Raw genomic sequence first — 57,671 nt, 5'->3', positions numbered from 1 at the left:
CTGGTGGCTTTCCTTATCGGCAAAGCGGACAATCTTATCTTCTATACTGGGACAATAACGTGGCCCTTTGGCTTCTACCCAGCCACCATACACAGGCGACAAATGTAAATTTTCTCGAATTAAACGATGGGTTTCGGCGGTGGTGCGCGTCATGTAACAAGGCATTTGTTCCCGTTCTACCCACGCCTGGGGGTCAAAACTAAACCACCGGACTTCTGCATCTCCAGGCTGAAGTTCCATTTTGCTATAGTCTACAGACCGCTTGTCTACCCTTGCCGGTGTGCCAGTCTTCAGTCTCCCGGTTTCAAATCCTAAACGATTCAGGGTTTGGGTTAATCCCTCCGCCGCAAATTCCCCAGCCCGTCCGGCTGCCATCGATTTGTTTCCTACCCAAATCTTACCACCGAGAAAAGTACCTGTGGTCAAAATTACGGCTTTACATTGGAAGGCTACGCCAAAATAGGTTTCTACTCCTATGACTTGATCATTAGCACCCAGCACCAAGTCTGTAACCATGCCTTCGCGGATGCTCAAGTTTTCTTGGTTTTCGACTATATTTTTCATCACAGCCGCATATTCCCGCTTGTCAGTTTGGGCGCGTAATGCCCACACCGCCGGGCCTCGTGAAGAGTTGAGGATGCGTTTTTGCAAGTAGGTGCGGTCTGCCATTTTGCCAATTTCCCCACCTAAAGCATCTACTTCATGGGTCAACTGAGATTTGGCAGGGCCGCCAACTGCTGGGTTGCAGGGTTGCCACGCGATTTTATCTAAGTTGAGGGTCAATAGCAGGGTACGACAGCCGAGGCGGGCAGTGGCAAGTGCTGCTTCGCAACCGGAGTGACCTGCACCGACGACAATCACATCAAAAGCGTCTTGAAATTCAATAGGAGTGTGCATGGTCATACTTACAGGATTCGCAAGCTGAGATTTATTTTCAATTTTAACTGATACGGTGGCTTTATGGTTGTTATTGTTTCATTGAGTGGGGGTTCAAGTAGTTGATGTTTTGGTGACTGGATTTTTTAAATAAAGAGTTTTTGTGTCTTGATTTGGAAGGAAAATAATTTTATAATCGGGGGGATTTGATTTTTTTAACGCAGAGGTACGCGGAGGTAAACGCGGAGGTACGCGGAGTTTTTAGGAGAGTTTTTTGGTGAGGAAGTTGAAATTCTCTCTGAATATAAGAGTTAATGTGATGCGGCGAAGTGTCAAGAAAATTAAATTGATTTTTGTGATGATTTTGATGGTTTTTACGTTAGTTGCTAGTAATACCATCAATCATTACCAGTTGGGTGCAAATTCTCCAGTTTCTCAGGAATGTTTAATTGTGGGTACGGGAGATTGTCGGGGAGTTTCAACTACACCCAGTTTACCTACTCCTATGCCGGAGATTATTGTTACTGAACAAGACAGGTTTTTGGCGGCGATCGCTCCACATTTATCGACTATTCCCCAGGTGGGTAGTTATGAATATATTTTGTTACGTGCCTATGGTGCAGCTTTTATTAATCAAAATCCCGCCGTGCAGTTACCAGCGACGGTTTTGTTACAGGATGAGCCGGAAACTCTAGCTTTTCAAGAAACTTTAACTATGATGAAGGTGGATGGTACTAATGATTGTTATTTACAAGCATCAGCAGCCACAGCTTTAAATCAGGCGCGATCGCAACAAAATATTCCGCTAAAATCAGGTTATGGTTCTGGTGATTGTACTCGTTCTTTTGCTACTAATTTACGATTTTGGTATAAATACGCTAATCGTAATACTTTAGAGCAAGTTCGAGCCGGAAAAGAAACCGCTATTTTAGGAGTTGTTGCACCACCGGGAACATCTCAACATCTGTGGGGTTTAGCTATTGATTTACGGGTGTCTAATGCTCAACAAAGACAGGCTCTTTATGAGCATGGTTGGTTTCAAACAGTCGCCAAAGATGTACCACACTGGACTTATTTAGGTGTAAAGTTAGAAGATTTACCTCAGTTGGGGTTAAAACAGCAAGTTATCAACGGAATTAGTTATTGGCTGACTCCACTTTAATATTTTGTAATTTTCAATTTAGGAGTACAGTTAAGAAGTAATATTTTTGATGAAATTTGATAATTGGGGAGAATTTAACTAATATTTTAGAATTCCTAGCCCCGAAGGATGATAAATTACTATTTCCTGTCAGAGCAGACGCAGAATTACTACATTAAAATAGTGATACACCTAACTCTGGAGTTCTAACAGTGGGCTTATTTGATGATTTTAGTCGGTTTCTCGAAAACCGTTTAGAGGAATTCTTGCGTAATAATCCGCATTTGGAATTAGAGGCGTTGTTAGAACAGCTGCGAAAGCAAGAGGAAGATACATTAAAATTGATTGCAGATTTACAATTACAAGAGAAGCGATCGCAAGACGAAATTCTCTCTACCGCCCAAGAAATTCAACGTTGGCACATCCGCGTACAAAAAGCCCAAAACGCTGGTAGACAAGATTTAGCGGGGGCGGCGCAAGACAGAGAAGCAGCCCTATTACGTGAAGGTAATCAGCTATGGGGACAAATGCAAGGTTTAAAAGAACGCATCAAACAATCTCAAGAACTCCTGCATAAAATCCAAGTACGGCGGCAAGAAGTCCAAACCAAAGCAACCGAAGCACAAACAGCACGCGCCAAAGCCCAAACTCAGCAACGTATAGACTCTAATGGCTGGTGGACTCCCACTAGCAGTTATACAAACAGCTATGATGACTTAGAAGCCACCTTTCGCCGTTGGGAAACCGAAGCCGAATTAGAACAAATGAAACGCAACATGGGAAAATAACACCCTTGTAGAGACGCGATAAATCGCGTCTACCAATATTTCAACCCCATCTCTTTAATATTACCGAGGGCGCGGAAATTCAGCAGGCCGCTTAAAGTTTTGACTTGGCACACCTTTGAGAGCCTTTCGCATAAAATCACGCCAGATAGGTGCAACCATACCCCCACCTGTAGCACCGTAAGCTAGTCGTCTGTTATCATCTCTTCCTACCCAAATAGCAGTAGTTAACTGTGGTACAGTGCCAACAAACCAAATATCCCTTTCTGATGAAGTCGTTCCCGTCTTACCCGCCGCCGGACGACCTATATCAGCAGCTTTACCTGTACCATTACTAATTACCGATCGCATCACATCAATTACAGATGCCGATGCCCAAGGATCTAAAACTAAACGAGGTCTAGGGGTATTATCTATTAAAACATTGCCATTGCTATCAGTGACACGCATAATTAATGTCGGTGGTGACTGCCAACCATAATTAGCAAAAGTAGCATAAGCATTAGCCATTTCTAAAGGCGTGACACCAATTGCACCTAATGGTAAAGAAGTTACAGGTTCCATCGGACTCATAATACCCAAAGTCCGACAAGTTTCGATAACTTTATTTATCCCTACAGCTTTACCAAGTTTGATCGCGGGAATATTTCGAGATAAAGATAAAGCGGTGCGAATTGGTATAGCTCCCATAAAGCTACTATCGTAGTTACGCGGAGTGTACCAACGGTTGCCATCACGATAACTAACGCGCGTATCTAACACTGTTGAATTGGGTGTGTACTTACCACTAGCAAAAGCAGTATAGTAAACAAATGGTTTAAAAGAAGATCCTGGTTGACGCAGAGCTTGAGTGGCGCGGTTGAATTCGCTGGTTTTTTCATTTACCCCACCGACTAAAGCTTTAATAAAATGTGTGCGCGGATCAATAGCTACTAAAGCAATTTGATTATTTCTTAACCCGCGCGCCGCTAATCTTCTGTGCCAACGCTTAACAGTTGTTTTCGCCATCATTTGAAAATTGGCATCAACGGTTGTCTGTACCCGCATCCCGCCTTTTATGAGGGCATCACGCCCAAACTTTCGAGCTAACTCCTGGGCGACGGTATTAGTTATATAAGGTAAACCAAGTCCACCAGAGAATCTATTTTTATTCAATTGAATTTTTTGTTGGAGAGCCTGATTGTAATCTTTCTGGCTAATCCATTCTAACTCTAGCATCCTTTGTAGGACTTCTTGTTGCTTTTGTTTTGCCAAGTCTATATTAATAAACGGGCTGAAACTTTCCGGTGCTGGCAGCAAACTCGCCATCATTGCAGACTCAGCCAAGTTTAAATTTGCGGCTGGCTTGTTAAAGTAATATTTGGCCGCCGTTTCCACACCATAATTATTATGACCCCAATAAACTTGATTGAGGTACATATCCAGTATTTGGTTTTTACTCAGAACTTGTTCTAGACGGATGGCTAATACCGCTTCGGCTACTTTTCGTGTGATAGTACGCTCTTTAGACAGGAACAGGTTTTTTACCAATTGCATGGTAATAGTAGAGCCACCCTCCTGCACTTCTCCCGCTTCCCAGTTAACTAATAAAGCACGCCCCACGCCAGTGGGATTGATACCTTGGTGATTATAGAAGTAACTGTCTTCAGTGGCTAATACTGCTCGTTTTAGGTGCGGAGAAATTTGATTTAAGGCTACTACTTCGCGGTTGGCTTCACCGTGAATATCTGCTATGAGTTTACCATTGATATCATAGATGTAAGTTGTTTCCGCAGGGGAAAAGTTGCGTAATTGTCTCACATCTGGCAAGTTACGGAAACTAGCAGCTAAACCTACCAATCCCCCAGCCAGCACAGAACTTGCTAGAGTGGTGATTGATATCAAGGTAGCAGCAGTGATTTGACCTACTCCTTTGAAAAATTCAAAACTAGGTGAAGTCCGAAAATGTGACTGTTGCTCTTCAAATGTTCGGAATGAAGACACGACAATTATACTTCCTTTTTATAGATGTAACGGCAATTTATTCCACAGCACCAAGTTGATTATCTTGGGCAATTCGTCAGAGTTTGATAGTTATAAAATTCGATACATTAGTAGCGCAATTAACTAAAGCGACTTTGTGATTATATGAAATTAGTCATAATTAAACTTCTACTGTGAGGTATAATTTTGTCGTCTTTTAATTTGAGTAGAAATACCTCTTTTTACTTGTTTGTTATAAAACTTTCATAGCAAAATTCAGACTAAAGGAATAAAATTTGCTCAAGATGCTGCTTATTCCTGGATGTAGAGACGTTATACAGCAGGGAACAGGTTTGAAAGTCTCTTAGCTTAAAAATGAAAAGATTACCCCCGATGGAAGTAATCTTTTTATGTAGATGATTTTACCTTGTTGGCAGTGCATCGCCAGACGGTTATTGAAGTTAGTGCCAGATATCAGATTATTTATCTGATATCCTATTCTTCTTCTTCAAAATCTTCATCCTCTTCATCTTCATTATTCTTAGATACAGAGTTAGCAGAAACAACCGCCCCCTTATCTAATTTTTCCCGTACCAATTGCTTAATTTGTTCAGTAAATTCTGGCTTGTCTTCTAGGTACTTAATGGCGTTATCTCGACCTTGGGAAATGTTATCACCGTTGTAACTGTACCAAGCTCCTTTACGGACGAGAATACCAGTTTCTTCTGCCAAGTCTACCAGACAACCTAAAGTAGACACACCTTTACCAAAAATAATGTCGAATTCTGCGATTCTAAAAGGTGGTGCAACTTTGTTTTTTGCCACTTTGACTTTAACACGGTTGCCGAATTCATCAGAACCTTTTTTCAAGGTTTGAATGCGACGAATATCTAAACGCACTGAAGCATAGAATTTCAAAGCATTACCACCAGTGGTGGTTTCTGGGCTACCATAGGTGACTCCAATTTTTTGCCGTAGCTGGTTAATAAAGATAACCGTGCAACCAGATTTACCGATATTACCAGTAATTTTACGTAGAGCTTGGCTCATCAGTCTGGCTTGTAAACCAACGTGAGCATCACCCATATCTCCCTCGATTTCTGCACGGGGAACTAACGCCGCTACGGAGTCAATAACTACGATATCAACGGCGGCGGAACGCACGAGTTGATCAACAATTTCTAAGGCTGCTTCGCCGGTGTCGGGTTGAGAAACTAGGAGATTTTCAATATCGACACCTAAAGCGGCGGCGTAGGTGGGATCAAGGGCGTGTTCTGCATCCACAAAGGCAGCAATACCACCTTCTTTCTGCACTTCTGCGATCGCGTGCAGTGCTACAGTAGTCTTACCGGAACTTTCCGGGCCATAAATCTCAATCACGCGTCCCTTGGGTAAACCACCACCCAACGCCAAATCTAAAGTTAACGCCCCAGTGGAAATGGTTTCTACCCGCATCCGGGTAGCATCTCCTAGGCGCATGATTGCACCCTTACCGAAACTGCGCTCAATCTGGTTGAGTACCATATTCAACGCTTTTTGCTTGCCGGAAGTATCGGTATTGATAGCCATTCGTGCCTCTATTTAGTATACAGGTTTAAAATGTGTGGGGTTGGGTTTTTTTGTAGAACAGATATACTATTTTAGCTGGTAAATTCTAGAATAGGACTGGTGAAATGAAAAAGTAGCTGTGACAAGATCCTAACCTGAAGACTACGTTATTGGGGTAGTTCTATTGTAAAAATTTTGGGAGAGGTAATTTTTTTAACTCAAATTTACACGCTCGTGATCATCAAAGTTTCTTGTAGGGTGCGTCAGTAGAGATAATTTGCTAAAAATTAACGGATTTTTCACACCTGACGCACCCTAGTAAATGTCAGTGACGTAAGTTCTGAAAAAGTTCTGTAGAGACGTTGCATGCAACGTCTCTACAACCCCCATTCCCTTGTAATAAGAATTACCCGAACTTGATATTACTACTCAACTACAGGTAATCCCGCTAGTGCCATTGCTACCTCATCAGGATTATATTCGGTATCAATAAGCCGTCCCGCTTGATAATCCATGTAAGCTTGCATATCAAAGTGTCCATGTCCACAAAGATTAAATAGGATAGTTTTACTCACTCCTTCTTCTTGACAACGTAAAGCCTCATCAATCGCTGCTTTAACTGCATGGTTCGCTTCTGGTGCTGGTAAAATTCCTTCGGCGCGTGCAAATGTTAATCCGGCGGCAAAGCAACTGTTTTGATATTCAGCACGGGATTCCACTAATCCTAAATTCACAATATGACTAACTAGGGGAGCCATACCGTGATAGCGCAAACCGCCAGCGTGAATTCCGGCTGGCACAAATGAGCTACCTAAAGTGTGCATTTTAGTCAGTGGAGTTAGGTGAGCAGTATCACCAAAGTCATAAGCATATTTACCACGAGTTAATGACGGACAAGCGGCTGGTTCTACGGCTATGACTTGTATATCTCTTTCTCCTCGCAGTTTAGCACCGATAAATGGAAAGGCAATCCCAGCAAAGTTACTACCGCCACCTGTACAGCCAATGACAATATCTGGATAATCTCCCGCCATCTCTAATTGAGTCAATGCTTCTTGTCCAATCACAGTTTGATGTAGTAGGACGTGATTGAGTACACTACCTAAAGCATACTTAGTCTGTTCATCAGCAGCAGCTACTTCCACCGCTTCACTGATGGCAATGCCTAAACTACCTGTACTATTAGGAGATGCTGCCAAAATTTTACGTCCGGCTTGGGTTTCATTGCTGGGGCTGGCTACTACCCTAGCCCCATAACTTTCCATTAAGGCTCGGCGGTAAGGCTTCTGCTGATAGCTGACATTAACCATGTAAACTAAAACTTCTAGACCAAATAGCGCACCAGCAAAGGCTAAAGATGAACCCCACTGTCCCGCACCTGTTTCAGTGGTTAATTTTTTAACACCAGCTTGTTTGTTGTAATATGCTTGAGCCACAGCAGTATTCGGTTTGTGACTTCCAGAAGGGCTAACACCTTCATATTTGTAGTAAATTTTGGCTGGTGTGTTCAAAGCTTGCTCTAAACGACGGGCGCGATAAAGCGGGGTTGGTCGCCATTGGCAATAAATAGAGCGCACTTCTTCCGGGATTTCAATCCATCTTTGTTGACTAACTTCTTGCTCTATCAGTGCTAAGGGAAACAAAGGTAATAAGTCATCTGGTGTAATTGCTTTCCCTGTGCCTGGATGTAAAACTGGTGGTAATCCTTGCGGTAAGTCAGCTTGTATGTTGTACCAAGCTGTGGGCATTTGCTTTTCAGTCAGAGTGTATTTAATTGTGTCCATATCACGAGTAAATGCAGGTATTTTAGCGTACCTCTCATTTTCCAAGAAAAAGGCAGGACTTAGGCAATTGGCTTATTAGTAGTGGACTAACTTGACTAATAGGTTGGGGTGCGACTGCCGTGCATGGTTTCGCGGCTTGGGGCGAATGACATCCTAGTTGGGTTGCGCTGCGCTTAACCCAACCTACATCTTGGGTTGGGATGAAAAATGTTAAAATCTCTCCAGCACAAATGCTTTCAGGCATCTTTTGATGATTTCTGATTTTGCCGATTCTGTAAGACTAGATACAGCCCTTTCCGTATCTGGGTTAACTGACTATATTCGCTTGCTGTTGGAGCAAGATGAGTCACTGCGACAAGTTTGGGTAACTGGTGAAGTTTCCAGTGCTAATAATCATCGGAGTGGGTTGTTCTTTACGCTACAAGATACTGATGGCACAGCCGCTATTAAGTGTGTGGCTTGGAGTAGTCAAGTGGCAAAACTCGCCCAATTACCTGTGTCTGGGGAACAAATCATTGTTTTGGGTAGTATTCGTCTATACCCACAACGGGGAGAGTATCAATTAACAGTCTGGCAAGTTTTACCTGCTGGTGTGGGTTTGCAAGCTCTACGCTTTCAACAATTACGCAATCGGCTATTAGCTGAGGGTTTATTTGATACTGCAAGAAAGCGATCGCTTCCCTTGCATCCCCAGACTATCGCCGTTGTCACTTCTCCCACTGCTGCGGCTTGGGGTGATATTCAACAAACCCTCAAGCAACGATATCCAGGGTTACAGGTTTTATTTTCTCCGGCTATTGTTCAGGGTGAGCAAGCACCAGACTCTATTGTAAAGGCGATCGCACGAGTAGAAAAAGATGGACGCGCCCAAGTGTTAATCTTATCTCGCGGTGGCGGTGCGGTTGAGGAATTGGCTTGTTTTAATGATGAGCGGGTTGTCAGAGCCGTTGCTAATTGTTCTATACCAGTAATTACGGGCATTGGTCATCAAAGAGATGAATCTTTAACTGATTTAGTCGCAGATGTTTGCGTTCATACACCCACGGCAGCAGCAAAAACTGTTGTACCTTCACTGACAGAGTTATATACTCAACATCGGCAACGACTAGCAGCTTTAAATGAGGCGGTGCTGACTTCTCAGACAAAAGCTGTGAACCGACTGCAAACATTACGTAACCGTTTGCGAAATCTGCGGTTAGATAGACAAGTTAGAGAAGAACTGCAAAAATTAACTTGGCAACGTCAACAATTGTTACAACTGACAATGAGGCGATCGCAGCAAGCCGAGCAACATTTAGAAATGTTACGCCAAAAATTAGCCACCCTCGATCCCAAAGCGGTGTTACAGCGTGGTTATGCGGTAGTCAGACAAGAAAATGGTGCGATCGCTCGTACTGCTCATGACTTAATTGTAGGGCAAGAGTTGTCAATTCAATTAGCACAAGGTGAGGTAACAGTAAAAGTTATAGAAGTCAAAAATCAAGAACCACCAAAGCGCAAAGGACGGAAAAAAAATCATCATGAAACGTAACAATTCTACTAATTCTGATGCTGTATTTAATGGTAATTATGAGGAAAAAGTTGCAGAAATAGAAAAAATTATTTCTCGCATAGAATCAGGTAATTTAGAACTAGAAGCTGTGTTTGACCAGTTTGCAATTGCTGTTGAACATTTACGTCAATGTGAAACATTTTTACAGCAGCGACAGCAACAAGTTGATTTATTGATTGAAACTTTGAGCGATGATTGAAGTTTCAGGATGTAGATAAATTTGTTTGAACTTATATTAATGAATGTGAAAATATTATAATTTTGTTCGTAGTAAGGGCTTTAGCCCTTTTCTTAGGACTAAAGTCCTGACTACGAACTTTTAACCAACCTACTTACACAGAGCTTTATTAATTATTAAGATACAGGGGATAAAGACGTAATCATGAGTTAGAGTAGTGCGAACATCTCCAGCCCTTAAATACCAGGTTATGCGTCTTTTTTTATGTTCTTTACTACTGCTGCTCACCTTTGCATTTTCGTTCGCACCAGCAGTTAAGTCAACACCACCGACTTCACAAATTGAGCAATATCTAATTAATGCACAATTTCCAGAGGGAAAAGCGGCTCTTGAGGCGAAACTCCAGCAAAATCCTAATGATGATCAAAGTCGATTTGGTTTGGGTGTTGTGCAACTGATGGGGGCAACTGAAAAGTTAATGCAGTCGCTTTATACTTATGGTTTACAGCAAAATGGTATTACTCAATTTTTCCCGATTTTACGGCTTCCTGTTCCGGTAAATCCCCAACCGCAGCCAGTCACCTATCAAGATACTCGTCAAATTCTGCAAGACTTACTCAATAATTTAACTGCTATCGAAACTACTCTCGAACCTATCAAAGATAATACAGTTAAACTGCCTTTGCGAATTGGTTTAACGCGGATGGATTTTAATGCTAATGGCAAGCTAGAAGAAGATGAATCTTTCTGGAAAACTTTCAGCTTATTGACAGGGATACAAGCAACAGAAGAAGCTGCCCAAAATTTTGCGATCGCTTATGATATGGGTGATGTCGTATGGCTCAAAGGATACTGCAATTTACTCTCGGCAATTATTCAGGTTGTTTTAGCTCATGATGAAAGTAAACTGTTTGATTCTACTGCTCATTTAGTGTTTGCCAATCCACAAACTCCTTATTCATTTCTCGCTAATGGTACAGGAATATTTAGTTTTGGTAATGTCGATATTAGCGACATTGTGGCATTAATTCATTTGATTAATTTTCCAGTTGTAGAACCACAACGTTTAACTGCGGCTTTGCAAAATTTTCAAACAGTCACAGCCTTAAGTCGTGAATCTTGGAATTTAATTTTAGCGGAAACTGATAATGATCGAGAATGGCTACCCAACCCCCGACAAAAAGCGGTAATTCCGAATGCAGTAGTTACTCAAGCTATGATTGATAGTTGGTTGAATTTTTTAAATGAAGCAGATACCTTGTTCACAGGTAAAAAGTTAATTCCCTTCTGGCGAAAACGGGAAGTAAGAGGGATTAATTTAAATCAAGTCTTTACCCAACCCCGTGGGTTTGATTTAGTGCTGTGGGTGCAAGGAACTGCTGCTGCACCCTATCTAGAGTTTGGTAAGCAAACAGATACAGCTACTTGGCAACAATTATTGCAGGTTTTCCGAGGACAATTCTTTGAGTTCGCTGCTTGGTTCAATTAAAATTAGGAACATTAGGAAAATGTTAAGCTATAGGTGAATTATTCAGATATCGTTGGTTAGTAATTACCCCAGAAAAACTATGACTAGCTTAATCACAACTAGCCCATCTTCAAGTATTCAACTGCAAGAACAGATTGAATATCCCAATGCGGGAGTTCTCAGTAAGGTTATCTTTCAAGACCAAGCTTGTCAATATACTTTATTTTGCTTGGCTGCTAATACAGAAATTTCTGAGCATACATCAACTCGTAATGCCACTATCAACGTGATAGCAGGTAAAGGTTTACTCACTTTATCAGGAAATAATATCACGTTAGAACCGGGAATTTTTGTCTTTATGCCAGCTAATGCACCCCATGCTTTAAAAGCTGAGGAAAATTTAGCATTTCTGCTGACACTTTCTGAGAAAGCAGCAGGTAGTAACTGATAATTTGAGGATTTTTGGCTAATGCAATTATTACAAACAACTTTTGCTCAACATTTAGATTTATCCCCTACTCAGATAGACGCAATTCTGACTAAGCCACTCAATCAGGTTCTAGAATCTCCTGAATTACAGCACGAACTCAACAGTTTAGATACTGATTTACTCAGACAAACCTTACCAACAGCAGGTACAGTTTTAGCGCAGGAATTACCACCTTTTTATAACTGGCTAAAACATGAGTTGCATGTGCAGCGTGTTCCTGATACTCCAGAACACACGACAAAATGGGTAATTGGTTTTCTCAACAATCAAGAAAGTTTAACTAACTTAGTGAATTTACACCGCCCAGTACCCCGTTTAGCTTTGGAAGCTGCTGTTCCTCGCTTAGTTGAGTTATTCGCCGGAGTGGAAGATGATAGAGTTAAGCAGGAATGGCAAAAGGCGATCGCAGCTTTATGCTTAATTTTAGTTGTGGATGCTCGTGAACAACATCCTTAGTCCGTCATTGCTTAACTTTGCCAGTAATAATTAACTTAAGTTTATCACAGTTTGTAATAGTTGATTTACTTAGACTGAAGTTTATTGTAAAATCATACCATTGACAAAATAAATCATACTTAAGACTTAGGTCATTCTCAATGGTTATTGATTGCAATAAATCTTATCCCAAGAGATTAATTTTGTGTTTAGGTGTTTTGTGTGGTGCTGCGGCTGCTGTGATTTCCCAGCCAGTTTATTCACAGCAAAGTAATAATGTACCTGCCCTGAGAATTTTAAGAGTCACTTCTACGGGCGGTACTACTTTTAAGCTCAAAGACAATTGGTTTCTTCAATCTAGCGAAATTAAAGAAAATAATAAAAAGTGTGCTGTTAGAGCAGGTGACAAATTTTTTGTTGCGTCTATTAATGATAATCGCAACAGTAATACACAGTACCGTGAAGGTAATAGCTTAAAAAGTCTCACAGATTACTATACTGTCACTTTTGACAAAACACTGGCTTGTAATCAGCAAAATCAAACATGGTATATATTTAAAAAACATGTTCAACAATTACAAGCCGTGCCGATGCGCTAGCCTAAGATTTATTGCTTACAAGTATAGCTATTAATCTTGCTAACAATTTCTCTGCTAAATCTGAGCTTTCATCGTCGCCTAAAAGACTTTTCACAGCAGTTAACCTGTTGTTTGGGGAAGTAATTCTCCAAATTTCTTCTAGGTTTACTGCTATATCAAAAAGTGAGCGATCGCCTAAATCTTGGCGCAATCTGACAGCCACAGCATCATCACTGACCAAATATTCTTTAATTCTATCAAATACCGCATTGCAAAATAGTTCCTCATGTTCCCAGTTTTCTAACCAATCTCCCTCGACATCTTCAATGTAAAGATGGATAAAATTTACTCCATAACTCAGCCAGTCTTGTTGCATTTGTCTGGCTGTAGCTAAAGCTTCGGTAAATGTGTCCATCTGATTTGTGTAGCTATTGGTTGGGTTATTGTGAGCCATATCAAGCTGTGATGGGCAAAGAAATTATGTATTTTCAGTCAAGACAACAATTCAGAATCTTACATGATTAGGACATTTTTAAATATTTACCCCTAGCCAGATAATCACTGTTATAAAGTGCTATATTTACTAGCTTATGAATAAAATTAGCATCCTGGGGATTATAGCTAAAAAACAATCCTCTTTCTATTTCCCAAGCACGTAGAGTATTTTCCCATGCTAGGTACTTTTGGTGATTTAGTTCGTCACTCACACTGGTAACTTGAATGCAGAGTGGTTGCTCGTGATGATTACTAACAATTAAATCTGTTGCCATAGATAGGTCTGCAATATAACGCTGCCAAAAATTTCCGTTTCGATTGGCAATATTCTGCGCTATAGCTCTAATTATATCATCATCTTCTTGGTTGAATTCACCTGACATTAATTTTTGTTTCCAAATATAAAACTTGGAGTCACTCGCATTAATCCACCTAGGAAACAGATAACCATACCAGTATCTTTCATTCGGTGTCATTTGCTCAAATTTGGCTGTTTGTTCTTCTCTAGATGGCAGTGATTGAATCATCAACCAAATCGTAGAATCTGTAATCACCTGCAACAAAAACGCCAGCACAAAGGGTTTAGCAGTCAGAGAACCAGGCTTAATATCTTTTACCCAACGATTAATCTCATCTAATTTTCTGGCTAAATTAGGATCTATCGAGGAGGCTTGCTCGATCAGTGATTTGATTTTTTCTTTAATCTCTTTTGCTTGCAAGCGATCGCCTACTTCCTATTACTAAAGCTTCTTACCAAAAATATCAATATCTCAGTGAGTAATATTTATTTTCTCCCAAAAATTTAATTAAAATTTTATATTTTTGTATACATGAGCATTAAGTGGTCATCAGGTCAAAAGTCAGGAATTTTACCTTGGGTAGATTTAGTCATTATAACTTCTGATCATACTAGGTGACTAATATTCAGCGTGATTAAAACTGCCATTGAGCAGTATGGCATCAAGTCTCACCCCTAGCCGTGAATAAATTTCCCTGCTTAACGAAACTAAAAGCACTTGTGTATAACTTTGGGTACAAAATAGTTTTCAGTTACAACACCGTTACAAACGATAGTTATGTCTCAGCCAACTATAGAATCAATCCTACAAGAGAAGCGTTTATTTCATCCTCCGGCGGAATTTGCACAGCAAGCCCATATTAAAAGCTTAGAAGATTACCAACATCTCTACGACAAAGCCAAAGCTGATCCGCAAAAATTCTGGGCGGAATTAGCCGAAACTGAGTTACATTGGTTTGAAAAATGGGATACCGTGCTGGATTGGCAACCACCTTTTGCCAAGTGGTTTGTTGGCGGTAAAATTAATATCTCTTACAACTGTCTTGACAGACACCTGACTACATGGCGTAAAAATAAAGCTGCATTGATTTGGGAAGGAGAACCGGGAGATTCGCGGACTCTCACCTATGCCCAACTGCATCGGGAAGTTTGCCAATTTGCTAATGTCTTGAAGCAACTGGGAGTCCAAAAAGGCGATCGCGTCGGAATTTATATGCCGATGATACCAGAAGCAGCGATCGCTATGTTAGCCTGTGCCAGAATTGGCGCACCCCACAGCGTTGTCTTTGGTGGTTTCAGTGCCGAGGCGTTACGCGATCGCTTAATTGATGCTCAAGCTAAATTAGTAATTACAGCAGACGGCGGTTGGCGCAAAGATGCAATTGTACCACTAAAAGAACAAGTAGACAAAGCGATCGCTGATGGTGCAGTCAAGAGCGTTAAAGATGTCCTCGTCGTCCAACGTACCGGACAGAAAACCCAGATGGAACCCGGACGCGACCATTGGTGGCATGATTTACAAAAGGGCGTATCGGCTGACTCTCCCGCCGAACCGATGGACAGTGAAGATATGCTATTTATTCTCTACACCTCTGGCAGCACAGGCAAACCCAAAGGCGTTGTCCATACCACAGGCGGTTATAACTTATATAGTCACATCACCACCAAATGGATTTTTGACCTGCAAGACACAGATGTTTATTGGTGTACTGCCGATGTAGGTTGGATTACCGGACACAGTTACATAGTTTACGGCCCCCTGTCCAACGGTGCAACCACATTAATGTATGAAGGTGCGCCTCGTGCTTCTAACCCCGGTTGTTTTTGGGATGTGATCGAAAAATACGGCGTAAGCATTTTCTACACAGCACCAACCGCAATCCGGGCATTTATTAAAATGGGTGAACACCATCCCAAAGCCCGCAATTTGTCATCCTTGCGCTTGTTGGGAACAGTCGGCGAACCCATCAACCCAGAAGCCTGGATGTGGTACTATAAAATTATTGGTGGTGAACGCTGTCCCATCGTTGATACTTGGTGGCAAACAGAAACCGGCGGGATTATGATTACACCGCTACCAGGAGCAATTCCCACCAAACCCGGTTCAGCAACTCTGCCCTTCCCTGGGATTCTTGCTGATATTGTAGATTTAGATGGTCACTCCGTCGGTGAGAACCAAGGCGGTTACTTAGCCGTGCGTCATCCCTGGCCGGGAATGATGCGGACAGTCTACGGCGACCCGGAACGCTTCCGCCGCACCTATTGGGAACACATACCCCCCAAAGATGGCAACTATACTTATTTTGCTGGGGATGGTGCGAGAAAAGATGAAGACGGCTATTTCTGGGTGATGGGGCGTGTGGATGATGTATTGAATGTTTCAGGACACCGCCTGGGTACAATGGAAATTGAATCAGCCTTAGTGTCTCATCCGGCGGTAGCTGAGGCGGCTGTGGTTGGTAAGCCAGATGAACTCAAAGGTGAGGAAGTGGTCGCCTTTGTGACATTAGAAGGGACTTATCAAGCCAGTGAAGAATTGAGTAAAGAACTGAAAAAGCACGTAGTTGCAGAAATTGGTGCGATCGCCCGTCCTGGTGAAATTCGCTTTACAGACGCATTACCGAAAACGCGATCGGGTAAAATCATGCGGCGATTACTGCGAAATCTCGCGGCTGGACAAGAAGTTGCTGGCGATACTTCCACATTAGAAGATAGAAGCGTCTTAGATAAGTTACGCGAAGGTGCGTAAATCATTCCAGATTCTTCATTATTTGGGGTAGGCGAAACAGCCTACCCTTGATTGTGCTGGTGATCAGGACTAAAGTCCCGACTACAAACTATATACACCTACTACTAAGTAGTTCACCTCGCTGTATCATGGGGATCAAAGCATGATGGAGGGATGGGACGATGCAGCACAGCAGCCAAGTAATATCAGTAATTGTTCGACCTCTTAGCTATGTGTGTTTGAGTGTCATTACTGTAATTAGTGTATTGTCCTATAGTTCCATCACTGTCAAAGCACAGGAACAATTGCCGCATAAGTTAGCTTGTGAAGAAGTTTTAAATAACCAACGGCAAAAATGGCAAGCTAAACCAGTACAAAAACTAGCACAATTTACTGATTCAGTACAAGAGCGATCGCAACTAATTCAACAAGCAAATGATTTATATAGTCGGCGCGACTTCCCCGGCGCGCAAGTAAGTTTATGTGAGTTAATTAAGAAATTTCCTAAAGACGCTTTTGCACACTTTCAGTTAGGTAATGTATTGTTTCGCCGCAACCAACCAGAAACAGCAATTAGTGCCTACAGAGAAGCCATTCGCTTTAATTCCAAATATGCTTTAGCTTATAATGCCATTGGTATAGTTTATGCGAGTCAAAATCGTTGGACAGATGCTATTGCTGAATATGAAAAAGCTTTAAATATTAACCCCAAATATGGCGATGCGATGATGAATTTTGGTCAGGCATTGTGGCAAGTAAATAAGAAAGATGAAGCAAAATCTGCGTTAGAAAAAGCTTTAAATATATTCAAGTCACAAAGTAGGAACGAGAAAGTTTACCAAGTTGAGCAAATTTTACAGCAGATAAAAACACTAGATAACCCCAGTGTTTCTTAGAGGTTATTTGACAAGCATTGTTATTCACATCAAAATCGATTAAACCTAACCCCCCTTACCCCCTTCCATACAAGGAAATGGGCGAAAATGTAGAGACGTTGCATGCAACGTCTCTACATTTTATGTTCAGAGGTTTGGAGAGGGTTTTCTAGTATAATATGAAGCTTTATAAACATCACCTGAGCCACAGTTTTGCGCTGCGAGTAAGCATCAGCCAAGTGTCATATCTTGCAGCATTCTCAATAAGCTACTGGCGATGCACAGCCAACAACGTAAAACTAAGGCTTTAAGCAACTTGCAAGCAATGCCCACCCTACAAAAATTATCATCAAGGAACAGGTGCAAGATGTGTGAAGTTCAATAATATCACAAAACCTTAAGTAAATATACTGTTAATTATCCTATTATTTCAGGATATTTTTATGATAAGTATGGCACTGGTTAATAAGAGAAACTTGTTTAATCATGCCTAAACACGAAAGTTTGAGAATATAAACCGAGTCCTTATATAGACTTTAATCTATTCTAAATTTTTATGCCGTACCTCAAAGCCAAACATTTAACAGCATCCTCTAAACGCTTTAATGATGAACTAGAGAAAGTCAATCCCCACTTAATATACGTAGGGGGAAAAATCAACTTTCAGTCAGAATCGCATTTGGAAGATTATATTGAAGCTAATTTTGAAAAAATCTTTCCTGAATTAGTTTTAGTCAAGCGTCAGCATAATATTAAAATGCAGCGATGTGATTTACTAGGTTTTACTAAATCAGGCAAACAGCCAGTAATAACCCAAGTTGCTAGTTAGTCTCAAAGAGAGATGACATAAAGGTAGAGAAACAAGAAAATCCCTCCAGACAAGACAAAGAGGAGGGACAGATGTTAAATGAAATAGTTACGATCTATTCTGTCATAGATGACTTATTAAAGGCGATCGGCCATAAAGAGGATATTCGTTGTGAAATGAGTGATGCAGAAATTATCACAACGGCAATAATCGCGGCTATGTACTTTGGTGGTAATCATAGTCAGGCTTGCAGCTACATGAAAGACCATAAATTGATGCCAAGAATGTTAGAAAAATCACGATTTAATCGGCGATTACATCATGTAGCAATGTTAATGAACGATTTATTTCATCAAGTGGGAATGGCACTGAAAGAAATTAGTGAAAATACGGAATATCTTTTAGACTCGTTTCCTGTACCGATCTGTGATAACATTCGCATCTTTAATGCCCATCTCATCCAATCACCAGAATATCGGGGTTATATCGCATCTAAGAAACGTTATTTTTATGGAGTAAGAGTACAGTTATTAACTACCAAAACAGGTACTCCCGTTGAATTTGTGTTCCTGCCAGCAAGTGCGACCGATATCCGGGGATTGAGTGCTTTACCATTGAATTTACCCCCAGGAAGTCAAGTTTATGCTGATTGTGCCTATCTTGATTACACTGTGGAGGATGTTTTGCTCGAAACTGAGCAAATCTCAATGCAAGTCATCCGAAAAAGTAACTCTAAACGCCAAGACCCTCCTTGGATTCAATACATTAAACAGTCTATTCGTCATTACATTGAAACCGTGTTTAGTGGCATTACAAGTTATTTCCAAAAATCAATTCATGCGGTAACTTATGAAGGGTTTTTACTGAAGGTACAAGCTTTTATTTTTGCCTATACTCTGAAACAAGCTTTTATTGACTAAGTTGTAAATGCTTCTTTCTTTTCAACTATACTGAACATTCCAGCGTTGCATTTTCATGGTGGTTGGAGTTCGCACAACCCCTCATTTACCATGCCTACACGAACCCTATCCTCTTTTATCTTCTATTACCCGCAACTTGGGTTAATAATTGAGTTAAAGAATGAGGAGGATAGAGGTTTAGTTTCTCAGTTAACTCGTTATCGAAAGGCGATTTTGCAAGAACAACCATTTTCAGATATTATAGATTACTCTTTGCCAGTCAAGTTAATAGCGGTTTCACCTGCTTTTCATGAAGATAACTATACAGACAAAGAGGCTTCAAAATTTGAGGATGATATTTGCTTTTATGAGTTTAGTATTGAAAGAAGTAATAACTCAGCTAAATTCAAACTCTGTAGTCAAACTTATGATATTTCTTACCCTATCTTTGGTTTACCTGATAGTCCAACAAGTCCTGAGTTATCCCAAAGAAGTTTATCAGCTTTTATTATAAATTTTAGAAATAATTTGCCTCAAGAATATTGGGATGATTTTACAGCTTTGCGAACACTGCTAATGGCTCAACCAAAAGTAAAAGAAATGGTTAGCTCTAGCTATAGAAAGGTACTATATGCAACTGGTGAAGGAGAGAATCATAAGAAGTTAGCAGAAATAACAAATACTAGCAAAGAAGTTAGATTATTTTTGTGGTTGCCCACAATGGTAAAAACAAATATAAAAATCCCTGTTGCACGATTTGGACTGCTTTTAGCTAAAGATAACAATCCTTTCTCTGAAAATTCTCTTGTTGAATGGTTGGTGTATACTAAAAATACTATTGATATGAAAAATAAACCTATTAAGAATATCTGCCCATCATTTAATAGGGATGGTATGCCAATATGGACTAAACCTAACTTATACCTATATTACGCTTCATTAGGATCACCAAATACATTTCAGTTGTTGATATATCTTTTGAAAGGTATTACACCACCAATTGATGAGGCTACTTTGGCATGGTGGACTTCTTTTGAAAAACAAAGTCCTGAAAATTTAGGTTGGTATATTGATTTAGCGATAAAGACTTGGAACTACAGGTTGAAATAGGGTACTGACATTTTACACCAGTTGCTTTATTGCCATCACAGTGCGGCGATGCACAGCTTACACTTCGCTTAAAACCTGATTTTTACATTGCGTGCATTGCCCACCCTACGATTGATGAAGATGCACTTGATTCTGCAATGTAGAGACTAGCCATGCTTAGTCTCTACATTTTAGGGGAATTATACCTGTTTTCAAATCAGGGTGAATCAAGCAAACGAAGAAAACCCGAAATTGGGGGGAATATCTTGAATGCGTCCAGAGCCGATCGCCTGTAAAGCTTCTCTTAAGTTAATATCGCCAGTATATAACGCCCGTCCCACTATTACACCTGTAACACCTTGGGGTTCTAACGCTAACAGACTCAACAAATCAGTGACAGAACTTACCCCACCTGAAGCAATCACTGGTATAGAAATCGCGTCCGCTAATTCCCGCAAAGCTTCTAAATTCGGGCCTGACAGAGTACCATCACGGTGAATGTCAGTATAAATAATTGCGGCTGCTCCTAGTTCTTGCATTTGTACTGTAAGTTGGGTTGCTAATACTTGCGAAGTTTCCAACCAACCACGAGTAGCTACCAGTCCGTTCCGCGCATCTATCCCGATGATAATTTGTCCGGGGTATTTTTGACACAGTTGTTGTACTAGCTGGGGTTGTTCCACGGCGACAGTACCGAGAATCGCCCACTGTACACCAAGATTAAACACCTGTTCTACACTAGCTTGGTCACGTAATCCGCCGCCAATCTCAAGCGGTACAGAAACAGCTTGCGCGATCGCTTCTATTGCTCCTAAGTTTACTACCTTACCAGCTTTTGCCCCATCTAAATCTACAATGTGTAATCTGGTTGCACCTTGCTCTACCCATTGTTTCGCAACATCAGCCGGATTTTCACTAAAAACTTGTGAGCGATCGTAGTCTCCCTGATACAGTCGCACACACCGACCATCTAATAAATCAATCGCTGGAATTACGTCCATAGAAATTTCCCCTGTTTAATTAACATAGTTATTAATCATGGGGCATCAAACAAGTCAAAAGTCAAAAGCAATATTTTTGAATTTTGAATTTTGAATTTTGAATTGATTTGTCCCCAATCCCTTATATTTCGCTTTTACGCTCTTGTAATTTCTTGACAGCTTGGTGAAAACCCAAGACAATCAAAATATTAGAAAGGGTCAAAAAAACTTCCGCACCACCGTGTAGCCAATCTATGTTAGCTAAAGCTTCGCCATAATGGACTTTGGCATAAATCCCGGCGGGAATCGTCACACCTACAAATACGAGAGTGCCGTAAAATCCATATAATGCTAAACGGGGCATTTGTTGACTGCGGCTGATAAACCACAAGAAACCCAAATACGGAAACAGTGACAAAGCAAATAGGGTGTCTTTAGATATCATCGCTCTGATTTGATAGGTTTTGCATCAAAAGAATTAGCGGCTGTTTTGCTGTTGCGGGAATCCAGCCAAATCCACACCGCCGCCGCCCATAAGGTAAAATTACCAACTACAGTCATACTAGCTTGCAGCGTCACTAACCATTCTAAAGCTTGGGAGTTGTCGAAATAATGCCAGGTACAAGCACACATAGCACTCACCAAAGCTGGTAACATCCCAAAGGATAATCCCCACCAACGGCGATTACCAGTGAGTTCGCCATAAGTCCAGATTAACCAAATTGCGACAATCCACTCAATAACGCTAGAAACATGAATAATCCAAGTCGGAATTGAAAGAGGGTGCATAGAAATTCAAAATTCAAAATTCAAAATTCAAAGTTGTTGACTGTTGACTAGGTAAAAATTTTTCTCCTCTGCTTCCTCCGTTTCCTCTACTCCCTCTACTCCCTTGTCCATCTTCCCATAAGCCAATTCAACTTTTTGTAGCAAGATGGCTGACTTGTGATTAACTATTGGGAAAAAGCTGATAAAGTTAAATCCAACATCCACAATTTTTCATGGTGACGATGCGATCGCTCTTATCTGGATATTACGGCAAAGGTAACGGTGGTGATGAAGCTTTACTAGCGACACTGCTACAGATGCTACCACCTGATGTTACTCCTGTGGTGCTGTCTGGTAATCCAGAAGAAACACGCGATCGCTATCATGTAGAAGCATACAATCGGATGGCTCCCTTGGCTGTACTGCAAGCTTTACGTTCCTGTGATGCTTTCATTTGGGGTGGGGGAAGCTTAATCCAGGATGTTACTAGCACCATTAGCCCCTTTTATTATGGTGGGTTGATGGCATTAGCGCAAAGCATGGGCTTAAAAACTATCGCTTGGGCGCAAGGTATCGGCCCTTTGTTGCGTCCTCAAACACGCTTGTTAGCTAGACAAAATTTTGCAGGTTGTACCAAAGTTAGTGTACGCGATCGCGCCAGTGCGGCTTTATTATCTGAGTGGCAAATTCCTCATATCTTAGCACCTGATCCAGTTTGGGCTTTGGCAGCTCAACCAGTACCAGAACTAGAAAACTTACCCGCGCCCAGAGTTGCTGTCACCTTAAGAAAGCATCCCCAATTAACACCAGCCCGGTTAGCTAATTTAACTCATGCTTTAGTAGAATTCCAAAAAACCACACAGACTTTTATTCTCTTGTTACCATTCCAAAAAAGCGAAGACTTAGAAATTGCTCAAACCATACAACCACACCTGACTGATGTTAGCCAAATATTGTGTCTAGAAGACCCACAACTTTTAAAGGGTGTGTTTCGTGGTGTAGAAATGGCTATTGGAATGCGGTTACACAGTTTAATTATGGCTGCTGCTGAAGGCTGTCGCTGTTTTGCTCTCAGTTATGATCCCAAAGTCAACCGTCTCATGGAAGATTTAGCCATACCTGGCTGGGATTTAGCAACTTTACCAGATGATACCAATTTAATTAGTCAAACTTGGATAGATCATTACACAAATGGTCAGCAGCTTTCACCTGACAAAATCCAATCTTTAGTAAATGCAGCGTTGACACATCGGGACTTATTAACTCAAGCCCTCATTTAGAGGTTTTTAAGCTAACTCGCTAAATTGTCATCTATCTTTTAGATGATATTTTACTAATTTATCGTCTAATCTTAGTTAATGTAATTCATATTACATTTTTGAGGCAAAAGTCTATTTTTGAGGAATCTTTTTTAGTAAGTATAATTTTTACATACAAAGATAGACAATATTACGGTTAATTTTCACCACAAATAAATATTAAAAAAGAATTAAGCAGTTTAAATATTTCATGTAGAAACCGGATTTAGTTCAGCAACGCATACAGTAAAGCATCAGGAAAAATTAGCAATTTCATTCCTGTACTATTGGCATGAATTATTGTCGAAATTGAATCATAAAAGTGAGATAGGGTTTAAAAATGAAAGAAATCCTTGCATTGATTACAACTAAAAAGCAAGAATTTGCCCAGTTACCCTTATTAAAATTCATGCAAGATCAAAGCATAGACCCTAGAAAAAGATTAGCCTGGGGTAAATGTGCTACACCTTTTATCATGGGTTTTTCAGACTTAAATAAATACGGATTTCGTGACTTAAACAGTAATGCTCCTATTCAGGTATTAATTAACAAACATACTGAACAAGATGATTATCACTGGCGATGGTTTTTATCGGATATAGAAAAACTTGGATTTGACTGCTCATTAAAATTCAGCGACACTGTAAAATTTTTATGGGGTGAAGAAACCAAAACCCCACGTTGGGTAATTAATCAGTTATTTCGTTATGCTTTAAATGCAGAACCACTACAAAAGCTACTGATTATTGAAGTTTTAGAGATAACGGGAAATATTGTCTTTGGGAATGCTGCACAAGTGGCTGAAGAATTGCAAGCAATTACAGGAAATAAATACCTGTTTTTTGGTTCATCCCATGAAAAGTTAGAAGCTGATCATATCATTGATATAGAAAATTTTCTGCAAACTATCGAACTGACTGAAGAACAAAATCAAGAGGCTTTGAAGTTAGTAGAAAAAATCTTCGAGCTAATCACAGAATTAGTAAATGCTCTGTTTGTATATGCCACAAATTATGATGAGCAACAGGCATTTATGCAAGGCTGAAAAATTGATGATGCTGTCACCGTCGCTTAACTGAATTATTATCCAGGTGTAGCCCATCAAGATTACACCTTCCATAACAGATGTAATAGCAAGGGATTACAGCAAGTTATTACTTGAGAGTAATCTAAATTTCTGTGCCTGAATATAGCAGAATTATTATGTTTAGCATCTACCCCAATTTGCAAATCTAAGGAACAAAATCATGTCTAATATTCAAGAAGAAACCATTCAAATTTTTCACACTTGGACAGAAAACTTAGATATTTCTCACACTTGGACAGAAAACTTAGATATTTCCCACACTTGGACAGAAAACTTGGATATTTCCCACACTTGGACAGAAAACTTGGATATTTCCCATCCCGCTATGGATGCAGAAACACCCTTAACTGCTAATGCTTAAAAGTTAAAATTGCATACTGAAATTTGATTATGGGTAGGTGCTATTTTCAGTATGCTTTTTTCATGCAGAAAACTCTAATTAATGGTCATATCTTGCATGATTATCAATAAATGTCAGGCGATGCACAGCCAAAAACTTCAAACTAGGGATTTTAGCAATTGGCAAGCAATGCCCACCCTACAAAAATGTTGTAAATCGAAACGTATTATTCACAATTCCTCAGTCTTATGAATCATTATGATGTTGTAATTGTTGGTGGCGGCCCGGCTGGTAGCACAACTGGGAGTTTATTGAAGAAGTATAATCCTCAACTGCGTGTATTAATTTTAGAAAAGGAAAAGTTTCCACGAGATCATGTAGGCGAAAGTCAGCTACCACAAATTGGTGAGATTCTCAATGAAATGGGATGTTGGGATAAAGTAGAAGCTGCTAATTTCCCGATTAAAGTCGGGGGTAACTATCGTTGGGGAAATGATCCAGAACCTTGGGAGTTTAACTTTTTGCGACTAGAGGAGTTTAAAGAAGAACCTCGTCCGGCTAAGTTTGCCGGACAACGCAAACAAACAGCTTTTCAAGTTGACCGTGCAGTTTATGATGAGATTTTACTACGTCACGCCGCAGAATTGGGGTGTGAAGTGCGGGAACAAACAGCAGTAGTGAAAGTAGAGACACAAGGCGATCGCCTCTGGCGGGGCTTTGCCCATCGCATCACAGCCTTACACTTAAATACTGGGGAACAAGTCACCGCAACTTACTATGTCGATGCTTCTGGCCATATTGGCGTATTACGAAAGGCTTTAGGTGTAGAAACTGAATGTCCGACACAACTGCAAAACATCGCCATTTGGGACTATTGGCATAACGCCGAGTGGGCGGTAGAAATTGGTGTAGGCGGTACACGTGTCCAGGTAATGAGTTTAGCACACGGCTGGATTTGGTTTATCCCTCTAGGCCCAACCCGCACCAGTGTAGGTTTTATTTGTCCGGCTAGCTATTACAAACAAGCGAAAAAACCAGCCGCAGATATATATAATGAAGCACTGCAAGCCGAACCGCACATTGCTAAATTGCTTGCCAATGCTAGCAGTAGAGGTAAAATTGAGACTACCAAAGATTGGTCATTTTTCGCCCAGAGAACTACCGGAGAAAACTGGTTTTTAGTCGGAGAAGCCGCAGGTTTTGCTGATCCTATATTAGCTGCGGGGATGACTTTAACCCATGTTGGCGGTCGGGAACTAGCCTACACTATCTTGGCATTACATCAGGGCAAACATAACGCAGAATGGTTAAAAAACCAATACGACCAAAATCAACGCCGTCGAGTACAACAACATATTCGCTTTGCTGATTATTGGTACGCTGCCAATGGTCAATTTACCGATTTGCAAGCACATTGTCAAACCATAGCCAAAGAAGCCGGGTTAAATCTTAGTCCCACTGAAGCGTTTCGGTGGTTAGCACAAGGCGGTTTTACTAATGATATCCTTGGTCAAGCCGTGATTGGTGGCTTTGACTTAGGCGCAATGAAACAGATGGTACAGCGTTTTTCCCAAGAAGAATTACCTTGGGAAATTAGCGATAACAATGTGTTTGAGTTAAACCTAGAGAACAGCAAAGAGGAATGTGTGGCTGTCTACAACAATGGTGAGATTAGCCAAGTTAAATGTTACGTCCGAGAAAATGGCGATCGCTTGCCGATTACTGGTCTTTATGGTTTACTAATCGATATTCTCAGCCGTACCTCTGACATCGAACACATTTATCATTACTTAGTTAGTTTATTCAAGACGCGCTTTGCACCCGAACACCTCCGCGTCGCCATCCAGCATACAATGTTTTGTTTGGAAGTCATGACTTTGGAAGGTTGGGTAACAGCATCCTTGAACCCCGATAAGCCACCCCTGAAAATTTCTATGCCCGTTGAAGGTGAACTACATTACACTAGGCGTAAATAGTTAATCATAAAATGTAGAGACGTTGTATGCAACGTCTCTACATTTTTAGGGTCAAGGTTTGCGTTAGATATCAAGTATCAACTCAAATCTAATTGGCATCAGTAATTGTATTAAAATCATTCAGAGGAATCTCAATAATAAACTCAGTTCCCTCACCAGGAGTAGAATTACAAATTAACTCACCTTTGTGCCTTTCTACAACAACTTGATAACTAATAGATAAACCTAAACCTGTACCACTACCTACAGGCTTAGTAGTAAAAAATGGGTCAAAGATTTTTTGCTTGACTTTTGGTGACATACCACAACCATTATCAGCAATCTTAATTCGTACCTGCTGCGAATCTACTAATTCAGTAGAGATAATTATCTCTGGTTGATTAGATAGTTTAGTATTTGGTTCTTGTGACTGTGAAATATCAACTATTGACTCCTCCAGCGCATCAATTGCATTACTGATGATATTCATAAATACCTGATTCAGTTGACCAGCATAGCAATTAACTAATGGCAATTTAGCATATTGTTTTGTAACTAAAATTTCGGGAAAATTGCTTTTTTGTTTGAGTCGATGCTGTAAAATCATCAAAGTATTTTCAATACCCTCATGAATATCTACAGGTTTCATTTCTGCTTGATCCAAACGGGAAAAGTTGCGTAAACCAACAACAATATTACGAATTCGTGAACTGCCCATTTTCATGGAATCCAGAACTTTTGGTAAGTCTTCAGCCAGAAAATTTATATCAATTTCTGCTAATTTTTCCGCAATTACATGAGATGGTGAGGGGTATTCTTGTTGATAAATTTCCACCAAATCTAATAAATCTTGGACATAATGACTCGCATGATCAATATTACCATGAATGAAATTAATGGGGTTATTAATCTCATGGGCAATTCCCGCTACCATTTGTCCCAAAGAAGACATTTTTTCACTTTGGACTAAATAAGCTTGAGTACGTTGTAATTCCTCTAAAGTTTGTTGTAAATCTTGATTTTTTTCTTGGAGTTCTTGAGTTCTTTCGGCGACTTTTTTCTCTAGGTTATAGTTGTGTTCTTCTAAGCGTTGATTGGCGGTAGCTAAACTATCGTAGAGTATGGCATTTTCTAGAGAGATAGCGGCTTGGGTGGTGATAAGTTTGAGTAATTCCACGCGATCGCGCGTGAATGCTCCTGTGGTAAGATGATTATCTAGATACAGAATACCTAATAGCTTACCTTGATTAATAATCGGTATGCAGTAGAGGCTTTGAGGTGTTTGCTTGAGAATGTAGCGATCGCTTGCTAAAAATGCCACAGTTTTGGCATCATCACTCACAAAAATTTCCTTGGTGCGTTTAACATAATTAATCAAAGTCACAGGTATATCTTGACTATTTTCTAGACTGATTGATGGGAACTCAGTCAAAATAGCACCATCAGTTGCACTAGAACTAACGGCAGTAACTTTTAAATCACTATCACCCTCACTCAACAGCAAAACTGCTTTTGATGCGCCAGCATTTTCCATCACCACAGCCATTAAAGTAGAAAGTAACTGTTCTAGTTCAATCTCACCAGACAGTACCTGTGAAGCTTTAATCACAGTTCCTAAATCCAGCATATCGGAAATACTGGTGTTAGAACTGCTCAAGGTTTCTTGAGTGCTAGCTGTGCTGAAAGATTTCAGGATAGCAACTCGGCTTGGCTCTATAATTTCGCTGCTATAATTTTGTAATGTATCTGGTTGAGTAATCTGAGTCAGTAATTTGGGATAACGTTGTTCTAAATCTTTAACCTTAGCGACTGCACCCCAACGCTGATAAGCATGATAAGCATCAGTTAAATAAGTTTGTGCTATCTTTTGTTTACCCCAGCCTAGATAAAACTTCCCAGCTAATTCACAAGCTAATGCTTCTTCATGTAGATACTCATTTTCTTGAGCCAGCATCATGGCTTGCTCGTAATTATCTATAGCTGCTAAGTTATTACCTAAAACCCGATCATACTCCGCTTCTACTAAATAAAATTTATGTAGATAATTCATCGGTGCATAATCTGACCAATACTGTAACTTATCTTGATTAGTTTTTACCTTTGTTAAGATTTTTTCTCGTTCAGACTCAGAAGCATGAGGATGTATTGCTAGTCTGACTAAGGAATCATAAAAATGAAACTGGGGAAGAATTAAAGAACCAATTGCAGCGTGTAAATAATTTTCTAATTTTTCAATGTTCTCCTTTGCTTCATGGTAGTTAGCCATCAGATAGCAAAGTTGTGTCTTGCACATATATAAATTTAATAGTCCGATACCATCCTTACCAGCCAAATGATACTTAATGTCTCGTTGCTCATTGTATGCTTCCCCATTTAACCGATAACAATCTTCAGAATCGCTGAGTAAATTTAAAACAACTTGTCTATATAACTGATTCCAGTACAATACCCTTTCTTGCTTAATTTGGCGAATATAATGACTATGGCTAGCAATTTCTTGAGATAGTGTATTTAATTCTTTACCCAGAAAATATGCAGAACAAGAATAGTTCTGTACAGAGATAGCAGCAAATTCTAAATCTCCCATGTCTAAAGCATCATAATAATTGTCTACAAAAGATTGCAGTCGCGAATTATTATGTTCTTTCCAAGGGCTAATATGGTAATTATAGGCAGGGATAATCTTGACTTTAACAGCTTTATTATGAAATTTTTCACTCAGATTTAAAGCGAGTTTACCAAATTGATAACCAGAATTGATGTCTCCCAACATTCCAGTCAAAATAAAACCATAGATAACATACACAAATGCTGATAGGGGACAATTGCCATATTCTAGTGATAGATTAACTTGTTTATAACAAACTAAGGGCATCAATTGGGGTGCAGCTTGAAAGAAAAAAGTAAATGCACTAGATAAAATCCGCATGACAGCTAATGCTTTTGCATCTGTCATTATTGGCAAATTAATTAAATCTTCAATGCGTCTATTCGCAAAATTACTAATAGTTTTTTTCAATTCAAGCTCAAGCACTTCCTGGCTGGGGTTTTCTGGGAAAATTACATCTAATGACTTTAAAAAATCTAGAGCAGTATTAACAGATGCTAAAGCTTGATTTTGTGAGCCATAAGCTTGAATTTTAACTTCATAAACTTTAACTTTATCTAAAGCTGTATGAGCGTTTGCTAAAACTAAATTAGCTAATACTTCCATTTGCTCAAAGTTCCCAGCCAAGTATGATGTTTCGGCAGCAGTTTCATATAAAGCTAGGGTGAGTTGATAGTGAGTTTCCCAACTTTGACTAGATAATAGTTGAATACCAGTATTTAAATAATTCAGAGCAGATGGATAAGCCGTTGATGTGAAAGCTTTACGTCCAGCAATCAAATTCATCTCGGCTAGTTGAATGCTATCGCTAGGCTCTATAATTAACTTGATTGCCATATTCAACTGATTGACAATCTCAAAAATATTGTCTTCTAGTTCAGTTGAGGGAGTATTACTTAAAAGTAATTTTCCGATTTGCAAATGGATTGATTGCTTTTGCTGTTCGGAAATTAAAGAATAGGCAGCTTGTTGAATACGATCATGGACAAATTGACATTGATGTGAATAATAACTAGAATTTGTAGATTCTTTTTTATCCAAACTGACTTTAATCAAATTTTTGGTAAACTTTTGATATTGCTCATCATTATCTGTTGCTTGTAATTGATAAACCTCAGCTTGTGGTAAAATGAGACCTTCTAAAATAGCAGCCCATAAATCTGCGGCGGTATCTGCCAGAGATTTTTCATAAACAATTGCCAGAGTGTTTAAATCAAATTTATTGCCAATACAAGCAGCTAATTGTAATACTTGCTGAGTAGTCTTCGGCAATTTGCTCAGTTGAATCTGCATAAATTCAACCACATCATCTGTGAGTTTCAATGCTTGGACTTTGGTAAGCTCACAATGCCAATAACCGAGATGAGAGTTAAATGAAATTATTTCTTCTTGATAAAGATATTTCAAAAATTGATGGGTAAAGAAAGGATTTCCTTGAGTTTTAGCAAAAACAATTTGGGTGAGAGAAATAGCAATATTTTCTGGACAATGTAATGTATCTGTAATCAGATTAGTTAAATCGGCAAATGTTAAAGCAGTTAAAATAATAGTTTCTAAGTTACCACCCAATTTAAGAATTTCGTTTATTACTAAATTTAATGGATGAGTCGGTGCAACCTCATGATTACGATAAGCACCAATTAACAATAGACCAGAGTGAACCTTTTCACCCTGTTGAAACTCAGACATCAACAATTGTAAAAACTTTAAAGAAGTAGCATCAGCCCACTGTAAATCATCTAAAAATAAAACTAAAGGACGCTCATTAGCAGTGAACACTTGAATAAATCGTTGGAACAACCAACTAAAGCGATTTTCTGCCGCACTACCCACCAATTCTGTCACCGTTGGCTGTGTACCCAAAATTAGTTCCAACTCTGGAATCACATCCATGATTACCTGGGCTTGTTCACCCAAAGCCAAGAGAATTTGAGTTTTCCACGCCTGAATTTGCTCATCAGACTCACTCAAAATCTGCTTCATTAAATCTCGAAATGCTTGTACAAATCCAAACAGAGGAATATCTCTCTGTAATTGGTCAAACTTACCTTGAATGAAATAACTGCGTTGGCGAACAATAGGTTTATGTACCTCACTCACCACAGCCGTTTTACCCACCCCAGAATGACCTGTAACTAACACCATTTCTATCGCGCCTTGGGTAACTCGCTCAAAAGCTGCTAGCAGGGTTGCTACTTCTTTTTCACGGCCATAGAGTTTTTCTGGAATGAGAAAGCGGTCAGAAATATCTTTTGTTGCTAAATCAAAGGGTGCGATATCTCCTGTAGTTAGCCACTGCTGTTGACAAATTTCTAAGTCATGTTTTATACCATAAGCACTCTGATAGCGGTCTTCGGCATTTTTTGCCATCAGTTTACTGACTATATGCCCTAAAATGGGCGGTATGTCTTTCCTTTTGTGTTCTGGCTGTGGTGGTTGTTTGGCAATATGACAGTAGACTAACTCTATTGGGTCATTGCTGGTAAACGGTAACTCTCCTGTCAGCAGTTCAAAAAATGTCACCCCCAAGGAATAAAAGTCACTGCGGTAGTCAATACCTCGGTTCATCCGTCCGGTTTGTTCAGGAGAGATGTATGCTAGTGTCCCCTCTAGGACGTTGGGATTTGTGAGTAGTTGCACTTCTCTGGGGAGTAAGCTGGCGATGCTGAAGTCTATCACTCTGACTTCTAGTGTGTTGGGGTTAATTAAGATGTTGGCGGGTTTGATGTCTTTGTGAATGATGCGTGCTTTGTGTAGTTCTTCGAGGGTAGACACTATATTGATAGCTATCGAGAAAAATTCCTCCAGGCTGATACTGTGTTGTTGTTTCCATGCTGCTAGGGAGACTCCGCCGATATCTTCCATAACTAAGGCGTAACTGTTTCCGTATTTTTCTAGGCTGATGGGTTTAATTATCCCTGGTATTTGCAGGTTTTTAGTAATAGTGTATTCATTGCCAAATTGGGCGATTTCGTTGAATGTGGGGTATTCATTCCGCATCAGTTTGATTACTACTGCTTTTTGCTCTTCTTCTCTGATGGCTCGATATACGATTGTTTTGCTACCTGTGTAAATTTGTTCTGTGATGCGATAACCAGGAATTGCAAAATTTGTATTGGATGAAACCGTCATAAAGATGTTTACTCACGCACTGATGTTTATGATGTATTATTCCCATTTGCTACCTGTGAACATCAGTAGAAATGTTCATCGGTATGGATTGAGTATAATTGCTATCAATACCATCAGGCGACATTATTTTAGGACTTACCCAAGTGTCAGATGACAAATGTCTGGTATGTCTTGTAGGGTGCATCAGACTGTTTAAATGCTGTCAATAAACTGATGTTTGATATCTGACGCACCTTACCAATATACCAGTTGCGTAAGTCTTGTATTTATATGATGAGTATAACCATCATAAAGCATGAAATTATGTCATGGTTGTTTTAACCATGACAAGGCGTTTTAAGATACGCTAACAATCCCTGACCATTGAACTTTTTTCTGTTGTTCACGACGGTAGGAAAAGAAATGATCAGGAGTTTGGTAGGTACAATAGGGTGCGATCGCTATCTGCTCTACACTAATACCTATACTTTGCATTTGCAAAGTATTCACTCGTCGCACATCTAGTCTGACTCTCCCCGGTTCTGGGTCAGCTAATAATGGTGAATGGGGTAGCGCGTGTAATGTATTGACTATGTTTTGGTTGTCGTTATGTGATATAATTGTAGACCCAATTTCGGCGGCTACATCTACAGAAACTTGGTAAACCTCCCCAGTAATGGCTGGCCCCATTGCAATCCGCAAGTCAGCGAGATGACTACCTTGGGCTTGCATCCGGGCGATCGCCTGGGGGACAATTTTCTGGGCTGTACCTCTCCAACCTGCGTGGATTGCGGCTACCTGACCAGTTTTCACATCCCCAATCAAAACCGGTGTACAATCAGCACTGGCAACCCAAACCGCTTGTAAAGGTTGCTCACTCACTAAACCATCCGCCGCCGCTAAAGCATCTGCTGAATCTAGCTTGCTGTCTATTTCCGTCGGGGTGAGAACAGTATTGCCATGTACCTGTTTTAAGCGATATGCTGATGCTTCTGGGTGCAGCATCTTTGTTAATTCCTGGGGCGATCGCGGCCAAAACTGCTGGGTAAAAAAACCATGCCGCCAATTGCCTAAGAGACTACAAGTCAAATATGGTAGTCCCTGCCAATTATGCCATTGCCAAGTGTGCATCTTGAACCAAACCTAAACAGAAATTTACCAGCCAATCAATGCTAACTTGAACAACGGAATTTCAGTTAATGGCTGTGGAACTTAATCAGCAAAAATTACTAGCTGCGCTCACTGCCGAGCGTAAGTATGATTATTTACCATTTTCCCTACATATATTTAACAATGTGACATCAACAAACCTAGTAGCCTGGGACTTAATCAACCAAGGCGCAGGTGTAGGTACAGTAGTGATTGCGACAGAACAAACAGCCGGACGCGGACAGTGGGGCCGCCAGTGGGTATCCCAAACAGGCGGACTATATCTTTCTGTGGCGATTACTCCTAATTTAGCAGCTAACCTCAGCTATCAGCTAACTTTAGCCAGTGCTTGGGGTATCGCTGATCAATTGCGTGAATGTGGTATTGATATTGGAATTAAATGGCCTAATGATTTAGTCTTAGATGGTCGCAAATTAGGCGGCATTCTCACAGAAACTAAAGTCAACCAAGGTATGATTACACAAGCTGTGATTGGTGTGGGGATTAACTGGACTAATCCAGTACCAGAAACAGGAATCAATTTACAATCCTGGCAAGCTAATCAAGCGCATCAGCCTATTTCCTGTCTGGAAATGCTAATTTGTCAGGTTTTGCTGGGGATAGAGTCCGGTATAACTTGCCTTTGCCAAGAAGGAGTAAGTATACTTTTGTCTCGCTATATAGAATTATTGGTGAACATGGGCGATCGCGTATACGTCAATAATCTTGCAGGAACTATCATTGGCGTAACGCCGCAAGGTGATTTAAGGGTGACTTTCGAGACAGAATCTATAAATGATATAAGAACACAAGAAATTTCTTTAGAACCCGGTAAGATTAGTTTGGGTTATCGTAAGTCTTAAGGTTCGTCTGAGGTTTGTTGATAATTTCGCTCTTTAATCAAAACAAACCACTAGCATCATCTTTTTAGGCAAATAAGACACAACTCAACTCAGAGAAAAAATGACGCAGCGCAATCACTCTGCCCATAATCAAAAAAAACCCCTAGCCTACACTCTACCAGCACAAGGTTTATGTTGGTTAAGTAGCGTTAGTTTCCTCAGTGGCGGCCTGGTGTTTGCCCAAACGGAAACATCGATAGATAACATCGTTCCTACTATTGAAAATTCCCAGCCCACAACCGGGGAAAATTCTGTAAAAAAAGATATTGTTATACCACCAGCATCTCAACCGCAGCCAAAAGTGTCTACAAGACAAGCCGAACTCAGGCAAAGGCTACGTAATTCTGGGGTTTCTCAAACACAAAAGCCAGTTAGATCATCTCAAGCTAAAATTGAGATTGAATCTAACAAGCCAGTTGTGAGCGTTAAAAAATCACAACCGCAAGTACAAACTACGCCCATGACTCCGGCGAAAAACTCACAGGTGAAACCCAAGCTAGAAGTAGCTAACCCTGTGAATGTCAAAAAGTCACCGCCGCAAGTACAAACTACACGGGTGAGTGCTACTGAAAACTCACAGGTGAAACCCAAGCTAGAAGTAGCTAACCCTGTGAATGTCAAAAAGTCACCGCCGCAAATAGAAACTACACGGGTGAGTGCTACTGAAAACTCACAGGTGAAACCCAAGCTAGAAGTAGCTAACCCTGTGAATGCCAAAAAGTCACAACCGCAAGTAGAAACTACACGGGTGAGTGCGGCTCAAGATTCAGAGGTAACACCCCAGCTAGAAGTAACTACCCCGACTCGCTCTTTACCTGAGCAAAAGCCAACAGCTGCCCAACCATCCCAGAATTCGGATAGTAATAACAGCGTTAAAGTTGAGCAACCTAAGCGGGATTATAACAACGCTTATATTGACCCTAACGACTATAGTGCCGAGATAGGGACTTATCAAGCACCAAATTCTGTCATCCTCACAGAACGCTCTAGTGGGTGTCGCACAACTTTGGCTTCAGGGCAGAGGGTAGCCGGTAGCTTCTGCGCCAAACCACCAGCTGCTAGCCAAAGTGTTGCCAATTCCACGGGTAAATCAACCCCTACATGGCTCAAGAAAAGTGAAACTGCTAAGTTAGCTACTGTCTCACCAACTGTCTCTGTCTCCCCAGTACGCTCATCGGCTCAGGCTGAGAGTCCTAGGAGATGGCGGAGTTCAACGGTAGCGTCGGGTAGTGTGACTAAAACCTCATATAATCCTAACCGCTTTATTCCTCAGCCCAGCGAATTTGCTACCACCAAAGTTAATGCTACGCCCATTGCTCCCAGTGGTGGAACATTACCCCCACCAATGGCAGAAGGTAATTTTGCCCCGCGTGCTAGCACCGTAGCATACGATATACCCTTGGCATCAGTATTACCACAAATACCCTACACAGGTACGATCGCTTATCGTGGCGGTTCCGGGATGGTGTATCCCTTGGCTGTGGCTGCTCCGATTACTTCGTTATTTGGTTGGCGAATTCACCCGATTACAGGCGATCGCCGTTTCCATGCTGGTACTGACTTAGGTGCGCCTCTGGGTACACCCATTTTGGCAGCCGCTAAGGGTCAAGTACAAACGGCTGATTGGGTGGGTGGTTACGGTTTAACCGTCATCCTCAACCACGCTTCTGCTCAACAAACCCTCTACGGCCACATGTCAGAAATCTTTGTTCGTCCCGGACAGTGGGTAGAACCAGGCACAGTCATCGGTAGAGTAGGTAGTACAGGTAATTCTACAGGCCCTCATCTGCACTTTGAAGTCCGTCATTTGACTCCAAACGGCTGGGTAGCAGTTGACCCTGGTGTACAGTTACAAGTCGCCCTCAGCCAGTTATTGCAAGGCGTACAAACAGCGCAAGCAATCCGAGAGTAAGGGAGTGGGGAGTAGGGGAGACAAATCAATTCAAAATTCACGCATACCCTACGGGAAGGCTTACGCCTACAAAATTCAAAATTAAATGAATTTTCCGCAGAATTTTTGACTTTTGACTTGTTTATACCCAGTCCCCAGTCCCCAATCCCCAGTCCCCAATTCCCAATCCCCAATCCCTACAAATATCCATGTTCTGCTAAAAATGCGGGTGTAACTTCACTCAGGCTGTTATCATCTGGGGTTGTGAGGTAGCTTTTGCCAGGGTGAAGCAATTTTTCAACGTATTTGCCGAGAATATCGCCTTCTAAATTTACCAAACTGCCAGATGCAAGATAGTGCAGATTGGTTTCAGCATAAGTAACCGGAATTACGGCCACGGTAAACTGAGATAATTCCGCTTCGTAAGCAGCTATTGTCAGACTAACGCCGTTGACAGCAATACTACCTTTGGGGACAATATAGCGGGCGATCGCCTCCGGTGCGATAAACGTCATTTCCCAAGAACTTTTAGTCTGTTGAGCTTCTACCAATCGACCTACACCGTCTACATGACCCATGACAAAATGACCGCCGACTTTTCCACCTACCCGTAACGAGGTTTCGAGATTCACGTATCCCTGTTGTGCTTGCTCTGTTCCTAGAGTTGTGCGGCGTAAAGTTTCCGGTGAAGCTGAGGCAATAAACCCATTTTTTAAAATTTCTTCCACTGTTAGGCAAACACCGTCTACGGCAACACTATCACCATAAGCCAAATCCTCCATAATTAATGATGACTGACTCACGCAAGTAATTTGCCAAGAATCTCCCCCTAGGGGCTTGATTGTTCCTAATGCTTGGATTAATCCTGTAAACACGGCTTTTTTTTGAAACTAACTCTATTTATTGCCTAAAAATGCCGAAAAACAACTGGTAATTCTGACAAAAATGCCGGAAATTATGAGTATATTTTCTGACTGTTTTTATTATAAGTTTATTAACACAATGGCATCCCGCACAAGGCATACTTGGTTAAGAAGGTTGTTGTCGATCAAGACCAATTTGACTTACTCTGGTGTTCACAACCAGTTGGGAGTTTAATAGAGGCAATTATAGAGAACAATGCCTATGTTTATTTCTCCTTCTACTTACCCAACCGAGGGTAAAATTTATCACTTAAGATTAAGCGAACCCATGATTTTAGAGGCATAGCCAATGATTGAAATGAAAGTCGCTGGTATAGCATTAGATGCCATCACCCGCAGTCCGATAATACTCTTAAAAGATGCCTCAGATCGGCGGGCTTTGCCAATTTATATTGGACAAGAACAAGCTAGGGCAATTATGGGCGCGTTGGAGAATCAAAAGCCTCCTCGACCATTAACCCACGACCTGATTGTGAATATTCTGGAAGCATGGAATATGACTTTAGAAAAAGTCATCATTCATTCTTTGCAGAAAGATACATTTTATGCGGCGTTGATTGTCCAGCAAGGCGAAGTCAAAAAAGAAATTGATGCACGTCCTAGCGATGCGATCGCAGTTGCTTTGCGTACAAATTCCCCAATTTGGGTAATGGAAGAAGTGATTGCAGATGCTTCTATTCCTGTTGATCGTGACGCTGATGAAGCAGAACAACAAGCTTTCCGGGAATTTGTCTCAAATCTTCGTCCTGAAGATTTGATCAAGCGTTTTGATAATGGTGACAGTTAAAAAAGTGCTAAGTATTAAGTGTTGAGTGTTGACTGTTGACTGTTAACGGTTAACAGTTAACAGTGAACGTTCAGGAACTTTAAGCGAAATAATTTATTTTTTATAGTTCCCTTACTCGCAACTAAACTTATGCAGTATCGACGCTTTGGGAAAACAAATCTACACCTTTCGGTTTTTTCTTTAGGAACAATGCGCTACCTAGCTGATGCTGAAAATGTTCAGCAGACTATCAACAAAGCCATAGCGCAGGGAATCAATCATATAGAAACAGCCAGAGGATACGGTAAAAGTGAGGAGTATCTCGGTAAAGTCATTAAAAGTGGTTTGTCAGTACCTCGTTCCCAACTGTACATCACTACCAAAATCCCACCTACAGCTGATGCTGATAGTATGCGTCGGTATATCCATGAATCCCTAGAAAGATTAAATACAGATTATTTAGATTGTCTGGGAATTCATGGCTTAAACACTTGGGAACATCTAGAGTGGGTACAAGCCAAAGGTGGCTGTATGAAAGCCGTCGCAGAAGCGATTACCGATGGTCGAGTCAGACACGTTGGCTTTTCCTCCCACGGTGCATTAGAATTAATACAAGCAGCGATAAATACAGATTTATTTGAATTTGTCAATCTGCATTATTACTATTTTTTTCTAAGAAACGCGCCAGCAATTCAGTTAGCGACTGAAAAAGACATGGGCGTTTTTATTATTTCCCCAGCCGATAAGGGAGGAAAACTCTACACACCTCCCGAAACCCTTAAAGATTTATGTCAGCCATTTTCACCTTTAGAATTAAACTATCGATTTTTACTGAGTGATCAACGCATTACTACCTTAAGTGTAGGGCCAGCCAACCCAGAAGAATTAACAGAACCTTTAAAAGTTGCTGATAGCATTAGTGAGTTAACATCAGCAGAAAATTTAATTTTTGAACGCTTAGAAATCCATCAAAAAATAGTTTTAGAAACTAATAAGTGTAGCCAATGCTATGCTTGTTTACCTTGCCCAGAAAATATTCATATTCCAGAGGTTTTACGCTTACGTAATTTAGCTGTGGCTTATGATATGACAGATTACGGGCAGTATCGTTATAGAATGTTTGAAAATGCTGGTCATTGGTTTCCTGGAATGAAAGCCAACCGTTGCACAGAATGCGGTGATTGTTTACCTCGTTGTCCCGAAAAGTTAGATATTCCGGCTTTATTAGCTGATGCTCACAATCGATTAAATGGTAAAGCTGGTAGAAGATTGTGGGGATAAATAAGTATAACAGCGTAGATAATTAAATGTTTGTAGTAAGGACTTTAGTCCTAAAATAAGGACTGAAGTCCTTACTACGAACTCGATTTTTATAAGTTTGCATTACTGAACATAGTTATATTTATTCCCACGGACTTACTTAAGCAATCAAAATTACCAAAAATTACCCATAGACAGCAGTAGCATATCTTGCCAAACAATTGCGTTAAACTATTTCGTAAGATGATGAAAATCTCTTGAGGCTGTCGCTAATTAATAAAACTATGGCAATCACTCAACAGCGATACTACACCCCAGAGGAATATTTAGCACTAGAAGAAACGGCTGAGTACAAAAGTGAATATATTGAGGGGAAAATCATTCCAATCGCGGGTGGAACAGTAAATCATAACCAAATAGCACTCAATTTCAGCACTGAGTTGAATTACGCTTTCAAAAAGCAAAACTATCGAGTTTATATGGGTGATGTTCGTCTATGGATACCCCAAAAGCGCATCTACACATATCCAGATGTGATGATTGTGGCTGGTGAGCCGGAATTTCTTAACAACCGTACAGATATAATTTTAAATCCCCAGGTAATAGTTGAGGTGTTATCAAAATCGACTCAAGGCTATGACAGGGAAGATAAATTTCAGGCTTATCGGACAATTTCTAGCTTACAAGAATATTTGTTAATTAATCAACACCAGGTTTATGTGGAACAGGTTTCTAAAACTGGGAAAAAGCAATGGAATTTGCACGAATATAATCAAGAGGATGAGCAAATCTCGCTGGTAAGTTTACCTTTTGATATTAGTTTACAAGATTTATATAATAAGGTGAAGTTTGAGGTTATGGAAGGGGAAGGGGAAATTGATAATTTAGATTAGTTGGGTGTACCCAAGGTTTAATTTTTAAACGCAGAGGAACGCGGAGGGAAACGCGGAGGTACGCGGAGGTTTCAGAAAGGTCTGCTGGTTGGGGTGACAAATAGGTGTAGAATATTTATTGATTAGATGTAGGTGTTAATTACGATAAAAGAAAAGTTTGCTATGCGCTTTTTTGAGGAATTTGGGCAAAGAAATACTGAAGTTTTATAAGATGAAAAATTGCCAATATTATTTTTGGTTATTGGGGGCGATCGCACTCGGTTCTGTTTTGCGTTTTTGGCATTTAGATTTAAAACCTCTGTGGATGGATGAGGTGATTACTGCTATCTTTAGTTTAGGTAAAAATTATCAGGATTTGCCTTTGGATGTGGTTTTTCCTCTGCATCAGGTACATGAAATTTTTACTTTTAAGTCTGGGGTTAGTTGTCGAGAAATCGCTGATAATCTTGCTAGTCAATCTACCCATCCGCCTTTATTTTTTTGTGGGATGTATGGCTGGTTGGCTTGGTTGACTCCTTTGGGTAATGATTGGGTGACAAAATTGCGATCGCTACCTGCTTTGTTTGGTATTGGTGCTATTTTAGCTATTTACGGTGTCAATTGTATCGCCTTTTCACCCACATCAGGAATTTTCGCCGCTTTCCTCATGGCGGTTTCTCCTTTCGCTGTCTATCTTTCTCAAGAAGCTCGACACTATACTTTACCCATGTTCCTGATTACTCTATCATTGTTGGGATTTATGCAAATTCAGCAAGATATTGTTAAAGGTAACATCCGATTTTTGGTTTGGTGTTTATGGGTTTTTATTAATATTATTGGTTTTTATGTTCACTATTTCTTTATTCTAGCTTTTATCGCGGAAATTGCTACTTTACTGATAGTCACTTATTGGGATAAATCTCTGTTAATTAATAAGCGTCAAATTCGGTTAGCTTTAATTATATCTACTGTTAGTGTAATTATATGTTTTCTACCTTGGATATTGGTAACTCTTAGTCACGCTCAACGCTCAGAAACTAATTGGCTACCTAGCACAATCATCATTGCACCTTTTTATCAAACGCTGATTAACTGCATGTTGATGATTATAGCTTTACCTGTGGAAAATCAATCATTAATAATTACTATCTTTTCTGGGTTATTAATGTTGAGTTTCACTTTTTGGGCTGGATTAATCATATTTAAAGGTTTAAAGCAATTATGCTTACAAGATACAACCCGGTTGGCGACATTAACCCTAATAATTTTCACTGCGTTGGTATTATTACAGTGCTTCACTATTGCTTATGTAGTTGGTAAAGATATTACTGCTATTCCCCGTTATAGTTTTGTCTACTATCCTAGTTTTTGCGCCCTTTTAGCAGCTAGCATAGTTAAAATTCCACCAGTCAAAATTCACCAACAAAAAATTATATTAATTTTTATATTAGTTGGTTTATTAAGTAGTATTTTTGTTGTGTTTAATTTGATGTTTCAAAAGCCATTTCAGCCGGAAAAAGTGGCAGAACATATCAATTTTGAACCATCTATACCTGTGATGTTAGTAGTCACTTATGAAAATTATCAAGATGTGGCTTTAGGGCTGAGTTTTGCTTTAAGACTAGAACAAATCAGAAATCAAAAATCTGAGTTTGATAGTTTTGCAGCTTTAAATAGAACCCCTGATTTTTCTGTTGTTTGGGAAAAACTTTCACAACTGTCTACATCCGTGACATCTCGCCTAAATTTATGGATTGTCGCCCCTGGTTTGAGACGAAGGGAGTATCCTGAAATGTTGGCGTTATCTCAGCAAACAAATTGTATCATTGACCCCAAACAACACTACCGCATCGGAATTCCTTATCAGCTTTACCGATGCGGTAAGTAATTATTTGGGCATTGGGCATTGTGCATTGGATTTTCCCCTCTCCAAACCTCTCCCCTGCAACTGTAGAGAAGTTGCATGCAACGTCTCTACATATTCCCCCTCCCTATTCCCTCATTTACTCGTCAATTTGCCAGGAATCTTTAGTTACTTCTTCATCTAAGATTCTGCGAGGACGAACTATGATCATTACTTTTCCTAAGATGGGAAATTCTGGTTCTGTTTCAAACCACTGAAAATCTAATTCGCCATCTTGATCAATTACAAAGTAACTAAAGTCATTCCATTGACGCTGGGAACGATCTACAACTACTAAGACAGGCTCAGTTTGGGTTTGTGTCTGACTCGGAAAGCGATCGCTAGTCGTTAAAATCCCCACAGGATCTTCTGCACTCAACAACACTTGCCAACCCGGTAAGGCTACCCAAGCTTGTTCACCGGCAAATTTGACTATGCGAAATGGTTCAATTTCTTCTATCAAAGGTACTGCTTTGAGTTCTTGGGGTGTTAAAGGTAACTCACCCACCACCGGAACAATGCGGGGTAGTTCTTCTTCAGAATCAAAGCGATAAAAGGGAGCAATGGGTGCAGGACGTTGGGAAACAACGGTAAAATCTGTCAGCAACTGTTCTATTTGTTGCCTAGCTGTTTGTGTATGGGCAAAGCGTAAACCTTTGGCAATTAAACGCGATCGCTCTTGTAAATCTGTCTTTTGCCGTGCTAATTTCCAAGCTTGATAAGCTACTGCGTCCCCTGGATGCTGAGAGAATCCTGTGGGTAAAGTGCGGAAGCGAGAAAAATCTTTGACAGCTTTGGCGACTTCCCGCGCTTCATCTACATCTAGTTTATGTTGGCAAGTCAACTCCGCCGTCGCCGCCCGTTCTTCGTGGGTGAGTAACCGCAGTTCATATAAAATATCGCTACCACGCACAGCATAGTGCGATCGCGTCGCTTCTGATGCGCCGGCTTTTTCTAGGGAACTATATACTTGTGCGCCAACAATCACCTGATTTTGTTGAATTGGCTCAAATCCCGTGGCTTCAAAAATTTCTTGAGGATTGTAACCGCTTTTTTGCAAAGTAGCGATCGCCAATCCCCACTCCACCCAATTACCTTGTTTTTGTCTTAACTTTCTTAGTAACTCTTGTGTTGCATCATCAGACGCATTCTCAGTATTGGGAGCGTTGGGTGGTAAGTCAGTCATAATCTTCAAATATCAGCTTCTACTTGAGAGGCAAGTTTTATTGTAATCTTTTACAGCGAAATAGCTCTACCCTCTACCGCTAGAGAAAATTTTAGGTTATGAATATTACTCATTAGTATCACCGCAATCCTATCAGTACATTCCCGCAAGGCTTGACAGTAATAATCTACTAAGCTGGTAAGAAATATATAAATAATTGTTACAGGCAATCTCTTATGGCTCATACCATTTCCGACATCCAGACAACTCGCCGTCAAATATCAACTTTAGAAAGACAAAAAAAACTCAAAATCTTGGTAGTTGACGATGAGCCAGATAATCTTGACTTGCTTTATCGCACGTTTCGCCGGGATTTTCAAGTCCTCAAAGCTGATAGTGGCATGAATGCCTTGGAAGTCTTGGCTGTGGAAGGGGAAGTAGCAGTCATTATCTCTGATCAACGGATGCCAGAAATGAAAGGTACGGAATTTCTCAGTAAGACTGTACCCCAGTTTCCCGATACGGTGAGGATAATTCTCACAGGATTTACTGACATCGAAGACTTGGTAGAAGCCATTAACGCCGGGCAAGTTTATAAATATATTACAAAGCCTTGGGATCCTGCTGAACTTAAGGCAGTTGTGCAACGCGCCGCAGAAACTTATGATTTACTTAAGCAAAGAACTGAGGAATTACGCCGCGCCAATGCTCAAATGTCACTGTTGACTGTTTTGGTACAGGTAACTCAAGCATCCCAAAGTTTAGAAGCAACCCTGACACCAATTGCCACAGCATTTAATCAAAGTTTTGCAGCTGATACCTGTATTTTGCAGCTAGTTGCAGGTAACGCACTGACTGCAACTCAAGGTAGTTACAGTGAACAAGGTACTGTAGAGAATTGGTTAGAGCAAGATCCACTGACGCAAGCAGCAATAGCCACCAATCAAATTCAAGTTTCTTTAAATGTCCCGAAAGACGCTCAATTGGCTGATGTGGCTCATTACCAAGCAAGTGGTATCCAAGCTCATGTAGTTATTCCTGTCACCTATCGGGATGATATTTTAGGGGTGTTGTCCCTGCAATGGCAAGAACCAATCTGCTTACGCGAAGATGAATTAAACCTGATTCATTTATCAGCGCAATTGGTAGCGATCGCCCTAGCCAGTAGTCACCCTTATCAAATAAAATAGTCAACCGTCCATAGTCAACAGTCCACAGTTAATAATTAAATAGCTAACGACCAGTGACTAATGACTAATGACTAACGATATTCGTGCCATTTTTGACCGTATTGCCCCTGTTTACGACCAATTCAACGATTGGTTAAGTTTAGGACAACACCGGATATGGAAAGAAATGGCGATTAAATGGAGTGCGGCTAAACCAGGAGATACCTGCCTAGATTTATGTTGTGGTAGTGGTGATTTAGCCTTCAGTTTAGCCAGACGTGTCAAAACCGGCAAAGTCTACGGGGTGGACTTTTCACCCCGGCTGCTAGCAATGGCTCAAGAACGTTCTCAAACCCATTACCCTCAATTTGACATCTCTTGGGTAGAAGCAGATGTACTAAATTTACCTTTTGATAACAATCAATTTGAGGCGGTGACAATGGGTTACGGTTTAAGAAATGTTACAGATATTCGCCGTAGCCTCGAAGAAATACACCGAGTCCTCAAGCCAGGTGCTAAAGCCGCAATTTTAGACTTTCATCGCCCCAAAAACCAGCAATTTCGCGCTTTTCAGCAGTGGTATTTAGATAATATAGTTGTGCCTATGGCCGAGCGCATGGGGATGAAGGAAGAGTACGCCTACATCACTCCCAGTTTAGATCGCTTTCCTCAAGGACAAGAACAAGTAGAATTAGCCCATCAAGTCGGTTTCGTCTCTGCCACACACTACCCCATTGCAAACGGTATGATGGGAGTATTGGTAGTTAGTCGGTAATCGGTAATTGGGCATTGGGCATTGGCAATAGACAAAGGAGACAAGGGAGACAAGGGAGACAAGGGAAAAATTTTACCCCAGTCCCCATTTCCCAAAAATTCTTTAATTTTGAATTTTGTACGCCTTTGGCGTTCCCGCAGGGTATGCGTGAATTTTGAATTAATTTGTCCCCAATCCCCAATCCCCAATCCCCATTATTAATCCAAAAAAAACTGTGGATTGGTCTCATCTTTTATTGTATGTATCTCCCCCTATACTGGGTGGAATTATTGGCTATTTCACCAATGATATAGCCATCAAAATGTTATTTCGTCCCTACCGAGCAATTTATATTGCTGGGCGGAGATTGCCATTCACCCCTGGCTTGATTCCTCGCAACCAGGAACGTTTGGCGAAGAATATTTCTAGTACAATCATGGGGTCACTATTGACACCAGATGAACTGCAAAAACTGGCGCGCAGGTTATTACAAACCGAACGGGTACAGTCAGCAATTCTCTGGTTGTTACGGCTAGCCATTGACCAAATTAAAACAGATAAAAACCAAAAAAGCACCAAAATTGTCGCCGGGATTCTGCGTGATTTGTTAGGGGAATCCTTACCGCGACTTTTGAAAGTTTTGGCAAGACAAGAAGACTTTTTAGAAGCACAAATTAATCAGATTTTTGACCAGATATTACTAGATTTACAACTGAGTGAAGAACAAGCCACACGCTTGGCTGATTGGTTTTTAGAAGTAGTTTTACCGCCAGATACTTTACGTCAAACAATTGTAGACTTTTTAACGGATAACACAATTCAAATTGTTGACGAAACCTTTCGCGAAAAAACCAGTGGTACTTATTGGGTAGTAGCAAATCTGTTTGGTTTGCGGAACACACTCACCAGGCTGAGAACTTTTTGCTTAGATGAAAAAGAATTAACTAATGCCCGGTTACAGGAATTAATTAAAGATTTGCAGTTGCGCGATCGCCTCAAGAAAATTTTGCAAAACTTATCACTGCAAAATTTACCAGTTGGTACAGTTCGTCAACTGCGAAAAACTACACGCGAAACCGTCCGCCAGTATATTCAAACCAGTGGCGGCGATTTACTACACAACTTAACTGAGTCTGTTAATTGGGATAATATCGCTAAACTACTCCTAAATCGCCTGAGAAATTCCCCGGCACTGATAAACTCTTTAGAAGTTGTCAGTAAAGAATTAGCACTGATTTTAGAGCGATATTTAGAAAAGGATTTAGAAGCTATTGTAGCCCAGGTAATTCCGATTTTATCTATTGATCAAGTAATTGTTGACCGTGTAAAATCAACATCGCCGGCTGATTTAGAAGCGGCAATTGAGGGAATTGTGAAAAATGAATTACAGGCAATTGTCACCTTGGGGGGAATATTAGGTTTTATTGTCGGTTTATTCCAAACAGGTTTCTTATTTTTTACTCAACAGTGGTAAGTAGTTACACAGCAAATTTTTGTAGGGTGGGCATGGCTTGCAAGTTGCTCAACACCTTAATTTTAGGTTGTTGGGTGTGCATCGCCTATTCTCATTGAGAATGGTGCAAGTTAGGAGTTTATTGTTTGAGAGAGTAGGAATTAGCCGTAACGCACCAATAAATAAATACGGTGCATGACGCGCTGCTTTAACGCACCCTACAATTTAAGGTTTACTTGCTAAATCATCTCTTAACAGAATGAAATCTATTTTTCATGATGGAATTAATAGCTGTGTAATTTGTTCTATAATCTGGCAGTATTTCTTGAGCCTGTTTATAAACAAAACTACTGCTAGGAATCGCTTCTAATAGGTTAATTGATTTCTGCAATTTATCTCTTGATTGTTGCCACGCTAATAAAGAATTAGACGAAGTTTCCATAAAGAAATTAGCTTCAGTGGCTAACTTTTTTGCTTTTTCTAAGTTGGCTACAGCTTGCTTTTCCTTGGCGGCTCTTTTTTCGATGGTACGATAATTGAGACGATAAATAATTAGTCTTTCTTGGGCTTGTGCAAATACAGATGTGCCTTCAGGAACACTTTCTAAGAGTGTAGTTGCCTGTTGCCATTTAGATGCTGCTTGTTGCCAAACTGTGAGAGGATGAGGGGGTTTTTGAACTAGAGAAGAAGCTTCCATCCCCAGTTTTAAAGCAGATTTAAAGTTGCTGACAGCGATACTTTCTTGATTGAGATTGAGACTCAATGCTTGATTGTGGATAAATTTATCTTGGATGAGCCAACCACCAACGCCTAAGACAGCCAAACTACAAGCCATCACCAGAATTTTATTAACCATCGCTGCTGCAAAATTATCCTTTCTGCTTTTTGTGCGATAATTGATAACTCTTGATTGCTGGTTTTTAGGCTGCTGCTTTGTCTTCTGACTCTCTTTTATTTGCGCCGCAAGTTCAGCAATTTTCTGTTGCAATTTTTCACAATCATTGAGAATATCTGTCAATTCACTAAATTGATGTTTACTAGAAATAATTAATTCATGAGCATCATCTAACCATTCTATGGCAAAGCCTGATTGACCACAGAATGATGATAATGCTAGCATTATGGTTAAAAAGTTGTGACTATTTTTAATAGTGTCAACAACATAATCAAGTCGCTTTTTTACTTGGGATAATTCTTCATTAAGATGATTAACCTGTTGCTTTAACAAGGGTTTATTGCTGGATATATGATTTACTGTCTCTTGAATTTGAATTAATAAACTGGGATGTTGAATGTTGAAATTAATTTGTTGCACTAAATCAGCATCACCTAAAATATCTGCGGCGATCGCCTGTAACAAATCACCCCATTCCAACCAAGAATTTATTTTTGATTTTAGATGAAATAAAGAGATTTCTGTGGCGGGATTGCCAAACTTTTCGGCAATTAAGTTAGGGTTGCCAGTAATAGCAGGATTGACTGCTAAAATACTGGGTATCATCAACCCTGTCATTTGATGCTGTGCAGGTAGCGTCTTGATAGCAACACTTTTACTAGCTACAAGACTAAAATTTTGAGTAATCGCTTGTTGAATTTGTCGTAGTTGTTCCTGAGCATTATTGATCAGGATAACCTGTTGCATAATTTCTTGAGAAGTGCCAATAGTCAGTTTGAGATTATAAACAATTGTTGGCAGTTGATTAATCAATTTTTCTAAGTCAGACATAAATATCTCGTGAGGATTTAGCGAAAGTTTATGTAATTAACTGGAAAATACAGGGGCTGAGGCTAGAAACTAGATAAGAGAGATTTTCCAGGCTAGGTTGAGAGAAAGACAGATTGAGAAAGCAAACCTGTTATTAATATTCACAAATGACTTGAGAAAACCGGAAAACGCCTGTGTTATAGATAACTTACCCGTGAAAGTCCAAAAAATCACAGCCAGGAAGTCATAAATCAAGCAAACAACAGATTTATAGTTCCCGGACACTTTGCTAAAGTAACAAGTCCTATTTTTCAGAAAATGGGACATGGGTAACAGATATCGGGAAATTACCTTGTCTTCAATCCCCAAACCTTATGAATGAAACTGATTTAGCTTTTACCCCTGCCTTAGAGTTGGCGCAATTAATTCGTCGCCGGGAAATCTCACCGTTAGAATTGGTGGAAATATATTTAAACCGGATTGAGCGTTTAAATCCGCAGTTAGGCAGTTATTTTACAGTTGCAGCAGATTTAGCACTTGCAGATGCTACAGCCAAAACAGAATTACTCACAACGGCGACTGAACTACCACCATTTTTTGGTGTACCAATTTCGGTTAAAGACCTCAACGCTGTAGCGGGTATAACTTGTACCTATGGGAGTCCGGCGTTATTGAACAACATCCCAGACTGTGATGATGGAGTTGTCACACGCATCAAACAAGCTGGATTTATTATTCTCGGTAAAACAGCCACCTCCGAACTAGGTTCATTTCCTTACACAGAACCAACGGGATTTCCCCCAGCCAGAAATCCTTGGAATTTAGAATACACCCCAGGTGGTTCTAGTGGTGGTGCAGCTGCGGCAGTCGCCGCCGGATTATGTGCGATCGCCCAAGGTTCGGACGGTGGTGGTTCAATTCGGGGGCCTGCGGCTTGTTGTGGATTGGTGGGCATTAAGCCATCACGAGGCAGAGTCAGTGACGCACCAGTAGGCGATCGCCTCGCCGGAATTGCTGCCAATGGCCCGATTGCCCGTACTGTTGCTGATGCGGCTGCTATGTTAGACAGTATCTCTGGCTACATCACAGGTGATCCCTACTGGCTACCCAATCCAGAACCGTCATTTTTAACAGCTGCACAAACCCCACCAAATAGTTTGCGAGTTGCCTTTGCTACCGATATACCCCCCTTGGGTCAAGCAGATGCTAACTGTCAGCAAGCTGTTTTGCATACAGTGAAGTTACTAGAAGCGAATGGTCATCAAGTTACAGAAACAAGTCTTGATTTTAGTGCGTTAGTCGAACCATTTCAAATTGTCTGGCAATCTGGAATAGCTGGTTCTGGTATCCCACCAGAGGTATTACAGCCTGTGAACCGTTGGCTATTGGCGCGGGTGGGTAGCGTGGGTGAATACGTCCAAGCAGTGTATAAAATGCAGATAGTTGCTCGGCAAATCTTAGCATTTTTTGATACTGTGGATGTGTTAGTATTACCCGTATATTTACACTCACCGATTCGAGTCGGGGAATGGGCTAATTTAAGTCCTGAAGATACATTCCAACAAATTATTAATTGGGTTGCTCCTTGTCCACCAGCCAACGCTACCGGACAACCAGCGATCGCTTTACCTGTAGGTTTTGATAGCAACGGTTTACCCATGAGTGTACAGCTAATTGGTAAACCCGCCGCAGAAGCCACCATCATCAGCCTCGCCGCCCAGCTAGAAGCCGCTAACCCTTGGATTTATCGCCGTCCAGCCTTGTCCTGATTTAAACACCAATCCCCATAGGTGGGCAATCCTCATAATTTGCTTAAAAGCTTATTTTTAGCTTGTCGGCATTGCCCACCTGATGATGATTGAGTGCAATATATAGTATTGTAATATACTAAAAATACTAATATTACTTAATTTTACAAGTTTTGATTAAAAAAGTTGGATTACTACCCATACTTGTGAACTATAAGCTAGTTAAAGCTTGTTTATATTTTTTGAGTAGTTGAGTGTTAATCGTGACGTATTTGCCACGAATATCCCAGTTTTGGCTTGATTTGGTCTTGATTTTTGTTTAAGTCCCGTTAACTTGTGCATCTTTCCACATTAAGGGTAGATGGCTGACCTGGATGAATTTTACGCAGTCTATGTTAAAAATACTCAAATATCTTAGTATCTGTTTCATTACTACCTGTTTGCTATTCGCTTGTCATGCTTCGACACCAACGAAACTCAAACACCCTCCCTTGAAAATACTAGCTGGATATTTTGTTGGGGAGTATCCAGCCATCATTGCTCAAGAAAAAGGATTCTTCAAAGCCCAAGGCGTAGATGTGGAACTAATTCATAAACAGGATATACAATTGATACAAGCAAATGCCAGTGCGGGTAAGTATGATGGGGGTATAGCTTCTTTGGGAAGTTTTATCATGTTGAGTGCCACAGATCCAGAGATACAAGCCGTGATGGTTGTAAATGAATCAACAGGAGCAGATGTAGTAGTCGCCCAATCAGAAGTTAAAACCATTGCTGACTTGAAAGGTAAAAAGCTGGGTGCAAATCTAGGCGGTTTTAGCGAAGTTTTCGTGACTGAGATGTTGAAAAAAGCTAACTTAACCAGCGACGATGTGAACTTGGTTAAATTAGAGGCTTCAGAAATTCCTCAAAGTCTCAAAAATAATGTTATTCAAGCCGGACACACTTGGCAACCGCATCTTTCTGAAGCTGTGAAATCAGGGGGACGTATTTTATTTACCAGCAAACAAACCCCTGGCTTGATTTTAGATGTGATTGGCTTTCGCAAAGAGATAACCCGCGCTCGCCCCGAAGATGTTCGTGCATTTGTGCGGGCATGGCTGCAAGCAGTAAACTACTGGAAAGCAAATATTCAGGAAGGAAACGCTATCATCAGCAAAGTGTTAAAAATTCCTAGCAATACAATCTCTCTGGAGGGTATAAACCTCACTAATTTAGCAGAAAATCAAAAATTCTTTCAATCTAGTAACCCTAACTCCGTCTACAAAACGGCCAAGATATATGCAGACTTTTTTATTCGCGCTGGAAACATAACGCGCCTTCCTGAGTTAGAAAGTTTGTTCAATTCTTCTTTCTTGAACCCTCCCTCCTAGTATAAAGTTATGCAGCAGACTTTTTTGGGTGGAATTCGTAGCAAGTTGATCGCCTCATTTCTAATTGTTGCTTTAATTCCGTTGCTGTTATTGGCATCTATTAACAAACAGACAACAGAAAACGCACTTACTAAAAATGCAAAACAGGCTTTATCTGCGGCGGCTAAGGAAACAACTAACAAAATAGATGCTTTTATTGATGCCAATCTCAATGCTGTGCGCGTAGAGGCAATTTTACCAGGTTTGGCACGTTACCTTAGCCTCACTCCACAACAGCGAAATGATAGCCCCGAAATGCAATTTGCAACACAAACATTAAGCCGTCTTAGTCGCAAAGATATGCTCAACATTCTCTCATACTCCTTGCTCGATTTAAACGGGAAAAATGTATTGGATACAGAGAAATCGAATATTGGCAAAGACGAATCAGCCGCAGATTATTTTCAACAACCACTGCAAACAGGCTTATCTTTTGTTTCTAGCATGAAGCTATCGTCAACAATTCCTGATCTGGTTACTCTCTTTTTTAGTAGTCCAGTTCGCAATGCCAAGGGCGATATATTGGGTATATTGCGAGTTTCCTATAATGCTACTGTTGTGCAGCAATTAGTAACTAGAGAAACTGAAAAGGTTGGGACTAAATCCTTTGCTATTCTTTTGGATAAAAATAATATTTATTTAGCCCATAGTACAGCACCCGAACTACTTTTTAAATCAATTGTGCCTCTGCCTTTGGCTGTTGTAAATCAACTGCAAAAAGAAGATCGCTTGCCTAATTCTCCTGTTAAAGAATTGGCAACTAACGAGTTTAAACTTAAGCAAGCATTGGATGATAAACAATCATATTTAATTACATCTTTGTCATCAACAGGTAATCAGGTAAATCTGATTGCGATCGCTCGGTTAAAATATAAACCTTGGTCTGTGTTATTTGCACAACCCCTTAGTGTTGCCCTAGCACCTGTAGAAAAGCAAATTCATGATGCAATGTTTCTCTTGGCAATTATCGCTTCAGTAGTGACAATTATCGCTTTTGCTATTGGGCAACTGCTAACAAAGCCAATAATTTACCTTACAAATATAGTGTCCCAGTTTACCGCAGGTAATTTAGATATCCGCGCCAAAGTTGGTTCAAAAGATGAAATAGGTCAACTTGCAAGATCGTTTAACGACATGGCACTTGAATTACAAATATCTTTGGAAACTTTGGAACAAAGGGTACAACAGAGAACAGCAGAGTTAGTAATTGCAAATCAGAAACTAGAACAACTGGTAAATCTCGATGGTTTGACTCAAGTGGCTAACCGTCGCTGCTTCGATGAACGACTGCAAGCAGAATGGACCCGCCTTGCACGAGAACAACAACCCCTAGCACTGATTTTATTTGATGTTGATAAATTTAAAAATTATAACGACTATTATGGTCATCTTGGAGGCGATGATTGTCTAGTCAGAGTAGCTCAAACAGTGCAACAAAAAGTTTATCGTCCTGCTGATCTCGTAGCGCGTTACGGTGGAGAGGAATTTTCCATACTCCTTCCTAATACTGACTTAACAGCAGCAATTAAAGTCGCACAAAATATTCAGCAAGCAATTCACGATCTAGCCCTTCCCCATGCAAAATCTGATGTCAAGGATATCGTTACCGTTAGTATGGGAATTTGCTCACTCATACCTTCTTTGGACATAAAGCCAGATACACTCATTAGTTCAGCAGACCAAGCATTGTACCATGCCAAACAACAGGGGCGCGATCGCTATTGTTACTCATCAGATGAGAATTCAATTAACAGGTGAGGAGCGATCGCTCACCCAAGTCCCATGACTCTACATACGCTGGATGACACACTCCGGTAAACTTCTGATTATTCGGGATATATGGTTTAATCCAGCTTTATGCAAGCAAATTTGTTAACTAATGTGATTCTGCCCCTTTCCTTGGCTATTATCATGCTGGGAATGGGTTTATCTTTGCAGCCAGAGGATTTTCAACGTGTAACTAAGTATCCGAAAGCCGTCTCAGTCGGCTTGGTAAGCCAGTTAATACTTTTACCAATCATTGGCTTGTTAATTGCTAAAACAGTCCCCATGCAGCCAATAATCGCCGTGGGATTAATTATCGTGGCATTATGTCCTGGGGGCGTATCATCAAACGTGGTGACATATCTAGCCGGTGGGGATGTGGCGTTATCAGTAACTCTCACAGTGTTGAGTAGTATCATTACCATATTTACCATTCCCATTTTTGCGAATCTGGCACTGCAACATTTTTTAGGACAAAGTGCAGCGATCGCACTGCCGATAGGTGCGACAATGTTGCAGATATTCCTGATTACAATGGTGCCGATTGGCTTAGGGATGTACATACGCCACAGGTTTACAGATACGGCTTTACGTTTAGAAAAAGTAACTAATCGCCTAGCGATCGCCTTACTTGCCATCATTATCTTGTTAATCTTGCTCCGAGAATGGCATCGCCTCCCAGAATTTATCTTGCAAGTCGGTATTGGGGTGGTGATGTTGAATTTGCTCTCAATCCTGGCAGGATACTTTTTGAGTAAACTGTTTAAACTGAATATTCGCCAACAAATATGTATTGCTATTGAAGTTGGATTTCAAAATGGCACGCTAGCGATCGCCATCACTGCCGGGTTGCTGAATAATGCGGATATGGCGGTTCCTGGTGCTATTTATGGCTTATTTATGAATCTCACTGGCTTTGTCATCATTAGCTATGGCAGAAAATTAGCTGCAACTAATTCCATTAATCGGAATTTTCTAGGTAAAGTCTAAGGGAGCAAATTCTCCAAAAGCAAACTACCAGCTAGGCGATCGCAGTGATGCTATTTTTGGCATCATGCGATCGCCTAGTGAGAATATACCTTTAGCACGTTAAGCTGGATGAAGTAGCAATTCATTGCAATTTTTCAATTCAATCGCCTATCCTTGTTAATTTTAAATTTTCCCTGCTTGAGAAACCTGGAATGCTAGACCAAATTTTTGACTACCTGCACTTTCATCTCAGCATTGAAGCTGCGATAGTCCTGCTGATATTAGTATTTTTAGAAGCAGTGCTATCTGCTGACAATGCGATCGCCCTTGCCGCCATAGCCCAAGGACTAGACAATAAAAAACTGGAACGTCAGGCACTCAATATTGGTTTAGTCGTTGCCTATGTACTGCGAATTACCCTGCTGCTGACTGCAACTGAGGTACAAAAATTCTGGCAATTTGAACTTTTGGGTGCTGCATACCTACTCTGGTTAGTATTCCAACACTTTACCTCGGACGAAAGCGCAGACGAGCATCACCACGGGCCACGGTTTAATTCTTTGCTACAAGCAATACCAGTAATTGCTTTAACAGACTTAGCCTTTTCTTTGGATAGTGTGACAACTGCGATCGCAGTATCTCAAGAAAGATGGCTAGTATTAACGGGGACAACCATAGGGATTATCACCCTGCGCTTTATGGCTGGCTTATTTATCCGTTGGTTAGATGAATTTGAAAACTTAGAAGATGCGGGATATATCACCGTCGCCTTGGTGGGGTTGCGCCTGTTATTGAAGGTAATAAACGATGATTTCGTGCCACCAGAATGGTTAATGATTACGGCGATCGCCCTAATTTTAACTTGGGGATTTTCCAAACGCCATCTCACAGAAGCACCCCAAGTAGAAGCGGAAAAAACAGAAGTACCAAAGTGAGGGATTGGGGACAAAACAATTCAAAATTCAAAATTCAAAATTAAGAATTAAGAATTAAGAATGTTTGGGGAAAAATCCCCCTCATCCCCCACCCTGCGGGAAGCTAAAGCTACATCTCCCCCCACTCCCTACTCCCAACTAGATTACTCGTGCAACCAAGGTGTTAAATGAGGTTGCCAGCTAACTAATTCTTCATCTTTAAACCACAGGGAAATTTCCCGTTGAGCAGTTTCTAAAGCATCAGAACCGTGGATCAGGTTGCGACCGATATTAATGCCAAAATCTCCCCGAATTGTTCCTGGTTCTGCGGTTAAGGGATTTGTCGCACCAATGATTTTTCTAGCAGAAGCAACAACACCATCGCCTTCCCAGACCATCGCTACCACTGGGCCAGAAGTGATAAATTCGACTAAACTGGGGAAGAAAGGTCTTTCGCGGTGTACATCGTAATGCTTTTCAGCCAATTCCCGGCTGACTTGCAAGAACTTCAAACCAACAAGGGTAAAACCTTTTGTTTCAAAGCGACGGATAATTTCGCCTACCAGTCCACGTTGTACGCCATCAGGCTTAATTGCTAAGAATGTGCGTTCCAAAGCTATCTCCCTAAAGTTAATCAAATTTTTATGTAGTCAAGAGTCAACAGTTGATAGTCAAAAGTCTATAGTCCCCAGCCTCAGAGTTTTTGCTAATGACTCATGACCAATGAGTATTAACTACTGACCAATCAGAGTTTATCTCAGAAGTTATCTCTGAGTGCATATATTTGTCTATAGATTCAGCGAAGTTTTACGATACGTTGCCCAATTAATGCGTTAAATTGTTTATTCGTGGGTGAAACACAGAGGTCAGACATGGGTGTTGAGTCAACTGCTACATCAGAAGAGGTGGTAAAAGTACCGTCTAACAGCAATAAGTTAGAAGGAAAAGGTCACAAACCGAAAAGGCTGCTAGCACCAAGTACAGGAGATGTCTCTCGCACTTGGAAAATTGAGGATAGCGAAGCTTTATACCGGATTGAAGGTTGGGGGCAACCTTACTTTTCGATCAATGCGGCTGGTCATGTGACTGTTTCTCCCAAAGGCGATCGCGGCGGTTCTCTGGATTTGTTTGAGTTAGTCAATGCTTTGAAACAGCGTAATTTGGGGCTACCGCTACTGATTCGGTTTTCGGATATTCTCGAAGACCGGATTGAACGGTTAAATGCTTGTTTTGCCAAAGCGATCGCCCGTTATAATTATCCTGGTGTATATCGTGGTGTGTTTCCTGTCAAGTGCAATCAGCAACGGCATTTGATTGAAGATTTGGTGAAGTTTGGCAAGCCCCATCAGTTTGGTTTAGAAGCCGGTTCTAAACCAGAATTAATGATTGCCTTAGCTTTATTGGACACCCCAGGCGCATTGCTCGTTTGCAACGGCTACAAAGACCAGGAATACATCGAAACAGCAATGTTAGCCCAAAAACTCGGACAAACACCAATTATCGTCTTAGAACAGGTAGAAGAAGTCGATTTGGTGATTGCTGCTAGTCATCAATTGGGAATTAGACCGATTTTGGGTGTCCGCGCTAAATTAAGCACCCAAGGTATGGGACGCTGGGGAACATCTACAGGCGATCGCGCCAAGTTTGGCTTGACAATTCCCGAAATCATCCAAGCAGTTGACAAATTGCGCGACGCTGATTTACTCAGTTCTTTACAGTTGTTGCACTTCCATATTGGTTCGCAAATTTCCGCCATTAATGTGATTAAAGATGCCATTCAAGAGGCAAGCCGCATTTATGTGGAATTAGCAGCCCAAGGTGCAGACATGAAATACCTGGATGTAGGCGGGGGCTTGGGTGTAGATTATGACGGTTCTCAAACCAACTTCTACGCCTCGAAAAACTACAATATGCAGAACTATGCTAACGATATTGTAGCCGAGTTAAAAGATACCTGTGCAGAACGGCAAATACCCGTACCTACCCTGATTAGTGAAAGTGGTCGGGCGATCGCTTCCCATCAATCGGTGCTGATTTTTGATGTTCTCAGTACCAGTGATGTCCCCCTCGATACCCCCGAACCGCCACAAGAAGGCGAATCCCCAGTTATTAAGTACCTGTGGGAAACCTACCAATCCATCAACCCAGAAAACTATCAAGAGTTTTACCACGACGCAACCCAATTCAAAGAAGAAGCCATCAGCCGCTTTAATTTGGGAATTTTGCGTCTGAGAGAACGAGCCAAAGCCGAACGGCTGTACTGGGCTTGTTGTCAGAAAATTCTTAACATCATACGTCATCAAGATTACGTACCTGACGAACTGGAAGACCTAGAGAAAATCATGGCTTCCATCTACTACGTCAATTTATCAGTGTTTCAATCAGCACCAGATTGTTGGGCGATTGATCAGCTGTTCCCGATTATGCCCATCCATCGCCTAGACCAAGAACCGACACAACGCGGAATTTTAGCAGACTTAACCTGTGACAGCGATGGCAAAATCGACCGCTTTATTGACCTGCGGGATGTCAAATCTGTTTTAGAATTGCACCCCTTCCAAGCAGGAGAACCCTACTACCTGGGAATGTTCCTCAATGGTGCTTACCAGGAAATCATGGGCAATTTACATAACCTATTTGGCGACACCAACGCCGTTCACATCCAGTTAACCCCCAAAGGCTACCAAATTGAACACGTAGTCAAAGGCGACACCATGAGCGAAGTAGTCAGCTACGTGCAGTACGATTCTGAGGATATGGTGGAAAACATCCGCCAACGCTGTGAGAAAGCCTTAGAAGAAAGGCGTATTACTCTA

The 57,671-nt window shown here is 40.7% G+C and carries 48 protein-coding genes (1 of these 48 running past the window's edge); 32 read left to right on the top strand and 16 right to left on the bottom strand.

Annotated elements, in window-relative coordinates; all coding sequences use genetic code 11:
* On the bottom strand, window positions 1-903 hold the beginning of the coding sequence (gene mnmG / locus AACS98_RS18685) for a tRNA uridine-5-carboxymethylaminomethyl(34) synthesis enzyme MnmG (protein ID WP_066382610.1). It extends 1,020 nt beyond the left edge of the window; 903 of the gene's 1,923 nt are visible here — the first part of the coding sequence; its start codon is at window positions 901-903; its stop codon lies beyond the left edge, outside the window.
* 292 nt (window positions 904-1,195) lie between these two features.
* On the opposite strand from mnmG, the gene AACS98_RS18680 reads away from it, so the two are divergent.
* A complete protein-coding gene (locus AACS98_RS18680; RefSeq protein ID WP_066382609.1) occupies window positions 1,196-2,038 on the top strand; it encodes a M15 family metallopeptidase in 843 nt (280 codons plus the stop codon).
* A 191-nt stretch (window positions 2,039-2,229) separates the two neighbouring features.
* Window positions 2,230-2,805: a TIGR04376 family protein gene (locus tag AACS98_RS18675; RefSeq protein WP_066382607.1), complete on the top strand. Its 576-nt coding sequence runs from the start codon at window positions 2,230-2,232 to the stop codon at window positions 2,803-2,805.
* A gap of 60 nt (window positions 2,806-2,865) precedes the next feature.
* On the opposite strand, the gene AACS98_RS18670 is transcribed toward AACS98_RS18675, so the two are convergent.
* The 3 genes from AACS98_RS18670 to AACS98_RS18660 form a co-directional block, all read right to left on the bottom strand.
* Window positions 2,866-4,785: a transglycosylase domain-containing protein gene (locus AACS98_RS18670; RefSeq protein ID WP_066382605.1), complete on the bottom strand. Its 1,920-nt coding sequence runs from the start codon at window positions 4,783-4,785 to the stop codon at window positions 2,866-2,868.
* A 474-nt stretch (window positions 4,786-5,259) separates the two neighbouring features.
* Window positions 5,260-6,333, bottom strand: a complete 1,074-nt coding sequence (recA, locus tag AACS98_RS18665; protein WP_066382603.1) for a recombinase RecA — start codon at window positions 6,331-6,333, stop codon at window positions 5,260-5,262.
* Window positions 6,334-6,737: 404 nt separating this feature from the next.
* On the bottom strand, window positions 6,738-8,096 hold the full coding sequence (locus tag AACS98_RS18660; protein WP_066382601.1) for a TrpB-like pyridoxal phosphate-dependent enzyme: 1,359 nt from the start codon (window positions 8,094-8,096) through the stop codon (window positions 6,738-6,740).
* 250 nt (window positions 8,097-8,346) lie between these two features.
* Between AACS98_RS18660 and xseA the strand changes: the two genes are divergently transcribed.
* The 6 genes from xseA (at window position 8,347) to AACS98_RS18630 (ending at window position 12,818) form a co-directional block, all read left to right on the top strand.
* Window positions 8,347-9,627, top strand: coding sequence for an exodeoxyribonuclease VII large subunit (gene xseA / locus AACS98_RS18655; protein WP_066382597.1), 1,281 nt, complete (start codon window positions 8,347-8,349; stop codon window positions 9,625-9,627).
* Window positions 9,614-9,847 carry an exodeoxyribonuclease VII small subunit gene (gene xseB, locus AACS98_RS18650; protein WP_066382595.1) on the top strand — a complete coding sequence of 78 codons (234 nt, stop codon included), beginning with the start codon at window positions 9,614-9,616 and terminating at the stop codon, window positions 9,845-9,847. The genes xseA and xseB overlap by 14 nt, the downstream gene beginning before the upstream one ends.
* 229 nt (window positions 9,848-10,076) lie before the next feature.
* A complete protein-coding gene (locus tag AACS98_RS18645; RefSeq protein WP_066382593.1) occupies window positions 10,077-11,315 on the top strand; it encodes a hypothetical protein in 1,239 nt (412 codons plus the stop codon).
* 79 nt (window positions 11,316-11,394) lie between these two features.
* Window positions 11,395-11,742 carry a cupin domain-containing protein gene (locus tag AACS98_RS18640; protein ID WP_066382591.1) on the top strand — a complete coding sequence of 116 codons (348 nt, stop codon included), beginning with the start codon at window positions 11,395-11,397 and terminating at the stop codon, window positions 11,740-11,742.
* A gap of 21 nt (window positions 11,743-11,763) precedes the next feature.
* Window positions 11,764-12,240: a hypothetical protein gene (locus AACS98_RS18635; protein WP_066382589.1), complete on the top strand. Its 477-nt coding sequence runs from the start codon at window positions 11,764-11,766 to the stop codon at window positions 12,238-12,240.
* A 140-nt stretch (window positions 12,241-12,380) separates the two neighbouring features.
* Window positions 12,381-12,818: a hypothetical protein gene (locus tag AACS98_RS18630; protein WP_066382587.1), complete on the top strand. Its 438-nt coding sequence runs from the start codon at window positions 12,381-12,383 to the stop codon at window positions 12,816-12,818.
* A 1-nt stretch (window position 12,819) separates the two neighbouring features.
* Here the strand turns inward: AACS98_RS18630 and AACS98_RS18625 are convergent, their stop codons facing one another.
* On the bottom strand, window positions 12,820-13,251 hold the full coding sequence (locus AACS98_RS18625) for a hypothetical protein (protein ID WP_066382585.1): 432 nt from the start codon (window positions 13,249-13,251) through the stop codon (window positions 12,820-12,822).
* 67 nt (window positions 13,252-13,318) lie between these two features.
* The gene (locus AACS98_RS18620) at window positions 13,319-14,011 is read right to left on the bottom strand and encodes a hypothetical protein (protein WP_066382583.1); all 693 of its coding nucleotides are present in this window, start codon (window positions 14,009-14,011) and stop codon (window positions 13,319-13,321) included.
* A 357-nt stretch (window positions 14,012-14,368) separates the two neighbouring features.
* Between AACS98_RS18620 and acs the strand changes: the two genes are divergently transcribed.
* The 5 genes from acs to AACS98_RS18595 all read left to right on the top strand — a co-directional run bounded on the left by acs (window position 14,369) and on the right by AACS98_RS18595 (window position 20,010).
* On the top strand, window positions 14,369-16,339 hold the full coding sequence (acs, locus tag AACS98_RS18615; protein WP_066382581.1) for an acetate--CoA ligase: 1,971 nt from the start codon (window positions 14,369-14,371) through the stop codon (window positions 16,337-16,339).
* Between the two features lie 161 nt (window positions 16,340-16,500).
* Window positions 16,501-17,214 carry a tetratricopeptide repeat protein gene (locus AACS98_RS18610; RefSeq protein ID WP_066382579.1) on the top strand — a complete coding sequence of 238 codons (714 nt, stop codon included), beginning with the start codon at window positions 16,501-16,503 and terminating at the stop codon, window positions 17,212-17,214.
* 535 nt (window positions 17,215-17,749) lie between these two features.
* Window positions 17,750-18,022, top strand: coding sequence for a hypothetical protein (locus AACS98_RS18605; protein WP_066382577.1), 273 nt, complete (start codon window positions 17,750-17,752; stop codon window positions 18,020-18,022).
* 71 nt (window positions 18,023-18,093) lie between these two features.
* Complete coding sequence (locus AACS98_RS18600) at window positions 18,094-18,921, top strand: IS982 family transposase (protein ID WP_066377014.1); 828 nt, start codon at window positions 18,094-18,096, stop codon at window positions 18,919-18,921.
* A gap of 213 nt (window positions 18,922-19,134) precedes the next feature.
* Complete coding sequence (locus AACS98_RS18595) at window positions 19,135-20,010, top strand: hypothetical protein (protein WP_198161155.1); 876 nt, start codon at window positions 19,135-19,137, stop codon at window positions 20,008-20,010.
* Between the two features lie 206 nt (window positions 20,011-20,216).
* On the opposite strand, the gene hisA is transcribed toward AACS98_RS18595, so the two are convergent.
* The 4 genes from hisA to AACS98_RS23650 form a co-directional block, all read right to left on the bottom strand.
* Window positions 20,217-20,990 (bottom strand): 1-(5-phosphoribosyl)-5-[(5-phosphoribosylamino)methylideneamino]imidazole-4-carboxamide isomerase, encoded by a 774-nt coding sequence (hisA, locus tag AACS98_RS18590; RefSeq protein ID WP_066382575.1) that lies wholly within the window; start codon window positions 20,988-20,990, stop codon window positions 20,217-20,219.
* Window positions 20,991-21,111: 121 nt separating this feature from the next.
* On the bottom strand, window positions 21,112-21,414 hold the full coding sequence (locus tag AACS98_RS18585; protein WP_066382573.1) for a DUF3593 domain-containing protein: 303 nt from the start codon (window positions 21,412-21,414) through the stop codon (window positions 21,112-21,114).
* Window positions 21,411-21,758 carry a DUF2499 domain-containing protein gene (locus AACS98_RS18580; protein ID WP_066382571.1) on the bottom strand — a complete coding sequence of 116 codons (348 nt, stop codon included), beginning with the start codon at window positions 21,756-21,758 and terminating at the stop codon, window positions 21,411-21,413. The genes AACS98_RS18585 and AACS98_RS18580 overlap by 4 nt, the downstream gene beginning before the upstream one ends.
* A gap of 27 nt (window positions 21,759-21,785) precedes the next feature.
* Window positions 21,786-21,962, bottom strand: a complete 177-nt coding sequence (locus AACS98_RS23650) for a hypothetical protein (RefSeq protein WP_197480076.1) — start codon at window positions 21,960-21,962, stop codon at window positions 21,786-21,788.
* A 17-nt stretch (window positions 21,963-21,979) separates the two neighbouring features.
* On the opposite strand from AACS98_RS23650, the gene csaB reads away from it, so the two are divergent.
* From csaB to AACS98_RS18560, 4 genes are all read left to right on the top strand, one after another.
* Window positions 21,980-23,017, top strand: a complete 1,038-nt coding sequence (gene csaB, locus AACS98_RS18575) for a polysaccharide pyruvyl transferase CsaB (protein WP_066382893.1) — start codon at window positions 21,980-21,982, stop codon at window positions 23,015-23,017.
* A gap of 358 nt (window positions 23,018-23,375) precedes the next feature.
* Entirely contained in the window at window positions 23,376-24,080 is a 705-nt protein-coding gene (locus AACS98_RS18570; protein WP_066382569.1) for a hypothetical protein, read from the top strand.
* A 202-nt stretch (window positions 24,081-24,282) separates the two neighbouring features.
* On the top strand, window positions 24,283-24,483 hold the full coding sequence (locus tag AACS98_RS18565) for a hypothetical protein (protein WP_066382567.1): 201 nt from the start codon (window positions 24,283-24,285) through the stop codon (window positions 24,481-24,483).
* Window positions 24,484-24,710: 227 nt separating this feature from the next.
* Window positions 24,711-26,438: an NAD(P)/FAD-dependent oxidoreductase gene (locus AACS98_RS18560; protein ID WP_066382565.1), complete on the top strand. Its 1,728-nt coding sequence runs from the start codon at window positions 24,711-24,713 to the stop codon at window positions 26,436-26,438.
* Window positions 26,439-26,526: 88 nt separating this feature from the next.
* Here the strand turns inward: AACS98_RS18560 and AACS98_RS18555 are convergent, their stop codons facing one another.
* The gene (locus AACS98_RS18555; RefSeq protein WP_066382564.1) at window positions 26,527-32,157 is read right to left on the bottom strand and encodes a trifunctional serine/threonine-protein kinase/ATP-binding protein/sensor histidine kinase; all 5,631 of its coding nucleotides are present in this window, start codon (window positions 32,155-32,157) and stop codon (window positions 26,527-26,529) included.
* A gap of 336 nt (window positions 32,158-32,493) precedes the next feature.
* On the bottom strand, window positions 32,494-33,267 hold the full coding sequence (gene pgeF, locus AACS98_RS18550; protein ID WP_066382563.1) for a peptidoglycan editing factor PgeF: 774 nt from the start codon (window positions 33,265-33,267) through the stop codon (window positions 32,494-32,496).
* 68 nt (window positions 33,268-33,335) lie between these two features.
* Between pgeF and AACS98_RS18545 the strand changes: the two genes are divergently transcribed.
* Both AACS98_RS18545 and AACS98_RS18540 read left to right on the top strand, forming a co-directional pair.
* Complete coding sequence (locus AACS98_RS18545; protein WP_066382561.1) at window positions 33,336-34,148, top strand: biotin--[acetyl-CoA-carboxylase] ligase; 813 nt, start codon at window positions 33,336-33,338, stop codon at window positions 34,146-34,148.
* A gap of 100 nt (window positions 34,149-34,248) precedes the next feature.
* Complete coding sequence (locus AACS98_RS18540; protein ID WP_066382559.1) at window positions 34,249-36,099, top strand: peptidoglycan DD-metalloendopeptidase family protein; 1,851 nt, start codon at window positions 34,249-34,251, stop codon at window positions 36,097-36,099.
* Window positions 36,100-36,275: 176 nt separating this feature from the next.
* On the opposite strand, the gene AACS98_RS18535 is transcribed toward AACS98_RS18540, so the two are convergent.
* Window positions 36,276-36,953, bottom strand: coding sequence for a riboflavin synthase (locus tag AACS98_RS18535; RefSeq protein ID WP_066382557.1), 678 nt, complete (start codon window positions 36,951-36,953; stop codon window positions 36,276-36,278).
* Window positions 36,954-37,290: 337 nt separating this feature from the next.
* On the opposite strand from AACS98_RS18535, the gene AACS98_RS18530 reads away from it, so the two are divergent.
* The 4 genes from AACS98_RS18530 to AACS98_RS18515 all read left to right on the top strand — a co-directional run bounded on the left by AACS98_RS18530 (window position 37,291) and on the right by AACS98_RS18515 (window position 41,787).
* Window positions 37,291-37,788, top strand: a complete 498-nt coding sequence (locus AACS98_RS18530) for a bifunctional nuclease family protein (protein WP_066382555.1) — start codon at window positions 37,291-37,293, stop codon at window positions 37,786-37,788.
* Window positions 37,789-37,917: 129 nt separating this feature from the next.
* The gene (locus AACS98_RS18525; RefSeq protein ID WP_066382553.1) at window positions 37,918-39,048 is read left to right on the top strand and encodes an aldo/keto reductase; all 1,131 of its coding nucleotides are present in this window, start codon (window positions 37,918-37,920) and stop codon (window positions 39,046-39,048) included.
* Between the two features lie 263 nt (window positions 39,049-39,311).
* Window positions 39,312-39,920: a Uma2 family endonuclease gene (locus AACS98_RS18520; protein WP_066382551.1), complete on the top strand. Its 609-nt coding sequence runs from the start codon at window positions 39,312-39,314 to the stop codon at window positions 39,918-39,920.
* Window positions 39,921-40,131: 211 nt separating this feature from the next.
* Window positions 40,132-41,787, top strand: coding sequence for a glycosyltransferase family 39 protein (locus AACS98_RS18515; RefSeq protein ID WP_066382550.1), 1,656 nt, complete (start codon window positions 40,132-40,134; stop codon window positions 41,785-41,787).
* A 115-nt stretch (window positions 41,788-41,902) separates the two neighbouring features.
* On the opposite strand, the gene AACS98_RS18510 is transcribed toward AACS98_RS18515, so the two are convergent.
* Window positions 41,903-42,988 carry a RuBisCO accumulation factor 1 gene (locus AACS98_RS18510; RefSeq protein ID WP_066382548.1) on the bottom strand — a complete coding sequence of 362 codons (1,086 nt, stop codon included), beginning with the start codon at window positions 42,986-42,988 and terminating at the stop codon, window positions 41,903-41,905.
* Between the two features lie 215 nt (window positions 42,989-43,203).
* Between AACS98_RS18510 and AACS98_RS18505 the strand changes: the two genes are divergently transcribed.
* From AACS98_RS18505 to AACS98_RS18495, 3 genes are all read left to right on the top strand, one after another.
* Window positions 43,204-44,157 carry a response regulator gene (locus AACS98_RS18505; RefSeq protein ID WP_066382546.1) on the top strand — a complete coding sequence of 318 codons (954 nt, stop codon included), beginning with the start codon at window positions 43,204-43,206 and terminating at the stop codon, window positions 44,155-44,157.
* A gap of 67 nt (window positions 44,158-44,224) precedes the next feature.
* A complete protein-coding gene (gene ubiE, locus AACS98_RS18500; RefSeq protein WP_066382540.1) occupies window positions 44,225-44,911 on the top strand; it encodes a bifunctional demethylmenaquinone methyltransferase/2-methoxy-6-polyprenyl-1,4-benzoquinol methylase UbiE in 687 nt (228 codons plus the stop codon).
* Between the two features lie 214 nt (window positions 44,912-45,125).
* A complete protein-coding gene (locus AACS98_RS18495) occupies window positions 45,126-46,364 on the top strand; it encodes a DUF445 domain-containing protein (protein ID WP_066382535.1) in 1,239 nt (412 codons plus the stop codon).
* A gap of 223 nt (window positions 46,365-46,587) precedes the next feature.
* On the opposite strand, the gene AACS98_RS18490 is transcribed toward AACS98_RS18495, so the two are convergent.
* Window positions 46,588-48,069 (bottom strand): hypothetical protein, encoded by a 1,482-nt coding sequence (locus AACS98_RS18490; protein WP_066382534.1) that lies wholly within the window; start codon window positions 48,067-48,069, stop codon window positions 46,588-46,590.
* Between the two features lie 353 nt (window positions 48,070-48,422).
* On the opposite strand from AACS98_RS18490, the gene AACS98_RS18485 reads away from it, so the two are divergent.
* From AACS98_RS18485 to AACS98_RS18465, 5 genes are all read left to right on the top strand, one after another.
* On the top strand, window positions 48,423-49,817 hold the full coding sequence (locus AACS98_RS18485) for an amidase (protein WP_066382533.1): 1,395 nt from the start codon (window positions 48,423-48,425) through the stop codon (window positions 49,815-49,817).
* 371 nt (window positions 49,818-50,188) lie between these two features.
* Window positions 50,189-51,169, top strand: a complete 981-nt coding sequence (locus tag AACS98_RS18480; protein ID WP_066382526.1) for an ABC transporter substrate-binding protein — start codon at window positions 50,189-50,191, stop codon at window positions 51,167-51,169.
* 9 nt (window positions 51,170-51,178) lie between these two features.
* On the top strand, window positions 51,179-52,966 hold the full coding sequence (locus tag AACS98_RS18475; protein WP_066382524.1) for a sensor domain-containing diguanylate cyclase: 1,788 nt from the start codon (window positions 51,179-51,181) through the stop codon (window positions 52,964-52,966).
* Window positions 52,967-53,065: 99 nt separating this feature from the next.
* Window positions 53,066-53,962, top strand: a complete 897-nt coding sequence (locus AACS98_RS18470) for a bile acid:sodium symporter family protein (protein WP_066382522.1) — start codon at window positions 53,066-53,068, stop codon at window positions 53,960-53,962.
* 191 nt (window positions 53,963-54,153) lie between these two features.
* Entirely contained in the window at window positions 54,154-54,876 is a 723-nt protein-coding gene (locus AACS98_RS18465; protein ID WP_066382520.1) for a TerC family protein, read from the top strand.
* Between the two features lie 143 nt (window positions 54,877-55,019).
* Here the strand turns inward: AACS98_RS18465 and ndk are convergent, their stop codons facing one another.
* Window positions 55,020-55,469 (bottom strand): nucleoside-diphosphate kinase, encoded by a 450-nt coding sequence (ndk, locus tag AACS98_RS18460; RefSeq protein ID WP_066382518.1) that lies wholly within the window; start codon window positions 55,467-55,469, stop codon window positions 55,020-55,022.
* Between the two features lie 258 nt (window positions 55,470-55,727).
* On the opposite strand from ndk, the gene speA reads away from it, so the two are divergent.
* The coding region (gene speA, locus AACS98_RS18455) for a biosynthetic arginine decarboxylase (RefSeq protein WP_066382516.1) at window positions 55,728-57,671 on the top strand (1,944 nt) is incomplete at its 3' end.

Origin of the sequence: Anabaena sp. CA = ATCC 33047 (genome assembly GCF_963870205.1) — a bacterium.
GTDB lineage: Bacteria > Cyanobacteriota > Cyanobacteriia > Cyanobacteriales > Nostocaceae > Trichormus.
This window is presented reverse-complemented; position numbering and strand designations above follow the sequence as displayed.

What these genes read in the sequence shown, in the direction of transcription:
- recA (WP_066382603.1), bottom strand. Translation starts at nt 6,333, where the DNA reads ATGGCTATCAATACCGATACTTCCGGCAAGCAAAAAGCGTTGAATATG.
- hisA (WP_066382575.1), bottom strand. Translation starts at nt 20,990, where the DNA reads ATGGACGTAATTCCAGCGATTGATTTATTAGATGGTCGGTGTGTGCGA.
- AACS98_RS18640 (WP_066382591.1), top strand. Translation starts at nt 11,395, where the DNA reads ATGACTAGCTTAATCACAACTAGCCCATCTTCAAGTATTCAACTGCAA.
- AACS98_RS18610 (WP_066382579.1), top strand. Translation starts at nt 16,501, where the DNA reads ATGCAGCACAGCAGCCAAGTAATATCAGTAATTGTTCGACCTCTTAGC.
- xseA (WP_066382597.1), top strand. Translation starts at nt 8,347, where the DNA reads ATGATTTCTGATTTTGCCGATTCTGTAAGACTAGATACAGCCCTTTCC.
- AACS98_RS18565 (WP_066382567.1), top strand. Translation starts at nt 24,283, where the DNA reads ATGTCTAATATTCAAGAAGAAACCATTCAAATTTTTCACACTTGGACA.
- pgeF (WP_066382563.1), bottom strand. Translation starts at nt 33,267, where the DNA reads ATGCACACTTGGCAATGGCATAATTGGCAGGGACTACCATATTTGACT.
- AACS98_RS18490 (WP_066382534.1), bottom strand. Translation starts at nt 48,069, where the DNA reads ATGTCTGACTTAGAAAAATTGATTAATCAACTGCCAACAATTGTTTAT.
- AACS98_RS18520 (WP_066382551.1), top strand. Translation starts at nt 39,312, where the DNA reads ATGGCAATCACTCAACAGCGATACTACACCCCAGAGGAATATTTAGCA.
- AACS98_RS18555 (WP_066382564.1), bottom strand. Translation starts at nt 32,157, where the DNA reads ATGACGGTTTCATCCAATACAAATTTTGCAATTCCTGGTTATCGCATC.
- AACS98_RS18660 (WP_066382601.1), bottom strand. Translation starts at nt 8,096, where the DNA reads ATGGACACAATTAAATACACTCTGACTGAAAAGCAAATGCCCACAGCT.
- AACS98_RS18505 (WP_066382546.1), top strand. Translation starts at nt 43,204, where the DNA reads ATGGCTCATACCATTTCCGACATCCAGACAACTCGCCGTCAAATATCA.
- AACS98_RS18475 (WP_066382524.1), top strand. Translation starts at nt 51,179, where the DNA reads ATGCAGCAGACTTTTTTGGGTGGAATTCGTAGCAAGTTGATCGCCTCA.
- AACS98_RS18585 (WP_066382573.1), bottom strand. Translation starts at nt 21,414, where the DNA reads ATGATATCTAAAGACACCCTATTTGCTTTGTCACTGTTTCCGTATTTG.
- AACS98_RS18540 (WP_066382559.1), top strand. Translation starts at nt 34,249, where the DNA reads ATGACGCAGCGCAATCACTCTGCCCATAATCAAAAAAAACCCCTAGCC.
- acs (WP_066382581.1), top strand. Translation starts at nt 14,369, where the DNA reads ATGTCTCAGCCAACTATAGAATCAATCCTACAAGAGAAGCGTTTATTT.
- AACS98_RS18580 (WP_066382571.1), bottom strand. Translation starts at nt 21,758, where the DNA reads ATGCACCCTCTTTCAATTCCGACTTGGATTATTCATGTTTCTAGCGTT.
- AACS98_RS18560 (WP_066382565.1), top strand. Translation starts at nt 24,711, where the DNA reads ATGAATCATTATGATGTTGTAATTGTTGGTGGCGGCCCGGCTGGTAGC.
- AACS98_RS18470 (WP_066382522.1), top strand. Translation starts at nt 53,066, where the DNA reads ATGCAAGCAAATTTGTTAACTAATGTGATTCTGCCCCTTTCCTTGGCT.
- AACS98_RS18600 (WP_066377014.1), top strand. Translation starts at nt 18,094, where the DNA reads ATGTTAAATGAAATAGTTACGATCTATTCTGTCATAGATGACTTATTA.
- AACS98_RS18515 (WP_066382550.1), top strand. Translation starts at nt 40,132, where the DNA reads ATGAAAAATTGCCAATATTATTTTTGGTTATTGGGGGCGATCGCACTC.
- AACS98_RS18530 (WP_066382555.1), top strand. Translation starts at nt 37,291, where the DNA reads ATGATTGAAATGAAAGTCGCTGGTATAGCATTAGATGCCATCACCCGC.
- AACS98_RS18510 (WP_066382548.1), bottom strand. Translation starts at nt 42,988, where the DNA reads ATGACTGACTTACCACCCAACGCTCCCAATACTGAGAATGCGTCTGAT.
- AACS98_RS18605 (WP_066382577.1), top strand. Translation starts at nt 17,750, where the DNA reads ATGCCGTACCTCAAAGCCAAACATTTAACAGCATCCTCTAAACGCTTT.
- AACS98_RS18545 (WP_066382561.1), top strand. Translation starts at nt 33,336, where the DNA reads ATGGCTGTGGAACTTAATCAGCAAAAATTACTAGCTGCGCTCACTGCC.
- AACS98_RS18680 (WP_066382609.1), top strand. Translation starts at nt 1,196, where the DNA reads ATGCGGCGAAGTGTCAAGAAAATTAAATTGATTTTTGTGATGATTTTG.
- AACS98_RS18480 (WP_066382526.1), top strand. Translation starts at nt 50,189, where the DNA reads ATGTTAAAAATACTCAAATATCTTAGTATCTGTTTCATTACTACCTGT.
- ubiE (WP_066382540.1), top strand. Translation starts at nt 44,225, where the DNA reads ATGACTAACGATATTCGTGCCATTTTTGACCGTATTGCCCCTGTTTAC.
- AACS98_RS18525 (WP_066382553.1), top strand. Translation starts at nt 37,918, where the DNA reads ATGCAGTATCGACGCTTTGGGAAAACAAATCTACACCTTTCGGTTTTT.
- AACS98_RS18485 (WP_066382533.1), top strand. Translation starts at nt 48,423, where the DNA reads ATGAATGAAACTGATTTAGCTTTTACCCCTGCCTTAGAGTTGGCGCAA.
- AACS98_RS18570 (WP_066382569.1), top strand. Translation starts at nt 23,376, where the DNA reads ATGAAAGAAATCCTTGCATTGATTACAACTAAAAAGCAAGAATTTGCC.
- AACS98_RS18645 (WP_066382593.1), top strand. Translation starts at nt 10,077, where the DNA reads ATGCGTCTTTTTTTATGTTCTTTACTACTGCTGCTCACCTTTGCATTT.
- AACS98_RS18630 (WP_066382587.1), top strand. Translation starts at nt 12,381, where the DNA reads ATGGTTATTGATTGCAATAAATCTTATCCCAAGAGATTAATTTTGTGT.
- AACS98_RS18465 (WP_066382520.1), top strand. Translation starts at nt 54,154, where the DNA reads ATGCTAGACCAAATTTTTGACTACCTGCACTTTCATCTCAGCATTGAA.
- AACS98_RS18635 (WP_066382589.1), top strand. Translation starts at nt 11,764, where the DNA reads ATGCAATTATTACAAACAACTTTTGCTCAACATTTAGATTTATCCCCT.
- AACS98_RS18625 (WP_066382585.1), bottom strand. Translation starts at nt 13,251, where the DNA reads ATGGCTCACAATAACCCAACCAATAGCTACACAAATCAGATGGACACA.
- csaB (WP_066382893.1), top strand. Translation starts at nt 21,980, where the DNA reads ATGCGATCGCTCTTATCTGGATATTACGGCAAAGGTAACGGTGGTGAT.